This is a genomic window from Salibacterium aidingense DSM 18341 (assembly GCF_000429685.1).
Lineage (GTDB): Bacteria > Bacillota > Bacilli > Bacillales > Marinococcaceae > Salibacterium > Salibacterium aidingense.
The window spans coordinates 173,014-230,684 of sequence record NZ_AUCI01000001.1; the positions used below are offsets into that span (position 1 = coordinate 173,014).

The 57,671-nt window shown below is 45.4% G+C and carries 49 protein-coding genes (2 of these 49 only partly in view); 8 read left to right on the forward strand and 41 right to left on the reverse strand.

Features of this window, described 5'->3' with window-relative positions:
* The 7 genes from G475_RS0100855 to G475_RS0100885 form a co-directional block, all read right to left on the reverse strand.
* Positions 1-239 carry the 5' portion of a MarR family winged helix-turn-helix transcriptional regulator gene (locus tag G475_RS0100855; protein ID WP_026699636.1) on the reverse strand. It extends 196 nt beyond the left edge of the window, so 239 of the gene's 435 nt are visible here — the first part of the coding sequence; the start codon lies at positions 237-239; the stop codon falls past the left edge of the window.
* A gap of 865 nt (positions 240-1,104) precedes the next feature.
* The gene (locus G475_RS0100860; RefSeq protein ID WP_026699637.1) at positions 1,105-1,497 is read right to left on the reverse strand and encodes a type II toxin-antitoxin system death-on-curing family toxin; all 393 of its coding nucleotides are present in this window, start codon (positions 1,495-1,497) and stop codon (positions 1,105-1,107) included.
* A gap of 1 nt (position 1,498) precedes the next feature.
* Positions 1,499-1,762, reverse strand: a complete 264-nt coding sequence (locus G475_RS0100865) for an AbrB/MazE/SpoVT family DNA-binding domain-containing protein (RefSeq protein WP_035709743.1) — start codon at positions 1,760-1,762, stop codon at positions 1,499-1,501.
* Between the two features lie 123 nt (positions 1,763-1,885).
* Complete coding sequence (locus G475_RS27975) at positions 1,886-2,080, reverse strand: MarR family transcriptional regulator (protein WP_026699639.1); 195 nt, start codon at positions 2,078-2,080, stop codon at positions 1,886-1,888.
* Positions 2,081-2,287: 207 nt separating this feature from the next.
* Positions 2,288-3,226: an AEC family transporter gene (locus G475_RS0100875; RefSeq protein WP_026699640.1), complete on the reverse strand. Its 939-nt coding sequence runs from the start codon at positions 3,224-3,226 to the stop codon at positions 2,288-2,290.
* A 101-nt stretch (positions 3,227-3,327) separates the two neighbouring features.
* Positions 3,328-4,203, reverse strand: coding sequence for an SMP-30/gluconolactonase/LRE family protein (locus G475_RS0100880; protein WP_026699641.1), 876 nt, complete (start codon positions 4,201-4,203; stop codon positions 3,328-3,330).
* On the reverse strand, positions 4,204-5,163 hold the full coding sequence (locus tag G475_RS0100885) for a 2-hydroxyacid dehydrogenase (RefSeq protein ID WP_035709744.1): 960 nt from the start codon (positions 5,161-5,163) through the stop codon (positions 4,204-4,206).
* Between the two features lie 595 nt (positions 5,164-5,758).
* Between G475_RS0100885 and G475_RS0100890 the strand changes: the two genes are divergently transcribed.
* Positions 5,759-5,953: a CsbD family protein gene (locus G475_RS0100890; RefSeq protein WP_026699643.1), complete on the forward strand. Its 195-nt coding sequence runs from the start codon at positions 5,759-5,761 to the stop codon at positions 5,951-5,953.
* A gap of 61 nt (positions 5,954-6,014) precedes the next feature.
* On the opposite strand, the gene G475_RS0100895 is transcribed toward G475_RS0100890, so the two are convergent.
* The 9 genes from G475_RS0100895 to G475_RS0100940 all read right to left on the reverse strand — a co-directional run bounded on the left by G475_RS0100895 (position 6,015) and on the right by G475_RS0100940 (position 14,783).
* The gene (locus G475_RS0100895; protein ID WP_026699644.1) at positions 6,015-6,767 is read right to left on the reverse strand and encodes an alpha/beta hydrolase; all 753 of its coding nucleotides are present in this window, start codon (positions 6,765-6,767) and stop codon (positions 6,015-6,017) included.
* Positions 6,768-6,935: 168 nt separating this feature from the next.
* Positions 6,936-9,149 (reverse strand): S-layer homology domain-containing protein, encoded by a 2,214-nt coding sequence (locus G475_RS26210; RefSeq protein WP_051302019.1) that lies wholly within the window; start codon positions 9,147-9,149, stop codon positions 6,936-6,938.
* Positions 9,150-9,469: 320 nt separating this feature from the next.
* Positions 9,470-11,338, reverse strand: coding sequence for a cytochrome c oxidase subunit I (gene ctaD / locus G475_RS0100905; protein ID WP_026699645.1), 1,869 nt, complete (start codon positions 11,336-11,338; stop codon positions 9,470-9,472).
* A 133-nt stretch (positions 11,339-11,471) separates the two neighbouring features.
* Positions 11,472-11,666 carry a hypothetical protein gene (locus tag G475_RS0100910; protein WP_026699646.1) on the reverse strand — a complete coding sequence of 65 codons (195 nt, stop codon included), beginning with the start codon at positions 11,664-11,666 and terminating at the stop codon, positions 11,472-11,474.
* Positions 11,645-12,079: a hypothetical protein gene (locus G475_RS0100915; protein WP_026699647.1), complete on the reverse strand. Its 435-nt coding sequence runs from the start codon at positions 12,077-12,079 to the stop codon at positions 11,645-11,647. Before G475_RS0100915 ends, G475_RS0100910 begins: the two co-directional genes overlap by 22 nt.
* A 455-nt stretch (positions 12,080-12,534) precedes the next feature.
* The gene (locus G475_RS0100925) at positions 12,535-13,431 is read right to left on the reverse strand and encodes a cation diffusion facilitator family transporter (protein WP_026699649.1); all 897 of its coding nucleotides are present in this window, start codon (positions 13,429-13,431) and stop codon (positions 12,535-12,537) included.
* Positions 13,428-13,832 carry an ArsR/SmtB family transcription factor gene (locus G475_RS23925; protein ID WP_051302021.1) on the reverse strand — a complete coding sequence of 135 codons (405 nt, stop codon included), beginning with the start codon at positions 13,830-13,832 and terminating at the stop codon, positions 13,428-13,430. The genes G475_RS0100925 and G475_RS23925 overlap by 4 nt, the downstream gene beginning before the upstream one ends.
* 83 nt (positions 13,833-13,915) lie before the next feature.
* Positions 13,916-14,329, reverse strand: a complete 414-nt coding sequence (locus G475_RS0100935; RefSeq protein WP_026699650.1) for a DUF3021 domain-containing protein — start codon at positions 14,327-14,329, stop codon at positions 13,916-13,918.
* Between the two features lies 1 nt (position 14,330).
* On the reverse strand, positions 14,331-14,783 hold the full coding sequence (locus G475_RS0100940; protein WP_026699651.1) for a LytTR family DNA-binding domain-containing protein: 453 nt from the start codon (positions 14,781-14,783) through the stop codon (positions 14,331-14,333).
* A 184-nt stretch (positions 14,784-14,967) separates the two neighbouring features.
* Between G475_RS0100940 and G475_RS0100945 the strand changes: the two genes are divergently transcribed.
* Complete coding sequence (locus G475_RS0100945; protein WP_026699652.1) at positions 14,968-15,357, forward strand: hypothetical protein; 390 nt, start codon at positions 14,968-14,970, stop codon at positions 15,355-15,357.
* Positions 15,358-15,819: 462 nt separating this feature from the next.
* Here G475_RS0100945 and G475_RS26215 read toward each other — a convergent pair whose 3' ends face one another.
* The 9 genes from G475_RS26215 to nadB all read right to left on the reverse strand — a co-directional run bounded on the left by G475_RS26215 (position 15,820) and on the right by nadB (position 31,971).
* A complete protein-coding gene (locus tag G475_RS26215; RefSeq protein WP_051302023.1) occupies positions 15,820-20,631 on the reverse strand; it encodes an S-layer homology domain-containing protein in 4,812 nt (1,603 codons plus the stop codon).
* Positions 20,632-20,966: 335 nt separating this feature from the next.
* Positions 20,967-23,150, reverse strand: a complete 2,184-nt coding sequence (locus tag G475_RS0100965; protein WP_026699653.1) for a malate synthase G — start codon at positions 23,148-23,150, stop codon at positions 20,967-20,969.
* A 122-nt stretch (positions 23,151-23,272) separates the two neighbouring features.
* Positions 23,273-24,061, reverse strand: coding sequence for a fumarylacetoacetate hydrolase family protein (locus G475_RS0100970; protein ID WP_026699654.1), 789 nt, complete (start codon positions 24,059-24,061; stop codon positions 23,273-23,275).
* A 21-nt stretch (positions 24,062-24,082) separates the two neighbouring features.
* Entirely contained in the window at positions 24,083-25,540 is a 1,458-nt protein-coding gene (locus G475_RS0100975) for an FAD-linked oxidase C-terminal domain-containing protein (RefSeq protein WP_026699655.1), read from the reverse strand.
* Positions 25,540-26,901 carry a (Fe-S)-binding protein gene (locus tag G475_RS0100980; RefSeq protein WP_026699656.1) on the reverse strand — a complete coding sequence of 454 codons (1,362 nt, stop codon included), beginning with the start codon at positions 26,899-26,901 and terminating at the stop codon, positions 25,540-25,542. Before G475_RS0100980 ends, G475_RS0100975 begins: the two co-directional genes overlap by 1 nt.
* A complete protein-coding gene (locus G475_RS0100985; RefSeq protein WP_026699657.1) occupies positions 26,902-28,212 on the reverse strand; it encodes an FAD-binding oxidoreductase in 1,311 nt (436 codons plus the stop codon).
* 267 nt (positions 28,213-28,479) lie between these two features.
* Positions 28,480-29,577 carry a quinolinate synthase NadA gene (gene nadA, locus G475_RS0100990; protein ID WP_026699658.1) on the reverse strand — a complete coding sequence of 366 codons (1,098 nt, stop codon included), beginning with the start codon at positions 29,575-29,577 and terminating at the stop codon, positions 28,480-28,482.
* The gene (gene nadC / locus G475_RS0100995) at positions 29,574-30,419 is read right to left on the reverse strand and encodes a carboxylating nicotinate-nucleotide diphosphorylase (protein WP_026699659.1); all 846 of its coding nucleotides are present in this window, start codon (positions 30,417-30,419) and stop codon (positions 29,574-29,576) included. Before nadC ends, nadA begins: the two co-directional genes overlap by 4 nt.
* Entirely contained in the window at positions 30,400-31,971 is a 1,572-nt protein-coding gene (nadB, locus tag G475_RS0101000) for an L-aspartate oxidase (RefSeq protein ID WP_035709748.1), read from the reverse strand. Before nadB ends, nadC begins: the two co-directional genes overlap by 20 nt.
* A 110-nt stretch (positions 31,972-32,081) precedes the next feature.
* Between nadB and G475_RS23935 the strand changes: the two genes are divergently transcribed.
* The 3 genes from G475_RS23935 to G475_RS0101015 all read left to right on the forward strand — a co-directional run bounded on the left by G475_RS23935 (position 32,082) and on the right by G475_RS0101015 (position 34,754).
* Positions 32,082-33,233 (forward strand): IscS subfamily cysteine desulfurase, encoded by a 1,152-nt coding sequence (locus tag G475_RS23935; protein ID WP_051302024.1) that lies wholly within the window; start codon positions 32,082-32,084, stop codon positions 33,231-33,233.
* Between the two features lie 147 nt (positions 33,234-33,380).
* Positions 33,381-34,469 carry a branched-chain amino acid aminotransferase gene (locus G475_RS0101010; protein WP_026699661.1) on the forward strand — a complete coding sequence of 363 codons (1,089 nt, stop codon included), beginning with the start codon at positions 33,381-33,383 and terminating at the stop codon, positions 34,467-34,469.
* A 48-nt stretch (positions 34,470-34,517) separates the two neighbouring features.
* Entirely contained in the window at positions 34,518-34,754 is a 237-nt protein-coding gene (locus G475_RS0101015; protein WP_026699662.1) for a hypothetical protein, read from the forward strand.
* Between the two features lie 106 nt (positions 34,755-34,860).
* On the opposite strand, the gene G475_RS0101020 is transcribed toward G475_RS0101015, so the two are convergent.
* Together G475_RS0101020 and G475_RS0101025 are read right to left on the reverse strand one after the other, a co-directional pair.
* Complete coding sequence (locus G475_RS0101020) at positions 34,861-35,844, reverse strand: 2-hydroxyacid dehydrogenase (RefSeq protein WP_026699663.1); 984 nt, start codon at positions 35,842-35,844, stop codon at positions 34,861-34,863.
* A gap of 21 nt (positions 35,845-35,865) precedes the next feature.
* Positions 35,866-37,908 carry a thioredoxin domain-containing protein gene (locus tag G475_RS0101025; protein ID WP_026699664.1) on the reverse strand — a complete coding sequence of 681 codons (2,043 nt, stop codon included), beginning with the start codon at positions 37,906-37,908 and terminating at the stop codon, positions 35,866-35,868.
* A 429-nt stretch (positions 37,909-38,337) separates the two neighbouring features.
* Between G475_RS0101025 and G475_RS0101030 the strand changes: the two genes are divergently transcribed.
* The gene (locus tag G475_RS0101030) at positions 38,338-39,762 is read left to right on the forward strand and encodes a serine hydrolase domain-containing protein (protein ID WP_051302026.1); all 1,425 of its coding nucleotides are present in this window, start codon (positions 38,338-38,340) and stop codon (positions 39,760-39,762) included.
* A 379-nt stretch (positions 39,763-40,141) separates the two neighbouring features.
* Here the strand turns inward: G475_RS0101030 and G475_RS0101035 are convergent, their stop codons facing one another.
* The 6 genes from G475_RS0101035 to G475_RS0101060 form a co-directional block, all read right to left on the reverse strand.
* Complete coding sequence (locus tag G475_RS0101035) at positions 40,142-40,669, reverse strand: D-lyxose/D-mannose family sugar isomerase (RefSeq protein WP_035709749.1); 528 nt, start codon at positions 40,667-40,669, stop codon at positions 40,142-40,144.
* A 20-nt stretch (positions 40,670-40,689) separates the two neighbouring features.
* Positions 40,690-41,727 (reverse strand): sorbitol dehydrogenase, encoded by a 1,038-nt coding sequence (locus tag G475_RS0101040; protein ID WP_026699667.1) that lies wholly within the window; start codon positions 41,725-41,727, stop codon positions 40,690-40,692.
* A gap of 38 nt (positions 41,728-41,765) precedes the next feature.
* On the reverse strand, positions 41,766-42,188 hold the full coding sequence (locus G475_RS0101045; protein WP_211233910.1) for an HIT family protein: 423 nt from the start codon (positions 42,186-42,188) through the stop codon (positions 41,766-41,768).
* A gap of 30 nt (positions 42,189-42,218) precedes the next feature.
* Positions 42,219-43,496, reverse strand: coding sequence for a TRAP transporter large permease (locus G475_RS0101050; protein ID WP_026699669.1), 1,278 nt, complete (start codon positions 43,494-43,496; stop codon positions 42,219-42,221).
* Between the two features lie 23 nt (positions 43,497-43,519).
* The gene (locus tag G475_RS0101055; protein ID WP_026699670.1) at positions 43,520-44,011 is read right to left on the reverse strand and encodes a TRAP transporter small permease; all 492 of its coding nucleotides are present in this window, start codon (positions 44,009-44,011) and stop codon (positions 43,520-43,522) included.
* An 83-nt stretch (positions 44,012-44,094) separates the two neighbouring features.
* The gene (locus G475_RS0101060; RefSeq protein WP_026699671.1) at positions 44,095-45,207 is read right to left on the reverse strand and encodes a TRAP transporter substrate-binding protein; all 1,113 of its coding nucleotides are present in this window, start codon (positions 45,205-45,207) and stop codon (positions 44,095-44,097) included.
* Between the two features lie 283 nt (positions 45,208-45,490).
* Between G475_RS0101060 and G475_RS23940 the strand changes: the two genes are divergently transcribed.
* Positions 45,491-46,696 (forward strand): ROK family transcriptional regulator, encoded by a 1,206-nt coding sequence (locus tag G475_RS23940; protein WP_051302028.1) that lies wholly within the window; start codon positions 45,491-45,493, stop codon positions 46,694-46,696.
* A gap of 58 nt (positions 46,697-46,754) precedes the next feature.
* On the opposite strand, the gene G475_RS0101070 is transcribed toward G475_RS23940, so the two are convergent.
* The 4 genes from G475_RS0101070 to nagZ all read right to left on the reverse strand — a co-directional run bounded on the left by G475_RS0101070 (position 46,755) and on the right by nagZ (position 50,815).
* Positions 46,755-47,801, reverse strand: coding sequence for an aldo/keto reductase (locus tag G475_RS0101070; protein WP_026699672.1), 1,047 nt, complete (start codon positions 47,799-47,801; stop codon positions 46,755-46,757).
* A gap of 204 nt (positions 47,802-48,005) precedes the next feature.
* Positions 48,006-48,434 (reverse strand): hypothetical protein, encoded by a 429-nt coding sequence (locus tag G475_RS0101075; RefSeq protein WP_026699673.1) that lies wholly within the window; start codon positions 48,432-48,434, stop codon positions 48,006-48,008.
* A 39-nt stretch (positions 48,435-48,473) separates the two neighbouring features.
* Complete coding sequence (locus G475_RS0101080; protein ID WP_156911593.1) at positions 48,474-49,289, reverse strand: hypothetical protein; 816 nt, start codon at positions 49,287-49,289, stop codon at positions 48,474-48,476.
* 293 nt (positions 49,290-49,582) lie between these two features.
* Positions 49,583-50,815: a beta-N-acetylhexosaminidase gene (gene nagZ / locus G475_RS0101085; RefSeq protein WP_026699675.1), complete on the reverse strand. Its 1,233-nt coding sequence runs from the start codon at positions 50,813-50,815 to the stop codon at positions 49,583-49,585.
* Between the two features lie 119 nt (positions 50,816-50,934).
* On the opposite strand from nagZ, the gene aldA reads away from it, so the two are divergent.
* Complete coding sequence (gene aldA, locus G475_RS0101090) at positions 50,935-52,383, forward strand: aldehyde dehydrogenase (RefSeq protein WP_026699676.1); 1,449 nt, start codon at positions 50,935-50,937, stop codon at positions 52,381-52,383.
* 288 nt (positions 52,384-52,671) lie between these two features.
* Here aldA and G475_RS0101095 read toward each other — a convergent pair whose 3' ends face one another.
* The 4 genes from G475_RS0101095 to G475_RS0101110 form a co-directional block, all read right to left on the reverse strand.
* Complete coding sequence (locus tag G475_RS0101095) at positions 52,672-53,892, reverse strand: ROK family transcriptional regulator (RefSeq protein ID WP_026699677.1); 1,221 nt, start codon at positions 53,890-53,892, stop codon at positions 52,672-52,674.
* 36 nt (positions 53,893-53,928) lie between these two features.
* A complete protein-coding gene (locus G475_RS0101100) occupies positions 53,929-55,980 on the reverse strand; it encodes a beta-galactosidase (RefSeq protein ID WP_026699678.1) in 2,052 nt (683 codons plus the stop codon).
* Between the two features lie 224 nt (positions 55,981-56,204).
* Complete coding sequence (locus G475_RS0101105) at positions 56,205-56,654, reverse strand: DUF2188 domain-containing protein (protein WP_026699679.1); 450 nt, start codon at positions 56,652-56,654, stop codon at positions 56,205-56,207.
* Between the two features lie 141 nt (positions 56,655-56,795).
* Positions 56,796-57,671: the 3' portion of an S-layer homology domain-containing protein gene (locus tag G475_RS0101110; RefSeq protein ID WP_169728498.1), read on the reverse strand. The gene runs 327 nt beyond the window's last position; the window shows 876 of its 1,203 coding nt (coding positions 328-1,203); its start codon lies off the right edge, out of view; it ends in the stop codon at positions 56,796-56,798.

The window sequence follows — 57,671 nt, forward strand, 5'->3', positions numbered from 1 at the left end:
TCTTTTTCTACTAATTTTTTCAGGCGGCTTGAGGTCGCGCTTTTATGACCTCCCTGCAGTTCCGTCAATTGCTTGGAGGTCATCGGGCCGTGCCGTTCCAATAAGTTGAGCATCTTGATCTGCTCCATCGAAAATTCTTGGTGAAGCTCATTTTCAACCTTTCGGAACACTTCATTCTGCCCGTCTATCATCACGTCCGTGAATAAGCGGATGGCTTCCTCCATTCTTTTTTCATTCATAAAAGTTTACCCCCTAAACCACAATATAGTTTAACCCCTTAACTATTTAATGTCAATCTTAAAATCACTTTTAAAAAAAGCCCGTCACTTAGACAGACTTTTTATTGGGTTTCCATTATAATCATTTAAATACATCTTCCATCAAAAAATTATTTTCCATAGCTGCCTCTTCAATCTCTGCAATATCTAGTGTAGGCACGGATGCAGCTGTGTCTTGAATAACATCTTACGTATCACATGATAATATTGCGACTGAGACTTTAAAGTCACCCACAGCTAAAACTTTCGATGTAACCATTAAATATAGTTATACACGGGCAGACTCCCAAGGTGGTTACTATTCAATATCAGATATAAGTGTCAACTAGCTCTTTTTACTCCCCCTCTTCATGATGAAGGGGGGAGTAATATTTCAAGAAAAGAACTACCATATTGATGACATAACCAGCTATAATTGTAAATAAAACAGGCTCCGGCCAGTTAAAAACGAGAGATAATACAATCAAGATTATACAAACAATGATAGTGAAATCCATTCCTTATACACACTTTTCATGGTCTATCACTCCCTGGAGTCCCCATTATATATACCTGACGATTACTTAAAAATAACAAAAGTGGTATTATTCAAAACATTTTTAATTGTAAACGTAAGAAAAAACCACCGAGCATTTGTCCTCCTTCGGACAACTCCAGATTTTCAAATTCCCTTTTATTCGGGCATATCCAAATATCAATTTTTTCTTAACCTCCATTGTACAACCCTATTTGTACATTTCTTTCCCCTGAGAATACCATAATTTTATTTTGTATATAGGGTTTACCCTTATTGTACATATAAAAAGAAGAAGGTTATACCTTCTTCTTAGTCAATCTGTCGATTATTTTCTTTTATTATTGAAACGATTTCTTTAAAAGAAAGGTCATGCGTTACAACATCTACTGTAAATTGAACCTGGTCCTGAGTAGCCATTTCAAAATCAAAGCCGTTATAAGAAAGGAATTGAGTAAGGGATAAGAAGGCTGTTCTTTTATTGGCGTTTTGGAAAGCATGATTTTGAGCCAGAGATTCAAACAGCGCTGCACCTTTTTGCTCGATGGAAGGGTAAGCATCTTTACCAAAAACAGATTGTTGGGGGCGGGCCACAGCTGATTCAAGTAAACCAGGATACTTAACTCCTTTGTCTTCCGTTGGTGAATATTTTAAAATTATATAGTGATTGATCGATTCCACTTCTTGTACTGTTAAATAGCGCATTTTAACGGTCTTTGAGTTCTTTTATGGTTTCGTCATGTTTTTTGGCATTTCGTTCTAATACATCAAAAAAATCCGAGCTAATCCCTTCCGGCAAGTTGACTTTTCGACTTTTTTGGATGACGATCTCCCCGTCTTTACTAATCACATTCACCACATCTCCAGGATCTATTCCATGTTTTTTTAACATTTCGTTGGGAAGTGTTACACCGTGACTTCGACCAATATTAATGATTTTTCTTTCCAAATTACTTACCTCCAAAGACATAATTTTACCTCCTCTCCTTATTATAAAATTATGTCCGTTATAATCATTATAATACATGAACCATAAATTCACCATAGTTTTATGTACTTGTAAGGTAAGATTATCTAATATTATTCTGTCCTTTTAATAAATGTACAAATAGGGTTTACCCTTATTGTTCATTTTCATTCTTCCTTTTTCTGTTAAGTGTACATCTAGAGAGAGTCGTTCCTGTCCCCGCAGCCTTTGAATATAACCATTTTTCTCCATTATTGTCAATGAATTACTGACTGTGGGACGCTCAAGCTGCAGATGATCCGCGATACTGGTAATGTACATGGACCGTAATTATAAACAACCTCCATCACGTATACATAGGACGTGTTCAGACCCAGTGTTTCAAGATGCTGTTCATAAAACTTTTGGACTTTTTTCCGCGCCAGAACGAGTTGAAAAGCTAACAATGAGAGTTACTGTATTTTTATTCATGTTAGCATCTAACAATTCGTACACTAACAGTCAATTAAACTTCTGAAGCAGCGACTACTAATCTAAAAGAATCAGCATTCCCATAATCGTTACGATTGAAATGAGCGTTGTTGTTACAACTATGTCAGGAACTTCCCTTTTTAACAGATGATACTTATCGGCAAACACGTTCACGACAGCGCCGGTCGGCATAGCCGACAGCAGAATAAATGTATCGGCCCAGAGTTTCCTATCCTCCAGGAAAAATGGGACAAGAATCAAGGCGGTCAACGGCATGACGACTAATTTTAATCCAATAACGCTAAGGTATGCCTTCTTGCTGCCAGGAAGAGCATGAGACTCCCTGCTCTCGCGCACCAGCCCCAATCCGATGGCAAATAAAGCTGTCGGGCCGGCTGCTCCTCCTAACGTATCCGCAAACACCTTCAGTGTCTCCGGCACCGGCAGCTGCAGGAAGGCTGCCAGACTCCCTAAAAGTAGAGATAGATTAATGGGATTCCTCAAAACAGCCTTGGTTAGGGAAGAAAATATAGAAGCATGAGAAGGACTTGTGTATTCCATCGAAACGACAACGATGCTTATGATTAATAAATCACTGGTCAGCGTAACAATGGCCGCGGGCACTGCCGCTTCAGGCCCAAATGCCATCACCGCAAGCGGTATCCCGAGAAATCCTGTGTTCCCATAAGAGGAAGCCATTCCGTACATGAACGCGGCCGGAAGGCTTTTTTTAAAAACGAGCCTAAAAATAACAACGGCCGCCCCCATCACTAAAACGCAGGTGACCGCAGTAACAGCAAAAAAGGAAAAAGACGTGATTTCCTCCCGGGAAGCCTCTGCCAAAGATAGGAATAACAATGCCGGGAGGGCAAAATAATAAATGTAACCGTTTAATGCCCCGGCCCCTCCGGTGGGAATAAAAGAAAAACGCCCCGCCAGAAAACCGCAGAACATAATAGCAAATATCGGAATAACAAGATGTATCAGCGTGTCCAACCGCAACTCCTCCTACAAAAAAGCCTCAGCCCGGAGAACAGACTGAAGCATTTTCTGTATAAATATCAAATCATCATCCGCTTGACCTTCCTGTACCTTATTTAACCAAAACGATCCGACAGGGTGCCTTTTACATCCAGATCCACGGCAAACAAACCACCGGCGTGCGGCTCTTGTTGCAGCTGCTCTTCCCTTAAACTATTTCGCGCCGTCGTGATATATAATGTTTTTAAATCCCTGCCGCCGAACACACAGGATGTTACCTGGCTCGCAGGGACCTCAATTTCTTCCAGACATTCACTCGTTCCAGGATTCCAGCGGCTCACTTTCCAGCCTCCATAATGAGCAATCCACAGCATCCCTTCCGCATCGATGGTCATACCGTCGGGACGGCCTTCTGTTCCAGAGAACGTGATGATGGTACGGCGGTTAGAAATAGATCCGCTTTTTACATCATAATCAAAAGCACTGACCTGAAGCGTCGGCGTATCAATATAATACATGGAGGTCTGCTCCGCATTCCACGCCAGGCCGTTCGATATTCCTATGTTATCTACTTTTTGTGCGACCGTATGGTCTGCCTCCAGACAATAAAGGGCGGCTTGATCTTTTTGTTTATCGTACGCCATGGTTCCCGCCCAGAAGCGGCCGGCCGGATCACACTTTCCATCATTAAATCGGTTGCCGGGAAGATGCTCTTCCGGATCTGTAATTGGCGTGAATACCGCTTCATCAAAATCAATAAGATAAAAGCCGTGCTGCATGGCTGCTATTAATTCACTATTTTTATGTACCACCACAGCACCCGGTTCCTGACCGGCAGATAATGTTTGGTTCGTCTGCTTGCCGGGGTTATACCGGTGGATGTTTTTCCCCATAATATCCACCCAATATAATGCCTCTTCCTGTTCATCCCAGCTTGGCCCTTCTCCGAGCAACGCTTTTTCGTCCACAACGAGTTCAGCTTTTTTATTCATTTATTTCCCTCCCGGTATCACATGCTTTGGTTTTTTACCAAGTACTCCATCTACACATTGCCTTGCTGCATCTGCAGCCATCGCATGCCTTGTTTCGTGGGTCGCAGTCCCAATATGAGGCAGGGTCACTACGTTATCCATCTGCAGGAAAGGATGATCAGGCTCAATCGGTTCATTTTCAAAGACATCCAGGCCGGCAGCCGCAATTTCTCCGTCCTGCAGAGCCTGAATCATTTCTTCTTCCACCGCCACGGGACCACGGCTTCCATTTAAGAAAATCGCGTGCTTCTGCATTTTCCCAAACTCCTCCGCTCCAATAAGGCCACGGGTCTGCTCTGTCAGCGGGGTAAGCAGCATGATGAAATCACAGGAATGGAGGAGGTTATCCAACTCAGCATAAGAAGCCCCGGTGCTGTGTTCCGCTTCAGGCTTACGGCTCCGATTGTGATAGACCACATCCATATGAAACGCCGCTCGCGCCCGGCGTGCTGTCTCTTCTCCAATACGACCCATGCCGATAATGCCGAGCTTCTTGTGATGGATGTTGGTTCCAAAATGCTCCGAGGTAAGCGGTTTTTTCCACGATCCGCTCTTGACCATGTGATCCAGCTCCGGAATTCTTCGGGCCGTCGCAATCATTAAACCGATCATCGTATCCGCCATCGTATCGATCAAGACGGTAGGGGTATGAGTCGCCGTGACCCCTTTTTCTGATATCGCTTTCATATTAAGGTTATCGTAACCTACGGAGACGTTGCTGATCACTTTCAGGTTCGGCGCATGCTGCAGCAGCTCCTCATCAATTTCCAGTCCTGCCCCGTATAAGGCATCCGCCTCCGCAAGCTCCCGATAAAATCTATCCCTTTCCTTCTTCGGCCGGACCACCCGGACCTCCGCATGCTCCTTCATAAAAGCAAGAACATCGTCCGGCGGCTGTATGTAGGATAAAATGACAGGCATCCTTATCGTCCTCCCCTAAAAACTATGGTTTCATTCTACCATATCTCAACTACATTGTCGGGTTATTATCACCCGATACCTTCGCCTCATACATCAAACGATCCGCCCTGCGGTGCACTTCTGACGGAGAATTTTTCCGACTTTGTGGATGAATAGAAGTAGTATGGAAGGAGACAAAAATTTTTAATAGAATTGAAATATATACCATACAATAATTTCCGTTCCCGTTTGCACGTCGAAATTAGTAATTTTATCTGGGCGCTTATATTTCAGCTCTTGGTATTTATTTTATCTTTGGTAACAAACGAATGGAAAGAAGTATATCGTGCAGCCTTCCTTATTACCTGGATAACAAGCCCTACGATAACCCGGAGATTTTAATATTTGAGCCCGCCCCGCCGGAATTATTGGAATATGTAATAAAATAAGATCCATATTAAGCTGTTCCTTCCTCTAATTGAATGTGCGCCAACACGGATGAAGCAATCATCTGAAGACAACCAGCCTCCTCGTTGGAAATCGGCAGGCATTCACCAGTTTTAAGTAGAAGTCATGCGGGAATAGACTAGTAAACATTCATGAAGAGGTGATACAGATGGCAGGAAAAGAGGGTTGGAGCGATAAAATTAAAGGAGCAGTAAGCAAGGTAAAAGGCGAAGCCAAAGACCAGATCGGCAACGCGAAAGAGGATCGCGGGCTGCAGGAAGAAGGAAAAAGGGATAAAACAAAAGGCGAAGTTCAGGAAGATATTGGAGAGATGAAAAACGATACGGAGAATAAAGAAAGATAACAGCAGCTGTCCCGCTTTCTTAAGCGGGGCAGTTTTTTCTGTTTGCCTGTATACTGTAAAGTTATACAGTCTTCGAAGGGAGTCCATTAATAAAAGCAATACTTTCAATGGCAATCATTTCTTTATCATGGTCGAGCACCGCTACATGATAGCTTTCATGCATAGGGATAATTCTTTTATTTTCCACGGAGATCGTGTGATAAATGTCTTCACTGTTTGCAGGCGGTACGACATGATCCACATCGGATACAAAAATCCTGGCAGGAACACGGATATCCAACAATTTTTCCTGAGTGTCTTCCATGAGCTTCTGCAATTCGCGGAATGATTGAACCGGAGTACGCTCATAGGTTAATTCATATACCCCTTCTTTTTTAATATCAGGGGCTTCTGTTTCCATAAAACGGTTATTGGCGGCAGTAACGGGGTGGAGATCCGGGATTTCAATCGCTGCATTAATCACAATAATCCCTTTTATCTCTGGAAAACGCTCCGCCAGATGAAGCGTCAGCGTCCCCCCCATGGAAAGTCCAGCTACATATATATCGGTACAGGTCTCCTTTAAAAAATGAAACCCCTCTTCTACGGAGTCACACCATTGCTTCCAGGACGTTTGTTCCAGATCTTCCGGGTGTGTGCCATGTCCAGCAAGGCGAGGGCCGAACACTGTAAAACCAGCCTGATGAAAACTCTCCCCCAAAGGGCGCATGCTCTGGGTCGTTCCCGTAAATCCGTGAATAACCAATACACCGGTATCGTTCCCTTCAAAATAGAAAGGCTCCGCCCCTTCCATCACAGGATAGTTTTCCTCCATCTTTCTCACCCTCCCGAAAATGGTATAATACTACTTTCCTCACAGGATAGCGTAAAACCTGCCGTTTGTCATGAAAAAATTTCATCGTTCACATATTCTTTACACAAACATAATAAAAAAATACCCCCATACCGCATATTTTCAGTATGGGGGAGACATGATGTTTAATTATTGTGCGGCATTCAGAAAAACCGCCAGTTGTGCTCTGGTTGTATCGTTCGAAGCGCGGAAGGTGTTGTCTTCCTCATAGCCGTCCGCGATGCCTGCCGAAGTAATGGCAGCGATGCCTTCATAGGCCCAGTGATCTTCCTCTATATCATCATAGGCTGCTTCTCCTTCAGGCAGATCAAACGCTCTTTTCAGGACTAGGGCCATCTGTCCGCGTGTTAACGTTTCATCCGGACGGAAGCCTTCCTCTCCCTGACCCATCCAGCCTTCTTCATACACAGCTGCCATTTCGTCGTAGTACGTATGATCTTCCGATACGGCTGCTTCTTCCGGTAGATCCGAAGCCGCTTCCGTATCAAGATCAAATATCCGGGAAAGCATTACTGCTGCATGTTCCCGTTTGATGTCATCATTGGGGCGGAATGTGCCGTCACTGTAACCGCTGATGATCCCTTCAGAGGCCAATTCTGTTATGGCGTCAACGGCAAAATGATCCTCATCGACATCACTGAAATCGGGTTCAGCTGGATCTTCTGCGTCCGTTTCGCTGTAAATCCCGAATTCACGTGGGTATTCGTCTAGTTCCGGATCGTAGCAGGTGACTTTATTTCCTCCCGTCATTGGTTCACTGGTTGCGGGAATCGTTTCGCCATCTTCTTTACCCTCCGGCAGATGAATGCCATCGTTCTCTTTCGTTTCAGCTTCCACTTTATCCGTCAGTTCCATTCCCAGATCCAGGCTCTGGAGCAGACGATTTTTCACATTTTCCGTAATCAAGGTCTGGGCTTCTTCTGTCTGCCCATTGTTCAACAGGTCCTGAGCTTCTGCTTCAAGATCCTCTCTTTCATCAAGCATTTTCTGTTCGAAGCTTTCGATTTCTCCCGTTACGTCATGCAGAAAATCCTGCGGGGAGGCACACGTATAGTACATCAGCCGTTTGAACTGGCGGACAGCGGAACGGGTTGCCTCTTGATGAGCATAGTCGTCCGCAAGGAAATCGCTGTCCGAATCCTTGGTCATATAACGGTGCTGCAGGAATTCCGGCGGCACTTCTTCCGTTGCGATTGGAATCGGTACATAAGGTGTGGTCACAGCGCCGGTTGCGGCGAGCCACAGGGTCTGCAGTTCACTGTCGACATCCGGCCGGATATGGGCCACCTGCCCGTAGCCGGAAAAGTCATTGGACCAGCGCGGATCACGTACATACGCCATCATATCTTCAAGACTGAGATCGGTCATGTCATGAAGCTCTTCTTCACGCGCATGCGGGTCCCGCGACGCCGTATAATGATCCTCTTCCATTTCTACTCCCTCAGCTGGGAACGGCATACCGTATACTTCCTGTAAATCAATATACTCCTGGCCTTCCTCCAATTCAAGCCAGCCCTGTTCTTCGGCAAAATCTACAAGATTACTGGAGGCCATATAGTCTTCGTTGTTTTCAAAGTCGACAGCGAATTCATTAATATAGCCCGGATAGGATACGCGGATTTCATCTGAATCAAGTTTCTTCGCCGCCCAGAGTCCCTGTCCTCCGGCATAATTAATCAAAATCCAGCCTTCGTTTTCATCTGCAAATAGATGAGAATTGCCGCCATAGGTTGTAAACCCATATTCGTCAATCAAACCGCCGACAATTTCCACGGCTTCCCTTGCACTCGAAGCCCGTTCCATGGCGATTCTGGCAAGATCACTGTACTGCGGCCCGGTCTGCGGCTCCGGTGTCATTTCAACCAGCTCGTCCCGCGATGGAGACCAGATATCCCGCGCGGCAACTCCTTGATCGTTCAGGCCTCCATTGGTTAATGGCTGTGGAAACCCGGCAAATTCCGAATAGCTGGAGCTGATATATTTATTCGTATGTTCAGCCTGCGGGATCTCAATTAATTCTCCCGGCAGGCTTGCTTCTTCCGTGGCGCCTACTTCCATTGTTGCACCCTCATCATGCTGCTGTTCCGGTACGATGTCGATCCAGTGGCTTGACGGTTCATGGCCGAAGCCTGCCAATATAGTGGAGCCATCTTCTGTCAAATCACTCCCGACATAAATCCCAATACTTTTGGACTGTCGTTCAAACGAAGATTCTTCTTCAGCAGCAGATTCCGGCTCCTGCGTCCTTTCCTGCTCCGAGGCTGCCAGTGCTCCGGCGCCGGTTCCTGCAAGAAAGATACCGGTCAACATAGACGTAAAAATAGATTTCTTATAAGCCTTCATCCTGTTTCCCCTTCCTGTTAGTGATTCGCTGCCCCATGTCTTTTTCTGGTATGAAATGACTTCTCCTCCTGTAAAATCATTCCTTTCCCCAAACTTCGACACGGTACAACATGTGGTTTAAGTTACCAGGAAGTCCCGTAAGCTGCCAAATGATATAAAGAGCGATCCATACGTAATATTCTTTTTTCAAGCAAGAGTATCTTTTAGATCCTTTACCTATCTCTAAATTCCGTCCATACGACAGTTTCATAAAAAAAGTCGGCTGCTATGGCAAATCCACAGCAGCCGGCGAATCAAACGGATATATGATTCAAAAACTGTCAGGAGCGGGGTTCTTGTTCTGTTTCTGCCACTGTTTCCTTTGAAATATGCCAGCCGTGGTCCTCTTTTATAGAGCGGCAGACCATTGACCCAAACGTTAAGGTTGCGCCGGCACCAATGACGAGATAAGGCGGGAGAAAGGTCGATTCAAATACCAGCATAATCATACCAAACCCCCACCAAAACAAGCCAAATGCCATAACAAAAGGCAGGATGGAAGAACTGGGCATATGAATGGAAGACAGCGGAGCTGCGGGTTTCATTCTACCGTCTCCGTGTATTTTTTCGTAAAACCAAGGATCCAGGGACCGCACCTGCGGAATTTGCGCAAAATTATATTCCGGAACCGGGGATGGTACGGCCCATTCTAATGTTCGGGCATCCCATGGATCGCCGGATTCCACTCTTTCCCCCCGGAACGCCGAATAGACGATGTTCAGGATTAATACTACGATCGCTGCGGTCATTAAAAATGTACCCATCGTGGAAATGAAATTGTAAGTATTCAACCCTTCGCCGTCCATGTAAGTGGAATAGCGGCGCGGCATACCTATAATCCCAAGAATGTGCTGCACAAAAAATGTCAGATGAAAGCCGATATACATTAACCAAAACATGAGCTTTCCCAACGTTTCATTCAGCAAATGGCCGAACATTTTTGGATACCAGTAGTACAATCCGGCTAAAATGCCGAGGACAATACCTCCAATAAAAATATAATGGAAATGGGCGACAACAAAATACGTGTCATGGTATAAGTGGTCTACCGGTGCCATCGCAACCATTACCCCGGTCACTCCGCCAAGCACAAAGGTCGGAATAAAAGAGGAAGCACACAGCATAGCGGTCGTAAAGGTAATTTTTCCGCCCCACATCGTAAACAGCCAATTAAATATTTTCACCCCGGTTGGTATGGCAATTGCCATCGAAGAAAGGGCAAAAACCGAATTGGAAATAGGGCCGATTCCAGTGGTGAACATGTGATGAGCCCATACCATAAATCCAAGGAATGCAATCAGCAGCGTGGCAAATACCATGGCGGTATGGCCGAATAACCGCTTTCTTGAGAAAGCGGGCACCACTTCGGAAATCATGCCAAAAGCGGGGAGGACAAGAATGTAAACTTCCGGATGACCGAATACCCAGAATATATGCTGCCAAATCAATACATTTCCACCAGCTTCCACGTTAAAAAACTGACCACTGAACAACCGGTCCAGCATTAACATAGCCAGCCCAGCTGCAAGAGGTGTGAACGCAAACACAATAAGAATGGAAACGACAAGACTTGTCCAGCAGAATAATGTCATTCTCATCATAGTCATTCCAGGAGCTCGCATATTAATAATTGTAACAATAAAATTAATCGCGGAGACCAATGTACCGATCCCGCTAACCTGCAATCCCAGCACATAAAAATCCATCCCCAGCATCCCGTATTCTCTTGTCGATAGAGGAGCGTAGGCCGTCCAGCCTGCATCAGGCCCTCCGCCAAAAAACCAACTGACGCTAAGAAGCAGCCCTCCGAAAAAGAAAATCCAAAAAGCCAGAGCGTTCAGAAATGGAAAAGCCACATCCCTGGCCCCGATCTGGAGCGGAATAATGTAATTCATAAAGGCAAATATCAGTGGAGTTATAGCTAAAAACAGCATGATTGTGCCATGCATGGTAAGCAATTCATTATAGGTCTGACCGGATAGAAAAGAATTTTCTGGATACATCAGCTGAATTCTCATCAACAGCGCCATCATTCCTGCTTTTATAAAAAACAGGGTTCCTGCTATTAAGTATAATATTGCTATTTTTTTATGATCGACAGTAGTCAGCCAATCCCAAAGGACACTTTTGTTTTTCTGAACGGCTTCCATTTTTTTCAACCTCCCGACTCCATTGTTGACATCCTGCCACGTAGTTATACAGGGAGACGGGCACAAAAAAAAGAGCAGCCAGCACTTTCAGCTGACTGCTTTTTCCCTTAAATACAATATAAAATAATAGCAGTTAGGATTCCTTAATCGTCATCAGTTTAACGGAATGAGGAAATAAATCCTCTTTCAGCTTATCATAAAACTTCCTAGCCTGACTTTTGCATTCGAACATGATTTCCTGATTATCAGTGTTTTCTTTGTATGAATCCAGCTCGATTTCGTTGCCCTGCTGATCTACGGCTACAATTAAATATTTTTCATTTTCCATGTTTCTGCCCTCCTTTCTCCATTTACTTCCCTGTCACAGTCAGTGTGCTGGTTAATAAATGCTTTAATCTCTGTATTGTTTTCTTTCCCCTCGTATTTGGCCATGACTTCTGTACCTTCCAAAACATATAAGGAAGGGAAACTTTTAACATCCAAGTATTTGACCATCTCCTCCTCTTGGGAAGATATAATCTTGATCTCTACATTCTTCCTGCTGCACTTATTATTTTTCTCCAGTAATGCGTTATAGTAAGGTTTTTCATCTGATAAATTCTGTTCGTCTGAGAATAAAAGCATGGATGTCTCTGCATCAAGTTCCTTTAACATAGCGGGCTGACTCTGTGCGGCGCATGCGGCCAACGGCAGTATCATGAAGGAAATCATTGCCAACCACCGCATTATTGTATTCGCCATATTGGTACTTCCTTTCTCTGACGTCCGGGCACCCGCGTCTCGTTTAACTGTTTATTTATATACCTGTTCTTTGGAGCAGTAAAACATAACTAGAACAGAAAAACACAATCTAAAACTTTTTAACTACATTTAAAGACTTATGAAAATTTTTATGTTTATGAGCACAAAGACCCGGGTATACATGGATAAGTGAATAAACCCTTTCCACGTCAGAAAACAAAGGAGAAGAGAAAGGATGGAGTTTTTTTCTCGGCGGACATCTTCTTATTGCAGCGTAGTGGAACAGAATGTAGCTATGGAATTTTCTTTCTTTATTTCCCACGGAGACCTCCAATTTTGTGCCACCTGTACCGGTGTCGAAGAAAAATGCCGGCATTGTCCGATCATTGACTACAATGAGCGATATCCTCCTCTTCTTAAAAAAAGGCTGCCTTCTCCTTAAGGCAGCCTTTTTCTTATTCCTGCGCTGTTAAACTGCAGTCTTCGGCGCTGAATTCTGTTTCAATCGTTATATGCTCCAGCGGATAATGGTGCAATGCTTCTTTTATCGCTGTTTTTACATGCATGACTTCTTCTTTGCTGATGTCCTCACAGAGCACGACATGGGTAGAAAGCACGTGCTGTTCTCCATCCAGCGACCAGATATGCGTGTGGTGGGTATCTTCGACGTTTGGGATACGTTGTATACTTTTTTCCACCTTTAAGGCATCCATTTCTTCCGGGACCCCATCGAGAAATATAAACAGCGTTTTTTTCAAATTCCTTAATACGTTGATTAAAATATAGAGGGTGATTAACACAGAAAGCAGCGGGTCGAGAATGGCAAAGTCCCAAAACATCATAACCACACTCACAATAAAGACAGCGACCCAGCCGAGCACATCTTCAAGCAAATGCCAGGACACTACCTTCTCGTTCATGGTTCTGCCGGACTTCATTTTCAGAACAGCGGCTCCATTGACAGCCATGCCAAGCAGAGAAAGCATAAGCATTCCGCCAGCATGAGGAGTTTCCGGGTTCAACAGCCTGGGAACGGCTTCAGATAGCACAAATAAAGAGCCGGCAATTAATACAAGGCTGTTGACGAGCGCTCCCAGTAAAGAAAACCGGCGGTAACCGAAGGTAAAGGTATCATTGCTCCGCTGCTCTGACTTATTCTGCAGCACCCATGCCGTGCCAAGCGATAGGGAATCTCCCAAATCATGAATGGCATCTGAAATAATGGCCATGCTGTTCGTCAAAATGCCGCCTATCAATTCAATGATCGTAAAACCGAAGTTTAGGAAGAATGCCGTTTTTATATTGGATTGGCTGTGATGATGATGGTGATGGTGTTGGTGTTCATGGCTCATTGACCATCTGCCTCCACTGCCTGTTCTTCTGTTTCCCGGACGGATACTTCCTGCTGGTGATGACTGGCAAGGGTTACGATATCTTCTACATGGCTGTCATCCAGAGAATAGTACACCAGCTTGCCCTCTTTCCGGTATTTCACCAGTCCCAACTTACGAAGATAACGCAAATGATGGGAGGTGGAAGCAATGGAAGCATCCAGCAGATTAGAAGCATCACAAACACATAATTCTTCTTCGGCTGCAAGCGCCAGCAGAATTTTCATCCGGTTTTTATCAGCCAGCCCTTTAAACATCACCGCCATACGTTCTACTCTTCGGTTATCAATGGACACGTGAAGCCGTGCTACTTTTTCTTCATCCACGCAGGTAACTTCACATATATCATTAGGTTTGGCCATTCTATCCCTTCTTTCCGCCTTGCTCTTATCTACATACATTATACTATATTCAAGCGGATATTTGAATGTTTAAAGGAAATAAATTATTTTCGTGTTTCCATTGCTTCGTTTAGTTTTTTCATCTCGTAATAAAAATAGACATAAAAACTCATCCAAATCACAATATATAATAGAAGAAATAAGGCAGCAGCCACGAGAAAACCGGAGATGGTAAAGGGAATCCAGCCCACTACAAAAGACAGGACAAAATAAAGGATGGTAACCGTGAAAAAGTGGAGGATCGTACGGGTAACCAGGCTCCAGTCTTCCTTCGCAAAGATCAGAGCCCCGACGCTGAAAAACCATCCGCAGAACATATTCCCCAGCGAATTCACTACGAATCTGCCGCCGTCCAATTCTGTGTATCCCCCAAATCCAATCATCCCAAAGTAAACCATGACACTGATAAACGCACCAAAACTAATGCCGGTATAACTGTAAAATAACAAGGTCTTCATGTTATCCCTTTCCTTTCCACTGAATTTTTTTCTTTATATTCCCTACATATTTTCTGGAGACATACTCTTTTTCACCGGTGCGAAAATAAACACAGAGCGATCCGCTGAAGGAAGCTTCAAACTGCTTTAGTTCATCCAGGTTGGCAATTACTGATTTGGATAAACGGACAAAACGATCGTTTGGCAGTTTTTCCTCTAATTCATATAATCTTTCCTTCATTTCAAATGTTCCCTGCCGGGTGGCAGCCATCACAGTTTTATTTTCCGTATATAGATAAATCAGTTCCTCCGCACGGAAAATGTGGCGGGTCTCCCCCTTCATTCCGGCAAAATACGTTCGCTCCTTTTCTTTCAGCCGGTCGATCAGCCGATCGATCTCCTGATCCCAGACCTTGGAACGAATCAATACTTCCAGCTTTTCGAAGGCTTCATCAATCTCTACATTGATTTTCACCAGTCCACCCTCCTTTGATGTGTCCCTGCCAGTATAAAGAAGGGAGTACCAAATCGTACAGCTGTTTTTGCCAAGTGGTGCAAAACGGAGGCTGAAATGTATCCATCTGCGAATAAGAAAATGGATTAATAAGGGGGCGGTTTCGGGTAAAGACTACAAATAAAAGAATGAGGGAGGGAACAAAATGAAGGAAGTCCAGGAAGACAAACATAGTGATTATGTTCTGCGGTATCTCGTCCGCCTCGCGGACAATGGAGCGGAAATGGATGTTACATTAAATGTCGGTGGTGCGACGATTAAAGGCGTGCTGATCGGCAACGTAAAATACCTGGAAGAACTGGAGCATACGCTGCATCGGGGTAACAGTGAGTTAGAAGAAAAGATGACTACCTTTTTTGATAAAATGGCAGACAAGTTTAAAAGAGAAACGGATCAGGATGATTATGAAAGCGGGTATCTGCATCTGAGAAAGGCTACCCTCGTTGATTCGCAGGGAAAAGTACCGCTCCAGGGAAGCCTGTGGAGAGGCAAAATATCAGACGTCAATGGATTCAGCTTTGAATCCGTTCAATAAGAAAAACGCAAGGTGCCCGCCGAAACCCGGTTCTTTCAGTGACCGTTTCTTCGAAAAGGAAGCTCCGGGAACCTTGCCGCTGCTGGGCGGGCCGCCTCGTTCAAAGGGTAGCTTATTCTAACGGGGCCAAAGGCAGCTAGGAGAACAGCGGAGCTCGTCTTTTTTACATTTATGTCCTCCAAAAGCATTTGGAAGACACTACTTCTCCTTTTCTTTCCTGCTAATGGGTTCAAAAGTAATTTAGAGAACAATAAGAACGCGACCCGGTGATCTAGTGGTCTCGATTTTTATAATTGATTTCGACCTAAAAAATCTCTTATGCTAAGGAAACGACTTTATAAAATCTCTGTAACCTTGACCAAATAGAGGAAAAGATGTTCACATGATAAATCCCAAAGGTAAATGTATCATCACCTTTGGGATTTCGTCTCTTTATTCTGCCAGCCAATGCTTTTTTCTCATCTATTGTGTAGAATATGTTCTTGCTGCTGCTTCAATGTGTTCAAAGGCCCAATGGGAGGGGAGAACATCGGTAAAACTTGGGTCAGGAACACCATGTAAGGGTTGTCGATTCGTCATGGTATTTAACATGACAACGGCTTGTGCTCGTGTTAAAGGTTCATTTGGTTGAAAGGTTTGATTCTCATAACCCTTGATGATTCCTGCTTCCCGTGTTGCTTCAATCGCCCACTTCGCCCAATGTTGTTTCGTGTCGGTAAACGAGATAGGAATACCCTCTTTTATTTCTAATTCCATATAGTTAGCTGCTATCACTGCCATTTGTGCTCTTGTCACCACATCGTTTGGTCGGAAGTTACCTTGTTCATCTCCCTGAAAGATTCCATACTCTTTCACAAATGCAATCCTACCAGCATACGGGTGGGACAAAGTAATATCGTTAAATGGTTTGCTTGTTATTTGTTCTCCTTCATATCCCATTAAACGAGCTAACATAATCGCCAATTGCGCTCGCGTAACCGATTGATTCGGCTTAAAAGTACCATCTGGAAAGCCTTTAATATACCACGTGTACTTGTCTGCATCTTGTGTGAGCTCACGGTGAAAGTCAATGATCGTGAAGGTACTGAAATGATCAATTGAAAATTTGAGTCCCGGCTGCCCGCCCGGCATAGTGACAGATTGTCCAACAACAACTTCTTTTTCCCCATTGGTGTGTTCAATAAAGATACCCAATTGTGCAAGGAAGGATGCTCGTTCTGTCGCACCTTCTGGTAATTCGATGTCGCGCAACGGCAATGTCACGGTGACAGGGCTGTTTGTCAGGTTGGTTTCAATCGTCATCGGTCTTGAGACGACTTCAATATTTTCGTCCTCCACCCATTCACGAACAACTTCTTCTGTACGTGCACGCTCTTCAATTTCTTCTTTTTTATCTTCTTCTTTAACCGGTACGAGTTTGAAGTAGAAGTCTTCATCAAGACCTTGTAACGAGTTGTTCGGAACTTGAATGAACACATTCGGGTTGTCGATTTCAAGTGTGATCTCATGTGTTTGTAGTAATAAAAGGGTATCTGTCGGAATATCAACATTGACTTCACTGACTTCGTCGTTTTCATCTGGAATGATGATCCGTGCGATATTTTCCCCCGTTTCTTTAGCTTTATCTACGATTTCTTCTGCTCGTTCTTTTGTAAAAGTCACGTCATCCGTGATGGTTCCATCGGCTTCCGTCGTGCGTTCGATTGGAATTCGCGTAATGTCTGTCGGGGCTTCACCGCCAATAGCGACATCGACTTCGATGACTTCGGTCTCTGCTTCACCCTCGGAGGTTCCCCCGCCGCCTCCGCTTCCGCCGTTTCCGCCGGAACCGCTTGAGCTGCTTTTTCTCGTGATTTCGAACTGATATTGACCGAGTAACACACGCGGATTGTCTGCGTCATATATCCCGACCGTAATCGTGTTTTCACCTACTTCAAGCGGTAATTGACCCCAATCGGCAATTTTTGTGTCATTGACGTGAACTTTGACGACCTTATCGCTTGGGGCCGCTGGTGCCGGACTTAATTCAACCTGATTGACGTCGTTTGGCACGCTTGCTTCATAGCCGCTTGGTTGATTCCCATCAAAGCTTTCAGAAGCGATAACCGTTGAATCTCCATCCATGATTCCTATTTGATCCGTTAACCGGCCGGACTCGTTTACATGATATGGTGTTTCACCAAGGTCAATCGCATCTTTTCCAATCAAGTCTCCAAGCTGGTTGTTTGAATTAAGATTCTCCTCTATATGACTGTTGTCCAAGTCTGCATCATAAGCTAAGGTGTTGTCGTCTGCACCTTCCGGAAGGGCAAACGAAAGCTTATTTCCATTAATTTCAAATGGGTCCTGAACAGGAACTCCGCCAAACGTTAATCCTGAGAGATCGATGGCTTCTTCGTTGATTGGTTTGTTGAAAATGATATTTATTTCCCCATCTTCCAAAAAGGTTGTCACGATTTCAAGCGGGATGATATGATTGGCTTTGTCAATGTCAGCTTGAGCTTCCGTATTTTCTGGTGTAATTGTTGAAAGCTCTGTGCTGCCTTCCCCCCTTGATACCACAGCACTGCCCTCCGCCGTCTCATCATATCCAACATCTAACGAATTACTAGGTGCAAATGATTCGTTCAATTCGACAATCACTTCATTTCCATTGATTTCCTTTACATCTATCACCGTACGACCGTCCATTTCAAAGCTGGCAAAATCAACAGCTGCCAAGTCCTCTTTCACCGGCATGTTGAAGGTTAACTTCACCTTATCCGGGGTCTTATCATGGACCGTCACTTTTTCCAGCTTTAATTCATCACCGATGGTAAATGTTTGCGTTTTCGTCACCGAACGTTCATCGTCTGTTGCCCTTGCTTCAACCGTATAATCGCCAAGCTCCAACTCTTCCCCGACTTCGTAGGACCAACTGGAGTCGCCTGAGGCCCAGGTCAAAGTTCCATCTGCCTCCACTGGGTTTCCACCCGAATCTTTGACCGTGACGATCAAGGCATCTGAATTTACATAGACTTCTCCTGTCACCGTTGGCTTATGCTCCGTTGTATTCCCTTTGGGTGATGTAATCTCTAGAGCGGCAGCAAACGGATCTTCCGCCTCAAAGCTGAAATCCTCAACTGCTGTCCCATCTGCTTCATCGCCTTTCAGATGACCTTCTGCACCCACATAATCGACATGCACCATCTCCTCAGTGGAAAGCTCAGTTCCAGCCGGTAACGTTAGAATGACTTTGGATGAATCCATATCATAAACGGCTGCGGTTACATCAGTAACTCCGGTTCCATCGACCATTACGGTAAAGCCATCATTCTCACTTTCCCCTTCTCCTAAATCAAACATAACGGCTTTACCAAAATCAATCATGATGGTATTCCCGCCTTCGATAAAGCGGCCGCTCTCGGCAGTCGGCGGGTTTTTTACAAGCCCGTCGGTGGCAGCTTGTAATGCATCTAAAGCACTATCTACCTCGGTTGGTGTCGCATCATCATTATTTAACAAATCTTCCGCATCACTGATCGCATTTTGCAAAGCTGTCCAAGAGTCTTCGGTGTAATCTTCGTTTGCAATGCCCTCTGCTTCTTCAATTTGTTTTAGAAGCTCGCTTTTCGTTCTGTTGACTGTAATAGTATACGTTTTCGTGCTACCATCTTGCGCAGTAACCTGTATTGCAATTTCATTGTTCCCAGGATCTAAATCAATGGAGCTACTAGGTTGTCCACTTGTAATCGTTTCGCCGTTTACGGTAACAGTAGCATTGGCATCAGCAGCCGTAGGAGTCACCGTGATACTTGATTCTGCATAAGTAACATCCATATTGTAATCAGTAGTGCTCTCCTCAAAAGTAGGATCTAACGTACCAGTAGATAACGTAACGTCACTCAAATTGGCATTATTATTAATCCATTGCGCAAATAATGTCACATCTTCCTCACCAATAGAAAGCTCATCACCACCATTAAATGAAGTACCACTTCCATCACTTTTTGTATTCCAATTTAAAAAACTATATCCAGATCGTGTTAAATTATTTGCGTTTCCTTCCACACTGGCTGTACTATTTGAATCATATACTTGATCACTCGGTACGTCACCGCTTTCATGACCATTTCCGTTATAGGATAGTACATACTTTGTGTAAGTCTTCTTAACAGTGGCACGATTATCATTAGCACCATCCATAAAAACAACATATAGGTTATCATCAGCTGATTGTACAAAGTTTGCATGATTTGATGTTCCTGAAGAAACAGGTTCCCCACCAACGCCTTCCCAATTATTATTGGCGGAATCGTACGCTTGAACTAACGTTTGGGCAGTAGCATCTTTAGTATAAACTACTGACGGATCGTCATTATTATCCATCGCAATGCTTATTTCACCGCCTGAACCTTCCGAAAAACGGGCCTCCCCAACCGTTTGCCAACTACCGTCAAATGTTTTAACCGTAGATTTATATTCTCCTATCTCTGAAGTTGAATCTTCTAGATAAGCAACATATAATTGATTATTGCTATCAATAGCAATATCAGTCCCCTGAGAAATACCGTCAGCAATCCCAGAGTTTCCAACTGTTCCCCAAGTTGAACCATTGAATTTTTTTACAGTTATATCGCTATCAGAATAAACAACATATGGCGTATTGTTCGTATCGAAGGTGATGCTCAGGAACGAAGTATTTGAACTTGAAAATCCATTGCTTCCGACTGTTTCCCAGCTTGTTCCATTATATTTTTTAGCAACTAACTTATAAGAATGACTGGCATCTACATATAAAACATAAACGTTTCCATCGTGATCTACCGCTATATGATTATCATATATTGTTCCGTCAGAAAATCCATAATTTCCTACTACTTCCCAACTTGAACCGTTATACTTCATAACAGATGCCGAATTATCGTCAGAACCGTCTTTAAATAGCACATACGGGGTACCATCTGGTCCTATTGACATATTGAGACCTGCTACAGCCCCAGGTGTAAATCCAGGTGACCCCACTGTTTCCCAATTATCCCCATTAAACTTTTTGACTGTAGCTCTGTCCGTCTGACTTCCATCCATATATGCAACATATGGTATATTATTGTCATCAAAATCAATATCCGTATATTGCGCAGTACCGTCAGAAAAGCCCTCATTACCAACAGATTCCCAGGCTGAGGTTGTCGCCTCAATTTCGGATTGGAAACCTGGTGTAATTAAATAAGAAAAACACACTAGCAATAAAAGTCCTAATTTTCCGGATTTTGAAAATAAATTTTTGTACATCGAATCTACTCCTTATGATAATGTACCTAATCAGGGGAAGGTCGAATATTTAGTTACATACTATCAGTCTTGAGTATAATATTCCATGTAATCTTTAAACTTTTCAAAAATACCAGTGTGATCGGCAAAGGCAAATAAACAGAAAAAAGCAGGGACAATCTAAAACAAGACTTGCATCCATGGGTAAATGGTTGTGAGTCCAAGAAACATGGGTGTAGCTAGCTCCTTTTCTCTCACCACCATTTGTTATTTTTGCTGTGTGTTTTCCTATGTCTAAAAAAAGCGGACCCGCTTTTATGCGGTGTCCGCTTTTTCCACACTTTTCGGAACATCTTCTACCTGCGGGCGGCGGTCATTTTCTGCTTTGCTTCCCGGCGGCGCTGGTGCAGGATGGGTTCAGTGTAGCCGCTTGGCTGGTCATATCCGTTAAAGACCAGGTCGCAGGCAGCCTGAAACGCTGTAGATTCATCAAAATTCTCCGCCATTGGGACGTACCCCTCCACCCCTTGATTCTGCTCATCTACGATTTTGGCCATCCGTTTCATGGTATCGAGGAGCTGTTCTTCACTGCAGATGCCGTGATAAAGCCAGTTTGCCAGAAGCTGACTGGCTATCCGCAGGGTCGCCCGGTCTTCCATTAATGCAACATTGTTAATATCCGGCACTTTCGAGCAGCCAATACCCATTTCCACCCAGCGTACAACATAGCCGAGGATGCCCTGGGCGTTGTTATCCAGTTCTTCTTGTATATCTTCTTTCGTCCAGTCCGGATTTAGCGCGGTCGGCACGTTCAGGATATCGTCTTCCAATTCTTCGGATTGATGAAGAAGCTGGTTCTGGACTTCTTTTACATCCATCTGATGATAATGAATGGCATGCAAAACAGCAGCAGTTGGCGAAGGGACCCAGGCCGTGTTGGCCCCTGCTTTCAGCTGGCCGGCTTTTTGTTCCAGCATATTTGCCATTAATTCCGGCATCGCCCACATTCCTTTGCCGATCTGGGCGCGCCCCTTCAGACCGGTTTCCAGCCCTTTGTATACATTTGACTTTTCATAAGCCTGCAGCCAGGTCGAACGTTTCATTTCTCCTTTTCGGATCATCGGTCCTGCTTCCATGGAAGTGTGGATTTCGTCGCCGGTACGGTCGAGAAAGCCGGTGTTTATAAAAACCACCCGATCTTTTACTTCGCGTATGCAGGCTTTCAGATTCAAAGAAGTACGGCGCTCTTCATCCATGACCCCGATTTTCAATGTATTCCGTGCAAGTTCCAGCATATCTTCGATTCGTTCAAATAAACGATTGGAGAACGCCGTTTCTTCGGCTCCGTGCATTTTCGGCTTTACGATATAAATCGATTGCTCCCGGGAGTTCACATACGGACTGTTGCCAAGCAGATCATGTTTGGCAATCAGACTCGTCAGCACTCCGTCCAGGATCCCTTCCGGCATTTCCTTATCGTTTTTATCCAGAACAGCCGGTGTGGTCATCAAGTGCCCAACATTACGGATGAACATGTGGGAGCGGCCGGAAAGAGTCAGCGTCCCCCCGTCTGGTGTGTTGTAATTCCGATCCGGGTTCAGCTTCCGGGTTACGGAGTTTGCCCCCTTGGTGAATGCCGTGGTTAGATCCCCTTTCATTAACCCTAGCCAGTTTCGATAAACACGGACTTTATCCTCTGCATCCACGGCCGCTACCGCATCTTCACAATCCATGATCGTCGTGACCGCAGCTTCCAGCACCACGTCTTTCACCGCTGCTTTATCCGTTTTCCCGATAGGATGCTCTTCATCGATTTGTATTTCCACATGGAGGTTATTGTTTTGGATCAGCAGCGCTGACGGATTGGTATTATCCCCTTGGAACCCAGAAAACCGGTCGGGATTCGACAGTCCGGTTTTTGTACCCTCCCCGCTTTCTGCCTGCAGCGTCCCATTTTCAACTGTATAACGAACGACATCCTGATGGGACCCCTGCTGCAGGGGAGCAATTTCATCTAAAAACGCTTTGGCCCAGGCGATTACTTTTTCTCCCCGTTTTGGATTGTACTCTGCTGTTTTCTCCGCTCCGTTTTCCTCTGGAATAACATCCGTTCCGTACAGTGCGTCATAGAGGCTGCCCCACCTTGCGTTAGCTGCATTCAGCGCATATCTTGCGTTATCCACCGGGACAATAAGCTGAGGGCCGGGCTGTCCGGCAATTTCTTCATCCACCTTTTCGGTGGTGATCTGAAAATCATCTCCCTCCGGCTCCAGGTAGCGGATGTCTTGTAAAAACTGCTTATATTTATCAAAATCAAAATTTCTCTTATTATCCTGATGCCAGGCATGAATCTGTTCCTGTATAGCTTCCCTTTTTCTCAGCAGTTCTTTATTTTCGGGTTCAAAGTCGAAATATAAGGCTTCAAGTTCTTTCCAGAAGTATTCCTTCTCTACTCCAGTGCCCGGTAAAACTTCCTTATTAACAAACGTATATAATTCCTCGGCCACTTGAAGATGTCCCGCTTCCATATATTTCCCCATTTTTCATCACTCCTCATTATTGCTTATTAAGAAACTAGGTTTTATATCAATGCTGTGCATTGTCTGATTTCTCCTGTCATTTTTCTCCTTATTTCTTTCAGTTGGATTCCGAAAAATGGAAACTATTTAAAAGATACCGGCCCCGTCGCTTCTTTTGCTTTCACAAAGGAATTGGTCAGGTCACCTATTCCTTCAACAGCGCAGGTTATGGTGCTTCCTGCTGTCACCATTTCAGCTCCGGCCGGACTTCCTGTCAAGAGGACATCTCCTTTTTTCAATGTCATCACGCGGGATAAATACGCAATCATTTCTTGTATGGGAACAATCATGAGTGCGGTAGAACTGTTCTGTTTTTCTATGTTGTTTAAACTCGCTTTCACCCGCGCCTCCAGCGGATTGAGTTCCGTTTCCAGATAGGGGCCGAGCGGGGTGAACGTATCAAACGATTTACCGACCATCCAATGATTATCTTCCCGAAAATACTGCGGAGCCGTCACATCGTTTCCAACGGTGTAACCAAACACATAATCCAGGGCTTCTGATGTGGTTACATTTTTTGTATCTTTTCCTATGACAACAGCTAATTCCGATTCAAATTTCACTTCGTTAATAGCCGCAGGCATGACGATGTCGTCATCCGGACCGATCACAGAGGAGGTTGGTTTAAAGAAAAATACCGGAATGTCTGGCAGCGCTTCCGGAAGTTCCTCGGTTTTTGTGACAAAGTTTGCTCCAATTCCGATGATCTGATTTGGTTCCAGCGGAGCAAGCAGTTTCACCTCTTCCTGAGAAAAGCTGCGGCCAGTATAATTCCAATGATCAAAAATGTTCCCTTCTATTTCTTTTAATACATTTCCTGCCGCTACTCCCTGCAGTACTTCAGAGGAAGCAGCAAACCTGGCAAACTTCATAGGTTCCATCCTTTCTTGGCTTCATTTGGAAGCGGCTGCTTTTTCTTCTTTTTTCACTTCTCCGCAACGGCCTGGAGAAGGAAATAGTTTTCCAGCATTTAATAAATAATACGGATTGAACACTTCCCGAATATTCGTTTGCGCCTCTATTTCCTTGTCGGAGAAAACAAACCGCATTTCTTCCCGTTTTTCAATGCCAACCCCGTGCTCCCCGGTAATAGAGCCGCCAACATCTGCGCACGCCTGAAGGCAGGCACTCCCCGCTTCAAGCGCCTTATCGGTTTCTCCGGGAATTCTAGAGTCAAATAGAATAAGCGGATGAAGGTTCCCGTCGCCGGCGTGAAATATATTAGCTATCCGCAATCCGTATTCTTGGCTGATTTCCCGAATGCGGCCCAGGACCTGGGGCAGAGTACTGCGGGGGATCACGCCATCCTGCACAAGGTAATCCGGAGAAATCGCCCCCATCGCTCCAAACCCTGTTTTTCGATTGGCCCACCACCGGGCTCTTTCCTGCTCATCTTCTGCCACCTTCACGGAGCGGACATTCCGCTTTTCACACACGTCCAGTATTTTATTGATCTGTTCTTCAATGCCGGCGGAGATACCATCGACTTCTATGAGCAGCAGGGCTTCTATATCTTTTGGATGACCGACGGGATAGGCAGCGGATTCTACAGCTTCAATGGCTGTGCCGTCCATCATCTCAAGGGCTGCCGGAACAATCCCTTCGGACACAATATCCGAAACGGCCTGACTTCCGTCTGCAACATCGTCAAAGTAAGCCAGCACCGTTTTCTTTTCCTCCGGATGCGTTAAAATACGAACCGTAATTTTCGTAACAATGCCAAGCGTTCCTTCCGATCCTGTTAAAATGCCCAGTAAATCATAACCGGGGACGTCCATAATCCCGTTCTTCCCGATTTCAATGATGGCTCCGTCCGGCGTGACCACTTCCAGACCAAGAATGTGGTTTGTTGTTACCCCGTATTTTAAACAGTGGGCCCCGCCGGCATTTTCCGCTACATTTCCGCCAATCGTACAACAGTATTGACTCGAGGGATCCGGAGCATAATAGTATCCTTTATCGGAAATGGAATTGGTCAAGGTAAGATTGACATATCCAGGTTCTACGACCGCACAACGGTTTTTCAAATCTACGTTCAGAAGACGTTTCATTTTCACCAGACTGATAATGACTTCTCCGTTCAGCGGCACAGCACCTCCGCTCAGCCCTGTACCGGCTCCTCTGGCAAGAAACGGAAGATCATTTCTGGACAAGTACGAGACGATTTCCGCTGTTTCTTCGGTGTTTTTCGGAAATACGACCGCTTTTGGAAGGTAGCTGTGGATGGTGAACCCATCGTTTTCATAGGCTGTCAGATCCTCTTTGTGAAACAAAATCTCCTTTTCTCCTACGATGGCGGCAAGATTTTTTATATGCTTATCATTGGTCTGCAGCCTTTTTTTACGGCGCATTATTCCTGCCTCCTTTGCTCTTCTTCTTTTTGGTAAGCCCAATCCAGGAGCTGGACGGTGTGTACCACGTTGGCACTTCTGCCGTATTTTTTCACGCCCATCGCCATCTGCAGCATACAGCCGGGATTCCCCATGGAAATCATCTCCACCTCCTCCGGTACGTTTTTCATCTTGCTTTCGAGCACATCTTCCGCCATTTCCGGGTTGGTAATATTATAGATTCCGGCACTCCCGCAGCAGCGGTCGGCATTTTCCATCGGTACCATTTCCACACCGGGAACATCAAGGAGAATTTCACGAGGTTCCTGCCGCACCCCCTGCCCGTGTGCCAAATGGCAGGCATCATGATAGGTAAGGCGGGTGTTCAGCTCGGCCGTTGGTTTATCATATCCTGTATCATGCAGGTATTTGGAAACATCGACGACTTTTTCAGCGAATGCTTCCGCTTTCTCCCGCCATTCGGTATCTACTTCCCGGAAAAGTTCCGGATATTCCTTCAGCATACAGCCGCAGCCCGCTGCGTTTCCAACTACCGTATCTGCCTGTTTGAAAGCTTCCATATTCTGTTTTGCCAGTTTTCTTCCCATATCCCGGTCCCCCGCATGAACATGCAGCGCTCCGCAGCATGTCTGGTTTTGAGGGACAGCAACATCATTGCCGTTTCTCGTCAGAACGTTAATCGTGCTTTCATTGACATCACTAAACATGACATCCATCACACAACCGGAAAAGAAAGCTATTTCTCGTTTCGATTCCGTATCAGCTTTCACGACCGTTTCGTGTTTATATTTCTTCCGGATGGGCTCCTGCACCTCCGGCATGACCGCTTCCATTAATTCAAGATGTTCCGGCATTGCCTTCAGCATTCCTGTTTTGCGGACGAGCGTCTGCACTCCGCTTTTTTGATAAAATTTCAATAAATTCCCGAAAAACTGAAGCCGTCCGGGATGAGGGAAAAGTCCGTGCAAGAAAAAGCGGCTCACCCCTTTTCGCCAGCCTGTCAGCGGCATGGCCTGCCGGATCTGCCCGCGTGCTTCTTCAATCAAACCGCCTACGTCTACATCTGCCGGACAGGCTGTCGTGCATGCTTTACAGTCCAGGCATGCAAACACTGGATCGGTAAATGGTTCGCTTACTTCCAGTTTTCCTTCTGCTACTGCTTTAATTAAATGGACCCTTCCGCGGGGAGAATGCTGTTCCTGGCCTGTGATTTCATAAGTGGGGCAGGCTTCCAGGCACATACCGCAGTGAACACAATCCGCCCACTTGTCTTCATCGGGTTTATCCCTCCATAAATAATTACTCAACTGCGACGTTGAACAAGGAGGTTCTTCAAACGCTGTTTTTCCATCAGTATCCATCTACAGCCCTCCTACGAATCGTTTTGGGTTCAGGGTACGCTGCGGATCTATCTTTGTTTTTATCCCTTCCATTAAGAAAAAATGAGCCGGTGGCTCTCCCCAGACACTAACCTCCCGGCGTAAAGCCAGAGAAGCGTGCTGAACAACGAGATAACCTCCTTTTTCCTCCACTGCTTCTCTTAAGGAGGAAATGGAGTCTGCCAGCTGCTTTTTGTCTCCCTTGAGATGCAGCTGACAAAGGCCATGGCCCATGCCGCCATGTCCGCCTTCACATAAAGCTTCACGCTCCCCTTCTTTTAATACTTCCAGTACGTCACTATGTTGTACACCGATTTTTACCAGCACTTCCGTTCCTTGATGTTGTTCCGAGGTATCAAGTGCGAACGTATGTTGGAACCGCTCCCAAAAGGCACCGGCTTCTTCGACGTTCAAAATGGATAAGCGGGCATTTGCGGGCTGTATGTTTCGAATATAGTCTTCTTGATAAAACACAGAACTTGCCACATCTTCAAGCGCTGCGGCCAGCGTAAAAGAAGCATCCCCTGTCAAAGTTTCAGCAAGTGCAGGAGTAAGCAGCTCCAGCGAGACCGGTTCCATTCTGGATTTCATCAGCTTCTCGGAAAAAGCCTGAATGTCATCGATATCACCTTCTGGAAAGCTAAGCAGGACCAGACTTTCATGTTCTGGAAGCGGGCGCAGCTTCAGCCCTATTTCTGTGATGACGCCAAGTGTCCCCATGGAGCCGACAAACAGTTTGTTCATATCATATCCTGCTACATTTTTGACGACTTTGCCGCCGGTTCGGATGATTTCTCCGTTTGCGTAGGCCACCCTCAAACCTATGACAAGATCCCGCGCCGACCCATAAGCGAGTCTTTTTGGGCCGCTTTCATTGGCAGCGATCACCCCGCCGATCGTTGCATTTTCTGCGTGGATGGGATCGATGGGGAGCTTCTGACCGTGGGAAGCCAAATAGTCCTGTAATTCGCGGAAGGGGGTTCCCGGTTTGACGAAAATCGTCATGTCACCTACAGAATGTTCCTTTATCCCCCTGAAGGAAGCGGTTGATAATAAAATGTCCGCAGTATCCTCTGTTCCGCCTAATCCTCTTTTTGAACCACAACCGCAAACATTCACTTTCTTTTCCGCAGTGGAGGCAAAAGTAAGAATGGCTGCAATCTCCTCTTCTGTCCGAGGAAAGACCAATACCTGCCCATCATTCCCATACCTGGTCTCCGCTGTTTTTTGTTCCTGCACGTGGTCTGCCGGCAGAATTGACGTTAACTCCTTCCAAACATCAGCTGTTATCATGGACGCCCTCCATTCAGCTTATATAATTGTTGCTTATTATGAAACCTTGTTTCTTTTTTATTGAAAAAAGGAAGCTGTATAACACAGCTCTTTTCAATTATTAAACCATTTCTCTTTCTTCTTTTCAATAATATTTTAAAAATTTAATAAAGGAGAAAACCTTATCCCTGTCTGATGTAGCTTCCCAGGATAAGGTTATGCTTATAAGTAGGTGTTGATTCATAAGAAACTTTTAATCCTTGGCCGCGGTTTTTCGTTTATCTATGATTATTGTTGGAGCATGCGTTCCAGAGCAGTCCAGGCTTCGTGCTTTGTTGCAGGGTCCACTTCAATTACGTGATGGGGAGCAGGGGACGAAATGCTTTCCAATGACCATAATAAATGAGGGAGATCAATACGGTTCATCGTTAAGCAGGGACACATATTGGGGTTCAGGGAGTAGACAGTCTTATCTGTTTCTTCCTGCATTAAGCGGTGGACGAGGTTCATTTCTGTACCGACAGCCCATGTACTTCCTGACGGCGCCTCCCGGATGGTTTGAATAATTTTATTGGTGGAACCGGCGGCATCTGCGGCCTGCACCACATCAAACATGCACTCCGGATGAACGATAACGCTGGCGTCCGGGTTTTCCTTTCTCACCTGGCGGACATTGTCCATCGTGAATTTTTCATGGACCGAGCAGTGCCCTTTCCATAAAATCATCCGGACCTGTTCTGCATCTCCCTCCCACTCCAGTGTTTCCCGGATGGGGTCCCATACCGCCATTTTTTCCAAAGGGAGACCCATCTCATAAGCGGTATTTCGACCTAGATGCTGATCAGGCAAAAATAATATGCGCTCTTTCTGAGCAAACGCCCACGCCAGCATGTTTTCTGCATTCGACGATGTCAAGGTTGCCCCTTGGTTCCTTCCGCAGAAAGCTTTAATGGCTGCCGTACTGTTCACATAGGTCAAAGGGATGATCGTATCGCCAAACTCGCCCTGGAGCTTTTTCCAGGCCTTCTCCAGCTGGCTGATTTCTGCCATATCCGCCATGGAACAGCCCGCCCGCAGATCGGGGAGCAGGACGGTCTGATTCGCTTCAGACAATATATCCGCGGTTTCTGCCATAAAGTGAACACCGCAGAATACAATATACTCCGCGCCATTATTAGCGGCCCCGGTTTTTGCCAGCTGCAGGGAATCGCCTGTTTCATCAGCAAATTGTATGACTTCGTCTTTTTGATAATAATGCCCCGGCATAAATAAACGAGGACCCAGCTTCCGTTTTATTTCCCATACCCGTTCTTCCATCTCCTGCTGGCTCATGGCTTTTATATGTTCCGGCAGAGCGGCTGCCTGAAAACTTTCCAGCACACTCATAACTTCTTCTCCTCCTCTACTACTAAACTTAAGTCATGCGCCTGCACCGAGTGGGTGACCGCTCCGGCAGATATATAATCGACCCCTGAGCCGCGGTAAGCCGCTATCGTCTCTATACTGATCATTCCGGAAGCTTCTGTAATAATACCCTCCGGCACATGCGCTGCGAGTTTCTTAACCTGCTCCGGGCTGCAATTATCAAACATGATCACATCTGCCCCTGCCTGGACCGCTTCCTGCACTTCCTCTTTTGACGTGGTTTCCACTTCGATTTTAACCATGTGGCCCACTCGCTCTTTCACGTTTGCGACAGCCGCTGTGATACTTCCTGCCGCGGCAATATGATTATCCTTGAGCATTACGGCATCATACAGCCCCAGGCGGTGGTTCACGCCCCCTCCGCAGCGGACCGCATATTTATCAAACATCCGCAGCCCCGGCATGGTCTTTCTTGTATCACATACCTGAATAGAAGAGTCATCCAGAGCCTGCACAAGTCTTGCAGTCTCTGTGGCCGTCCCGCACATACGCTGTATGATATTAAGAAGAACCCTCTCCCCGCTCAATAAAGCCCGTACTGGTCCCTTTACGGTAAGTACCTTTTCTCCTTTGCTGACCCTCGTCCCTTCTGCAGCATGAACCGTCACCTCCATGGCAGGATCAAGCAGCTTCCATCCTTCTTCAAACACGGCGGCCCCGCAAAAAATTCCCGTCTCTTTCGAAATAACACTTCCAGCCGCTGTGTCCTGCGTCGAAAATACAGCCTCGGTTGTCAAGTCTCCTATCCCTATATCTTCATGGAAGAACTCTTTTATTTTTTCTCTAACCTGGAACCGATTCATGATCAGTCTCCTTTTCTATCTGGAGGACGCCATGCTGCCAGCACACAGCGCTTTGGCCCCATTCCGATGACTGATCCGGATAATCCCGGCGGATATGGGCTCCCCTGGATTCTTGCCGGGCCAGGGCACTGCCTGCCATCATCCAGGCGGTGGTGAGCATATTCTTTGTGGTAAGATTCTCCTGCAAGAGTCCTGTTTCCCCCGGCGAAAAAATAAAATCCTGATAAGTCTTAAGCCAATCTATTATTTCAACAAGCATATGTTTGTCTTTGACAAGGCCGCAGCATTGCTCCATCCGTTGCTGCAAGGCAGGTTTCACTGGCATATTAAAAATACGCTGTCTTGCATTTTTCTCTTGTCTAATCGGCTTGGCAGGGCGTACTTCTGTCATTCCTTCGGCAAGTAGTTTCGCCCCGGCCGCCGCTTCGAGCAGAGAATTACTGGCGAGGCGGTTGGCGCCGTGCATCCCGGTGCAGGCCGCTTCCCCAATCGCATACAGCCCTTCTACACTCGTCCGCCCCCGGGCGTCGGCCGCAATTCCTCCCATCATAAAATGAGCTCCCGGACGTACGGGAAGATATCCTTCCGCGGGATCCACCCCATGTTTTCCTGCATTTGCTGCAATGGTAGGAAAGGTATTTTCAAAATCCGGTACATTTCGAATATCGAGAAACACTCCCCTGCCTGCTTCCAGTGTTTCAAACACAGCTTGTGCCACCACGGCCCGGGGAGCAAGGTCTTCCAGAGGGTGCAGGCCTTTCATAATACGTCCTCCCTCTTCATCGACAAGAACGCCGCCTTCACCACGGATGACCTCCGATAACAGCCCGGCACCCCTCCCTTCGGCAAACAGCATCGTTGGATGGAACTGCATGAATTCCATATCCTTCAGCTTCGCTCCTGCCCGAAATGCCATTGCCAGCCCATCTCCTGTTGCTTCCGGTGCATTAGACGTTACGGGAAAAAGCTGCCCGCAGCCGCCGCTGGCGAGGACCACTGCCGAACTATACACCGTATAGATGCTTCCGCTTCGGTCTTTTCCTATCAAGCCGGCGCAGTGCTCTTTGTCCATAAGGAGATCATAGGCTGTGAAAAACTCCAGTATCCGCAGATTGTCAGGGATATTTTTCTTCAACCGCTCCATCATGTAAAATCCCGTCGCATCCCCGCCCGCATGAAAAATACGCCGCCGGCTGTGGGCGCCTTCTTTTGCCAGCTGAAACGTGCCGTCTTTCTCTTTATCAAACGGCGTGTTCCAGGAGAAAAACATTTCCATTACCGGGCCGGCCTGCTCAATTATTTTTTCAACCACAGAGGCATGATTATGGCCGTAGCCAGCGGCAAGAGTATCCTCTATATGGGAAAAGGAGGTGTCATGAGCAGCGATAGGAGCTGCAATGCCGCCCTGGGCTCTTTCGGAATTCCCTGCTCCAAGCGTTGATTTCGTTACGATGGTCACGTTTCTCGTTTTCGCAAGCTGCAGGCCTGCCATTAACCCCGCCAAACCACTTCCAATGATGACCACATCCGTCGTGATAGTTTTGCTTTGCATGCCGCCCTCCTTTTGATTTTACATGTGTCTTGACACTTATATTTACATAAAATTAAACTATACACAAGACTTTTTTGTGAAATTTTGAACAACTAAAAAGAGGAGGAGCCATGATATATTTGGATCACTGTGCCACCACGCCGATGAGCAGCGGCGCACTCGAGACATATACCAAAACCGCCCAGGCTTTTTTCGGCAATGAACAAAGCCTGCATGACAGCGGAGGAGCAGCTGCACAATTAACAGATCACTGCCAGGAGCAGCTTGCCGGGATTATCCGCGGTGTCCCGGAAGGAATGTATTTTACAAGCGGCGGATCCGACAGTAACATTTCCGCCCTGTTCAGCCTGGCTTATGGCAGAGAGGAACACGGGAGACATATCATTACTTCGCCGCTCGAACATCCCTCTATCTATCAGGCCCTTGGAAAATTAAAAGAAGAAGGGTTCACGGTCAGTGAGGTACAGGTCAAGAGAAACGGCGAAATATGCCTCGACTCTCTCGCAGCACTGCTCCGGGACGATACCATACTAGTCACAGTCTGCCACGCCAGCAGCGAAACAGGTGTCATCCAGCCTGTGGTGGACATTGGGAATCTGCTCACCAACCACGACGCTGCCTTTCATTCCGACGCGGTGCAGACCTTTACGAAAATTCCGCTGGATGTAAATGCTATGGGGATGGATGCTGTCTCCGTCTCTGCCCATAAATTAAACGGTCCAAAAAATACCGGGGCCTGTTATATCGCACCCGGCACGTCCTGGAAAAGCATGTATCCCGGCATCTCCCATCAGAACGGCTTTCGGCCGGGCACCCTGGATGTACCGGGTATAGCCGCTTTCACCGAAGCAGCCCTGTCCGGTGTTAAAAACCAGCAGGAACAAGAACAGAGGTGGCGGGTCATGCAGGAATGGTTTCTCGCACAGCTGCCTGAAGACAGCCTCCCTTTATTTGGGGACAAACGAAAGCGTCTTCCTCATCATCTTGCCCTTAGGTTAAAAAAACGGGAAGGACAGTGGGTTATGCTGGAATGCAACCGCCGGGGCATCGCTATTTCGGCAGGAAGCGCCTGTAAATCCCACTATTCCAAGCCTTCGAAAAGTCTGCTTGCGATGGGCCATACGCAGGAAGAAGCACATGGATTGTTCCGGCTCAGTTTCGGAATAGACACCACCTATGAAGAACTCGAACAAACCGCTGCCGTATTAAAAGAAATAAGCAGCGTGACTAGAACAGACAAGGGGCCTCAACAGAAGATATAACGGGTTTTAGTATCAAGCTCATGCAGCGATCCAGGAAGCATGTTGAACTTCTCTATAAATTCCTCCAGCACATCTACTGAAAAATATACGCAATTAGAGTAAACTTGTAGGGAGAAGTAATTTTTCCAGAAGAGAGAGGGATGTCTGATGGAACACGAGTTATCAATACAACAGGCGCCGACGAGAAAAGAAAAACCGGACTACAGCGATTTAAGTTTCGGAAAGCACTTTACAGATCATATGTTTGTGATGGATTATAACGAGGAAGACGGCTGGTTCGATGCGAGAATCACCCCGTATGAACCGCTTCTGATGGATCCATCCTCGCTTGTTTTTCATTACGGCCAGGCCGTTTTTGAAGGATTAAAAGCGTATCATGCCAAAGACAGTGGAATTCTGCTTTTCCGTCCGGAGAAAAATTTTAACCGTCTTAATATATCCAACGAACGGATGAACATTCCAGCGGTGGATCCGGACTTTTTAGTGGAAGCGTTGAAAAAGCTGATACATATTGACCGGGACTGGGTTCCCACACAGGAGGGACAATCTCTTTATATCCGGCCGTTCATCATTGCCACCGAACCGGCGTTAAGCGTTAAACCGGCCTCCAACTATAAACTGATGATTATTTTGTCGCCGGTCGGCTCTTATTATTCCAATTCGGATCAGATGAGCCCAGTCAGCATCTACGTCGAAGATGAATATGTCCGCTCAGTCAAAGGAGGAGTCGGCTTCACGAAAACAGCCGGAAACTATGCAGCCAGCCTGAAAGCCCAGACGAAAGCTGACGAACTCGGCTACGACCAGGTCCTGTGGCTTGATGCGATAGAGAAAAAATACGTCGAGGAAGTCGGCAGCATGAACATCTTTTTCAAAATCAACGGCGAAGTGATCACCCCGGCCCTGAATGGAAGCATACTGGACGGTATCACTCGTGATTCTGTCATTGAGCTGCTTCGTCATTGGAATTATAATGTACAGGAGCGCCGAATTTCCATCGAGGAAATAAAAGCCGCTCATCAGGACGGTACACTTGAAGAAGTATTCGGCACCGGAACGGCCGCCGTCATTTCTCCGGTCGGTAAATTGAAATGGAAAGAGGAAGAACTTACGATCAATCATAATGAAACCGGAGCGTTATCCCTTTCCCTTTATGAAACCATTGCCGGCATTCAAACAGGGGAAAAGGAAGACAAACTAGGCTGGACCGTACCGCTTGAGGTGAAACAAACGTAACATGCGGCAGGCAGTCCTTGCTGCTTAGGTAAAGGAGGTGTTTTATTCATGCAGCCGCAAAAAAACGCAGGCCTTGCCGCCGTATTAAGTGCCATTTGGTGCGGGCTCGGCCAGATTTATAACGGCCAGATCGGCAAAGGGGTTCTGTTTATGATTATTCAGTTTATCAACGCTCTTCTAATGTTTGTTTTAATCGGTCTTATTACATATCCTATTTTCTGGATCTACGGCATGGTTGATGCCTACAAAAAAGCAGAAAAATTCAATGAAAAGAGTGCCATGTAGGAATACAAAAGACACCGTCTCTCCCATAGAAACGGTGTCTTTTTCCTATAATTCAATGCTCTGGGGCAAACTTGTTCTATTTGGGCCAAGGAATTTGTTGAATTTTTTATTTGTTATCCCGCATGGCCGCTTCATTCAACAAATTCGGCGGGCGCCGGCCCTGGAGAACAGCATCAAGATTTTGGGAAGCAAGAAGCGACATTTTATCTTCCGTCGCACCGGTGGCAGATCCAATGTGCGGGGTGGTCACGGTGTTTTCCAGCTGAAGCAGCGGGTGATCGGCAGGGACCGGCTCTTCCTGGAACACATCCAGTCCGGCCGCGAGGATCTCCCCTTGCTGTAATGCTTCCACCAAAGCGTCTTCATCGACAGTTTCCCCGCGGGACCCATTCACAAAAATCGCGTCTTCTTTCATACGCTTAAACTGCTCCCGGCCCATAAGATGTCTTGTGTCCGGGGTTAACGGAGTCATCAGGCAGACGTAATCTGCTTCCTGCAGCAGGTCATCCAGTTCGCGGTAAGCAGCTTCGTATTTTTCCTCTACTTCCGGTTTACGGGAACGATTGTGATACAGAATCTCCATGTCAAACCCACCGTATCCGCGCTTGGCAATCGCTTCTCCGATCCGGCCCATGCCGATGATTCCCAGCTTTCGGTGGTGCACATCAATGCCGAATTTCGAGTCCGAAAGTCCGCTCTTCCAATTTCCTACTTTGACATAGCGATCCAGCTCCGGAATCCGCCGCGCTGTAGCAAGCAGCAGCCCGAATATGGCATCCGCTGTTGTATCGTTCAATACCCCGGGGGTATTTGTTGCCGCAATCCCCCGTTTGGTCAGTTCTTCCAAGTCGAGGTTGTCATAACCAACCGACACATTGCTGATCCCCTTCAGCTTCGGGGCATGAGCAAGAAAATCAGCGTCCACCTGCATCCCGAGACCGATTATTCCATCCGCCTCCGCAAGAGCTTCAGTGAAAGCTTTGTCGTTCAAATCTTCCTCCCCGGAAAATACATGAAGATCATACTTCGCCCGCAGCTGCTCCTGCGCTTCCTCTCGCACGCGCCCGTAGGCTATTACTTTTTGTTTCATCGTCTTTTCTCATCCCTTTATTTATTCTTCCAGCATTTTCAACGCTTCCGCTGCTTCGTTCACCGGCTGATGACAGGCAAAATTACGACAGACGTAAATCGTAGTACGGCCTTCCACTTTATGATAGGAAGCGGTAAACGGTACAGCCTCTGCCAGCGTTTCCGGTTCAGAATGAATCAAAAAGGTCACTTCCGGATAAAACTGCCGCTGCAGCTGCTTGGTTATGGCCGCTGCCTCATTCTCTGCGTTGTTCGTCAAGACGACCACTTCCTTCATGCCGCTGAAAAGAAGCAGATAACTCTGCAGAAAGTGCATATGTCCGTTTGGATATTGTTTCAATTCACGGGCAAACGCATCCTGTGATGTTCTTGCTTTTTCTTCGTACCTCATCGCACCAGTAAAACGCGCGAGCCTTACAAGCTCCCGGGCCGCCACGCTGTTTCCGGACGGCATCGCTCCGTCAAAAGACTCTTTGGGCCGGGCCAGAAGCTGTTCTGCGTCCCCGCCGTAGAAATAAAAACCACCGTTTTCCTCATCCCAGAACAGTTCGATCATGTCATCAGCATAGTGCTTTGCTTTTTCCAGATACGTCACATCGAGACTGCTTTCATATAACTCCAGAAGGGCCCAGAGCACATTCGCATAATCGTCAATAAACCCTTTGTGCTTCACCTCTCCGTCGCGGTATCGTACCATTAGCCGCCCGTCCCGGACCAGCTCGGATTCAATAAAAGCAAACGCCCGCTCTGCTTCTTTGAGAAACGACGGCTTCTCAAACACGCGGGAGGCCCGGGCAAGAGCCGCTGTCATCAGCGCATTCCACGATGTCAGCATTTTATCATCAACATGCGGCGGCACTCGCTCTTCGCGGGTTTCAAATAATAACGTTTTCGCCTGCTCCAGCCGCTCTCTCACCTGTTTCGGATCGAGCTCATGACGAACCGCAAATTCTTCCGGAGACTGCCGGATCAAGTTCGGAATATTGGCTCCTTCAAAATTTCCTTTTTCCGTGATATCGTATACTTCACAAAAGAGCGAGCCGTTTTCCTCCCCGAGTACCTGCTTGATTTCCTGCGGCGTCCAAAGATAAAACTTGCCTTCCACCCCTTCGGAATCCGCATCTTCTCCGGAATAAAAGCCTCCTGTTTTATCCTGCATCCCGCGCAATACGTATGTCAGTACTTCTTCGGCCGTCTTTTGGAACCGGGGTTCTCCGGTCACCTGATACCCTTCTGTATAGGCAAGTGCCAGCAAGGCATTGTCATACAGCATTTTTTCAAAATGGGGTACGAGCCATTTTTCATCCACCGAATATCTGGCAAAACCACCGCCGATGTGATCATACATTCCGCCGGCCGCCATGCCGTCGAGCGACTTCAGCGCCATCTGCAGCGCCGTTTCCTTCCCGGAATAGCGGTAATATCGGAACAGATACATCAACACATGCGGCGTCGGAAATTTCGGTGCCCCGCCAAATCCGCCGTACGTGATGTTAAATGTCTGCCGCAGCTGCTCGAAACCTTTATCAAGCGTATCCTGCGTCAGCTCTGTTTCTCCTTCAGCCGTCTGCGGCTGGATCACATCCACCATCTGTTCGCTGACTTCCTTGATCTTTTCCGGGTCTTCCTTGTACCTATCATACAGCTGGGTCACGACATCCACCATGCCCGGCATGCCGCGCATACTCTTTTTCGGAAAATACGTGCCCGCATAAAACGGCTTCTGCTCCGGAGTGACGAACACGTTCAACGGCCAGCCCCCCTGCCCTGTCATCGCCTGGCACGCGATCATATAAATCGAATCGACATCCGGCCGCTCTTCCCGGTCCACTTTGATGGCGACAAACCGGTCATTCAACAGCTCGGCCACCTCTTTATCCTCAAAACTCTCCCGTTCCATCACATGGCACCAATGACAGGTGCTGTAGCCGATCGACACCATCACCGGCTTATCCTCTTTCCGCGCTTTCTCAAACGCTTCCTCCCCCCACGGAAACCAATCCACCGGGTTGTGGGCGTGCTGCAGTAAATAAGGCGACTTTTCATGTATCAAGCGGTTCGCCATTCGGACACCATCCTTTGATAAAAGGTTCTCTTTAAAGTGTACCCCATTTGAAATAAAGAAAAAACCGGAGGCCTTCAGTAAAAGGAAAAAATAGGTTAAAATTCTCTTAAGTGGTAAATGGCCTGCAAATTAATACATCTTTTCTTGATATCATTTTAAGATACTCAGTATATCAAAAGTCTCCGTCTAAAATCAGAAAAATATATTCTCATATGGCAGCTGTTTTTTCTCTCGAATCCATGAACTTGTTAATGAAGGCTCCCAGTTCATTAATCTACTTATTCATCAATAACATAGCTTATCCAAGCCTTAGTGAAAAAGGAATGAATGAGACCACTTTAGAGACTTCAATAAAATAAAGCAGCAGATAAGAATCGGTTATTGTGTCTTTTCTGTTTCACCCATTGTTTGTAGAAAGAAGGTAGTACTATGTCAGAAAAAAACTGGAATAAGCTGAGTATCGCGGGGTTGATAGCCGTAGGGATATTATTGCTCCTTTTCAGCCCGTTAACTGTTTCTGCTGAAAAGGAAGATAAGATACAAAAAATAAAAGAATATATAGAAGAAGCATTAAATACGTATAATATCCCAGGTGGAGCGTTGGTGATTTTAGAAAACGGTGAAACATTTTATCAAGATCAATGGGGAGTTTTAAGTGATGGCTCAGTTGTAACAGCAGACACTCCTTTTCTCATTGGCTCATTAAGCAAACCAATTACATCTCTGGCAATTATGATGTTAGTGGAAGATGGCAGCATAAAGCTGGATGAACCAATACAGTCCTATCTTCCATCATTTAGTTATCAAACAGACAGTTCAACCCCAATTACAGTATTGCATCTATTAGAACAAACAAGCGGTATTAGTGAATATGAAGGTCTTAAAGTTACAGACGTGGAGAGAGAGAGCAAGGGAGCAATCACACAAGCAGTAACAGAACTAAGTGGTGTGGAACTATCTCACGACCCTGGAGAGACTTATGAATATAACTCTGCCAACTATTTACTCTTGGGAGCAATCATTGAAAAAGTGACGAACCAAACTGTATCAGAGTTTATGAACCAAAACATTTTCACTCCTCTTGGAATGGATCATTCTGCTGCTGACTATGAAACCGCCGTGGACAAAGGGTACGTACCTGGTTTCGAGTCATGGTTCGGCAAACCGATAAAAAGTGACGGTTTTTATGATAATGCGGGAGCATCGTATGGTTATATTGCTTCAAGTACGAATGATCTGGCGAAATTTTTAACATACATGGTAGAGGGCGGAGACTTACTGTCAGAACAATACCTGGAGTTAATAAAAACGCCGCCAGAAGAAGGTAAAACATACGGCTTAGGCTGGCATTTTTCTAAAGAGGAACATTTTCCTTTCCATGGCGGGGCAACCCCCGATTTTAGGGCGGAAATGTTCTTTATACCAGAACAAGATGTTGCAGCAGCACTTTTAACAAATAAATATCATATTACAGAAGATACTCAAGTATCTAATATCATGAAAGGGATTCGATCTATCATGAACGAGACAGATCCCGATGAATTGCCAGAGCAAAGCTATAGTCTTCAATGGATTATATTGGGCATTACAATATTTCTTGCTATTCTAACTGTGGTCCATTTCTTCAGGCTTCGAAGTAAGAAGAATTTAAACAAAAAAATATTGCTTGTTTCAGGAATCGTTTTACTCCTAGTATCTGTTGGATTTGTACCATTGTTTAGTTATGTTACGGGAAGTCCTTGGAAAAGCGTTAGTCTTTACGCACCAGATTTAGCAATTTTAATCTATTGTCTAGCAGCAATATTTGCTATTAATGGAGTTATGACGTTATCTATTAGTTTGTTAAAAAAGTAAATTACTTACTAAATAAACCCTTGAGCTTAAAATACAGGTGTTAGCTATTAGGCGTTGACATAGGATTTTTGAGTCCTTGTTCGAGGAGACATAACGAAACTTGATCTGTAACAGAGGATACTTCACTAATGTTCAGGGATGTACAGAAAGTTTTAGCAAAATTGGCAAATAGTAATGTTCAGTTATTGGACGATTGTTGAAGATCATTAGAAAGATATTAGATGTAAATGACTTCATTATATATTTAAAAACACGAAAATATTTTCACATCATAATAGAACAACTTTATTTTTAACCCCGTCCTAGATTTAGAACGAGGTTATGATAGTTTAGGGGTTGAAAATAAAATAACTTTATAGTTACACTTACTGCTTTATTCTTATACACGCTGAACTGCAGGATCAGTAAAAACATCGTTCTCATCTGTACTTTGCGTCGAAAATTCTGAAACGACAGCTCCTGTTTCCCCTGCCTGAAACCAATGCAGGGTATTAGGAGAAATTGTATACTGTTCGCCGGGCTTAAGCAAAACCTCTTTCCAAACAGTAAAGTGATTCATTTTGTCCTGTGGAGGAAGAATACTTGGGTTTGGTGTCTCCGTACCAGACACGTATAAATACACTCTCCCCATCCGACACCGGAACGTTTCTTCCTTTCCCTTCGAGGTCCCTATCGGCGGGTGCAGGTGTTCAGGGCAAGTCTGCCTTGGCAGTAGTACCATTTCTTTCGCGCAGTAGCTCTCCGTATTAATATAGACAACCAATTGCAGACCCATCTCACGCAATCGACCCATGCCGAAATCAGTGACCTCCATGTTTTCTTTTTCTTCTGGAGTAAGAGCAATACCCGCCTGTTTAAAATATCTCAAGCATTCCTTCCGAATATGATTCACCTTTTCGTCGTTCATATGCCGCTCCTTTCGAAAGATTAATTTTTCTGTGATTCGCAGTCAATCATAACGTGGATGGTGTCCCCTTTATGATCGTTTCGTAAAGCGAATGCCTCCGCAATGTCCTCCAGTGGAAGAATGTGAGTAATTGTTTCTTTTGTATTTATCAAACCTTCTGTAACAAGGCGGACTCCTTCATCGAAGAAACGTCGATTATCGATATCACGCTTCGGTTCTGTTGTTAGAATCTCCAATCGTTTCTTATGCATTTTGAAAAAGTCCACTGGTTCGTGGCAGGTACCAATACACCCATACATCACAATTCTTCCATTCTGTGCCGCTGCATCCATTGCATCCACCATACCTGAACCTTCCAGAAGACATGGAATAACAACATCAAATCCATCTGGAAAATCGCCCTTTACCACATCCATCGTTTTTGCCTCTTCATTCGGAAGTTGATACGTGTGTGTAGCTCCATATTTTTCCGCTAAATCAAGTTTTTCTTCAAACAAATCTGTCACAGCCAGGTTCCTGGGGCTAAATAAGTTAATAACCTGAGTCATGGCCAAGCCGCTTACCCCCTGCCCCATGATTAATACATTTTTGTCCGGCGCAATCTCTCCCAACTCCGCTGCATGAAGAAGCGGAGGAAGTACTTCTATCAGAGAACCTTCAATCAAGGGAAGATTCTTAGGCAGCACTTTCACCGAAAACGGACTGCAGCATATATATTCTGCAAAAGCTCCCCACACATAACGCAGTGCCACATGGTCGCCTTCTTTCAATCCAATAACATTTTCTCCGACTTGATCAATAACACCAGCCACTTCATGACCCAAACGCGTTGGATATGTTATAAATTCCGGATCTCTAGCTCCGCGAAAGACCTCTACATCACTTCCACAGATACCGACCCATTTGATTTTTATACGTACCTCCTCTGCTTCAGGCTCGGGAACTCTTGCCTGTTTTATTGATATTTCTCCAATTTCATCCATCACCGCGCATTTCTGAGTGCCGGGTCCTTCGTGATCAACCAACTCCATAGACGGTACCATCATTTTTCTTACCATGATATTTCCCCTTTCCATACCCTAAGTTTTATTAGTTATCAGGATTTGACGTTGTTTAAACGCTGCCTGATCTTCTCGTATTCCCCATCAGAAAGAAACGTCTTTTGTTCAGGATTATTATCAAAAGCTTCTCCCCAGTTCATGCCGTCTACATATTTGGGCACCAGATGAACGTGCAGATGGGAGACGATATCTCCATATATAGCATAGTTTATTTTGTCCGGCCTGAAAGACAGAGATATCCTTTCTGCGGCATCCGCGACATCATCGAAGTACTGTTTACGTTCCCGTTCCGATAGTTCATACAATTCTGTCTTATGGTTATTCAGTGCCAGCACACACCGACCTGGATAATTTTGATCTTTCATGATATACAACGTTGATATTTGCATTGGCATAGCTTGAATCATTAACCGCTGCAGGCTTTCATCTTTCGTACAGTAAAAGCAGGATGCAACCACCGCCATCACCTCCTCTGTAAATTTTCGCTTTTATCGCATCAACCATTCTGGCAAAAACATTACAAGCTGAGGAACATATGTGATCAATAACAACACACAGATCATCACTGTAAAATAGGGCAAAACTGCTCGAATCACCTCTGTGATCGAAATTTCTCCAATGGCACAGGCTACGAACAAACAAACACCGACAGGCGGAGTAAACAGTCCGATAGCAAGGTTCACAACCATCACGACGCCGAAATGAACCGGATCCATCCCAAGCGATGTGACAACAGGCAGCAGAATCGGCGTAAAAATGATGACAGCAGGACTTAAATCTAGAAAAGTACCAACAAAAAGAAGCAGGGCGGTAATCATTAATAGCAGCAGAAATGGATTTTCTGTAACAGACAGAAGTCCTTCTGCGATCATCTGCGGAATGCCCTGAATGGCAAAAAGATAACCCAGTGCTGAGGCAGTGGCGATCATAAGTGCTACCATACCAGTTGTTATTGAAACATCCAGCATAATTTTAGGCAGATCTTTTATCTGAAGTTCTTTATAATAGAAAAAACCTAATAGAAAGGAGTATAACGCTGCAATTCCTGCAGCCTCTGTTGCAGTAAATATCCCGCTGATGATCCCGCCTAGAATAATGAGAATTGTCAGCAAGGCTGGGATCCCTCTTAAAATATTAAGCCCGGCTTCTTTTACAGATATCCGTTGTTCCACTGGGTATCCTCTTTTTTTAGCAATAACAGCAGTAACAGCCATTAATGCTATAGCAACTAGAACACCCGGAATAATTCCTCCTAAAAATAATTGCCCGATGGAAACCCCGGCAGCTACTCCGTAAATGACCATGGGTATACTGGGAGGAATCATTACTCCAATTGTCGAGGAAGTAGCAGTAATAGCTACACTAAAATCCCGGTGATACCCCTTTTTCACCATAGCAGGTATAAGAATGGATCCTACTGATGAGGAATCAGAGGCAGCAGAGCCTGTAATCCCTGCAAAGAACATGCTGCTAACGATATTTACGTAAGCCAAACCACCTCTCAAAAATCCAACCAATGATTTTGACAGATTAATTAAATCATTGGTGATGCCGCCCAGCTGCATAAATCGGCCTGCCAGGATAAACAAGGGAACGGCAATTAAGGTGAACGAATTCACCCCCATCAACATCCGCTGCACCATAACAGACAAATCAATGTCCCCTACCACAGCGAATCCAAATATTGCAGCAACACCAGTACTCACTGCAATGGGTACATTAATAGCCAGCAGCACAAGTAAGACGATAAATATAACAACTGCCATGACTTCCTCCTTTCATGCTGCGCTTACACCCTGTGTTCTTCTGAATGGTTTTTTCGAAATAGAGACCATAATTGATGTAAGGTGTACAGAAAAAAGAATCCTCCTGTCAGCGGCATCGGCATATAAAAATAAGCCATCGGTATTCGTAAAATAGGAGAGATCTGATCCATTGCATTAAGGACCAACAGCACACCGTAATAGCACAAAACAGCACCAAAAAAAAGCACAATCACATGTATGACGCAATCAATAATTATTTTGGATAGACATTTCAGCATCCGATAAAAATATTCCACTCCTAAATGCATTCGTCTTGTTAACGTAATCACACTTCCCAACAGGCAAAACCAGATAAAGCTTAATCTGGCGAATTCTTCCGTCCACGGAAAGGACTGAGTTAAAAATGTTCTGGCAAAGATCTGAAACAAAATATTCAACACCATAACAAATCCGATAAGAATGACCACATTGGCCAGCAGCCTGTTATATATAAAATTAATTATTTTATCTCCCATAACGCCCACCTCTCCGGTGTATTCAAGCCGGGGGAAAATGGAGTAACTGATTATACACTCCTTTATCCGGGTACATTGGTTTGTTAATTATTGTCGAAATAATCGAAATATTCTTTGCCGATTTCTTCTTCGTATTCATCGTAGATTGGCTGCACCGCTTCTTTAAAGGAAGATTTATCTTTAATAAAGTTTACTTCCATTCCGACTTCTTCCAATTCACTTACGGCTTCATCCACTTGCCGCTGCTCTTCTTCATAGGCAAACTTACCAGCCTCTTCTCCCGCATTTGTGATGATTTCCTGAAGGTCTTCCGGGAGAGACTCAAAGAAATTTTGATCCATCGCAATGGTATTTGGAGTCATAAAATGCTGTGTCATAGACACATAATCCGTTACTTCGTATTCTTTTTCGGTTAAAACTAAAGCGATACTGTTTTCCGCTGCGTCAACGACTCCTGTCTGCAGAGCCATGTAACGTTCATCCGCTGCAATTGGGGTTGGATTGGCTCCCAGCAGTTCCATTGTATTGGTCATTACCGGACTTTCCATTACTCGTATATCCAACCCTTCAAAATCTCCGGGTGTTTCAATCGGACCTGCCGAACTGTACACATTTCTGGCACTTCTTTGCAGCCAGCCGACAATTTTAATATTTTCCTCTTCTTCCATCACATTGCTCAATTCATCACCCAGTCCACTTTGAATAACTTCACGCTGATGTTCCATACTCTCTGATAGATAAGGCATATCAAAAATTAACATCCGATCATCCAAAGAAGAAAGAACCGAGGTTGTGATTTCCGCTGCCTGAATACTTCCAAGCTGTAACCCGTCAATATAATCCGATTGTCCTCCAAGTTGTCCGCTGTGCTGCACTTCTACTTCAATTCTGCCATCGCTTTCTTCTTCTACCATCTCTTCAAAATGGAAAAAGGCTTGCACCATAGTATCTTCGGGATTGCTCGGTGATGCCATTTTCAATGTGTATGTCTCCTGATTTTCTGCTTCAGCATCATTGTTGCTGTCTTCTTCTGCTTCACTGTCTTTTCCTGTCTCCACTTTTTCTTCATCTGCTGTATCGTTGTTGTTGGAACCACTCGTACTTTCCGTTTCTTCCTGACTACCGCATCCGATAACTATAAAAATAAGTGCGCCTATCATAAAGAAAAATAAAAGATTGTTTCGAAATCCTTTCATTGTTTCTTCCTCCTTAGAAAGATTAATTTTATCCACGTCTCAAGGGCTGATACTGCTCCTCGGATATTATGATTACATAAATTACCCTCCTTTTATTGAAAACGCTTTCTTTTATAACAACTATATATGGATGCGCCACTTTTGTCAATAAATAAATTAAGTTTCATCTTATTAAACTCTAAAAATCATAATTATAGAGTTTTAAAGTTCCTTTATGTTGAATTTTTTACTTAAGTATCTTTATAATAGAATAAAAATCTTATATAGAATTTGGGTGTTGAGGATGCAGTTCAATAAATCAAGTGAAAACAGTAAGCTTGCTATTATGCAGACACTTCGGATTTACGGCAGTATGTCAAGGATGAAACTCACAGAACTTACCGGCTTCAGCAGAGCCACTGTATCTTTTGTTATTTCTGAACTTATTGAAAGCGGCATCATTAAAGAAACAAAAAAACAACAGTCTACAGGAGGTCGTCCGGCAGTTATTTTAGAATTAGTACCTTTTTCTACATGTGTTATCGGTGCCAACTTGGATAACAATCACTGGAAAATCGGTGCTTTCGACCTTCTGGACAACGTTATCGATGAAACCGATGTTCCTGTACAGACACAGTCGGCTGTTCATACATTTGAAGTACTAAGAACCAGCATTAACTCCTTTATTCGTGAACTGAACCGCCCTATACTTCCCGTACTTGGAATTGGAACCCCGGGACTCGTAGAAAAAAATGACCATATCATTAAAGCCGCTCCGCCACTTGAGTGGTTCAACGTAAACGTAGCCGACATTATGAGCATAGATATGGAGCTTCCCATCATTTTAATGAACAGACACCGCGCCCGCGGTCTTGCGGAGTGTCGTTTCGGCGCCGGAACTAATTCTTCCAACATAATTTACATCGGGGTTGGTTCTGGAGTCCGCGCAGGTTTCTATATTGACAGACAGCTCATTACCGATTCTTTCGGCGGCGCCGGGGAACTTGGACACACCACTGTAGAACCATCGGGGCCCCTGTGTTCCTGCGGTAATGAAGGATGCTTGCAAATGCTTTGCTCCACTCCTTTTATTGAAAAACAGATTAGAAAGTCAGTGCGATTCGGGGAAGATGCCGGGAGCCTCCTGCCGCCTGATACAGATACACGAACCATCAAAGCAATGGATGTTTGCAGGGCAGCAGATAATGGAGAAGAACTATCGATGGAGGTTATTCATACCGCTTCCAATTATTTAGGGATAACCATGGCAAATCTTGCTAACACCTTTAACCCCGAAACGATTATTCTTGGTGGACCAATTCCCAGTACCAGCCGGCTGTTTGTTGAAACTTCCAACAAAATCATGCGGCAGCGTGCACTCCCAAGCATCGTTTCTAGTATCGATGTGTTAACAGCAGATCTAGGAGAAATCGGTGGCGCTTTAGGCGCAGCAAATTTCGCCCTCGATCGTTACTTTCCAATAAGCAATCTGGAAAATACCTCCTATTAATAGATCATTCGTCATAAAGAAAGCAGAGTGATTCCATAAGGAATACCCTGCTTTTTATTTATTGTATTCTGCTGTGCTGCCGGCTTTCATAATAGTCTGGACTACTTCCAAGTTTCTCCTTTATACGTTCTGTTGCTTTATTTAACTTTTCAAGAAGTTCTTGCGGTATCTGACCGGATGCCCCTTCTAAATTCTGATGCAATTGTTCTTTGTTCCGGCAGCCAACAATTGTAGTTGTGATATCCGGATTCGAAAGCACCCATGCTAACGATAATGGAATAAGATTTACTCCGTGATCTACAGATAAATCCCTAATCGTGCTAAGCGCTTCTTTAATTTCACGTTCCACTCCTTCTTCCCCGTGTCTGGATTGTGCTCCGCGGGAATAATGGAAGTGACGGGACCTCGCCTGTTTCGGTTTCATATCTTCCACTACATATTTTCCACTCAATAGTCCCTGCTGCAACGGCATATAGCCAATAACTCCCATGTCATGCTGCCTGCAGTATGAAGTTAATTCATATTCTATTGCCCGTGAAAATAGATTATATGGAAGCTCATTCGCTGTAATATCCGCTCCCAGTTCTCTCAGTTCTTCCATTTGTTCCACTCCGTGGTTACTGATTCCTACATGCCGAATTTTTCCCTCGGACTGCAATACCTTTAATGTGCTAAAAGTCTCGCGTATATCGGGCGGATGATTGATTTTATCCTTGTCTTCCGTAAAATGTTGAATAGATAATGCATTCACAGGCCAATGAACCATATACAAATCAATATAATCTGTTTGTAAACGCTTTAAACTTTCCTCACAGCTTTGTCTAAGATCATCCGGAAAAGCATTCGCCGGTGTTACTTTAGTACCTACGATAGCTTTGGACCTCCGTCCTTTCAACGCTGCTCCCAGAGATTCTTCACTTTTACCGTCATTATAAATTTCTGCAGTGTCAAAATAATTCACCCCGTAATCGAGGGCTTCATGAACGATTTGATCTACGTCGTTTTGACTTTGGTCTCCCCAGTAATTGCCACCTCCATACTGCCAGCACCCCATTCCAATTGTGCTGAGGTACAAATCTGATTTTCCCAGCCTGCGCTTTTCCATTTTTACTCCTCCTCCATTACGTTATTTTTTACATAACCTTAGAACAAATAGAGGAAATGTTACGTAAACTGTATATCAACATTTATCTTTTGTCAATTATTAAACTAACTTACTCAAATGGGGAGGAGCGACCTTTATTATAAACATACCCTGTTCACACTTTAATATATGAAGCATTCAATACAGCCAAGAAATAGGAAACCTTTATACCGATTCAGGTTCTTCTTCACATACTTTATGTATTCTTCCGTATAAGTCAAACAGACAAAACAAAGGCAGGGTGTACATGGCGTAATTGAATAACCCTTCTCTTTCTGCATCCAACAAATGAAATATAACCATAGGAATGGCTATTACTAGGGCATATTTCACGACCATTGGCAGTTTCGTCAAAAAAATTATTCTTGCGGGAATAAGAACAAAAATAAGGTAAATAAAGAAAAGGAAGATTCCTGGTAATATCATTTCTGCCGGAAAGGTGGAAAAGTTTGAAGGTCTTCCTTCCCTGTAAAAATGGTTCGAAAAATAAAGAATTCCCAAGTGTAATAAAAAAGCAATGGTCGTCAAGGCCAACATTCTAAAATTAAACAAATCGTTGGCTTTCGTTGGTTTAAACGCATGAAGAATTTTCATAGAATCTCCTTTCTAAAAAAGCATCCGAAAAATACTCCGTTATCCTTTATTTAATTGCTCCAGCGTTTCTTCTTTGGAGTAATCTTCATATACGATTTTTTCGAAAATCACTTCAATGTCGGACTCCATGAAATGCTCCTGTTGTTTGCTTGCTTCGAGAACGGCCTGCCTGAATGTGTCATTCTGAACGAAAGCTTCCGCGAGTTGAAGATCTTCTTCCATATACTTTTGCGAAGGGGGAGGCAGCTGCTTGAACATTTCAGCAGCTTTCCCTTCCGTTATATCTTCCTTCATATGTTCATGGACATAATTTGTGGTGTTTGGGGCTCCGTATTCGTCGATTTCTCTTATGTACTCGTCAAGCTCACGAAAATCACGGAGCAGCGGCATGAAATAATGGTCTCTTTCTCTTCCGCTTATTTGCATATTTTCCTCTAATCTTTTATTGAATTGGATGATGGTGGCGTGAATGTCTTCCAGGTCTTCCGTCAACACAGCGTCTTCCGCTTCTTCTGCTGCTTCCGATACATCAGGGATCAGGTCCTCTAAAAAACTTTTTGCCTGGACAATGTTAAAATCAGCACGCTGCCAGCCTTGGTCATGATATTTTGATAAGGTTTCATGACCGGAAGTAATCACATCGTTCACCACGGGAGCCACCCCGTTCTCTTGGGCCTTCCCCTTTTCATCTGACTGCTCCTGCGGCTGTTTGTCTTCTCCCCTTGCTTCCACTATCTTTTCCCCATGTTCCATGCCGCTTGCTTCTTGATGAGGGGGTTTTTCGGCCCCGCCGTTTACACAAGCTGACAAAGTGAATACCGATGTCCAAATGGTCACATATAAAAATTTCTTCATCCCAGCATTCCCCTCCATTTTATCTTCTTGCGCTTCCGCAGCTCCTTCATTTTCCAGTATTTTCTTACAATATCGTATCAGCATTCCTTACGTTCTGTAAACGTTTTGTAATATATTAGACGAAAGAGATTGGTGGATCGTTTCATCCTTTTTGATTTCTCGTTTATTGAAATCTCTACCCAGGCATTAAAAAAGGCGAGGCCTCCGCCCCGCCCATCTATTTCTTTGTTGTTCCTGTACAGCCTGAGATGCTGGGAGTAATGGTAATAATGTTACATTCTCTTTACAGAGTGCTATTCGAGACCTTCCACCGTTTCCTCGATCTTTTCATTCAGTGCTCCGGTATCCACGGAGGGTGCGGATTTGTTTCCAAGCTCGTATTTTTGTTTTAAACGGAGAATCCGTTCTACACTCTGGTCAACCCTTGTTTCTTCGATATCTCCTTGTTCGACTGCCTGGACAAGTGCCTGCTGCACCTCCGAAAACTTTCCATTCCGCGTATCTGCCATCATCACCATATCCGACCCGGCTTTCACGGAACGTACAGCTGCCTCTGCCATACCGTAATTTTCGGCAATGGCACCCATTGTCATATCATCCGTGATCACCACTCCATTAAAGTTGAGATCTTCCCGCAGCAGACCAGTGATAATAGGCCTCGATAACGAAGAAGGATACTGATCATCGATCTGGGGAAAGAGAATATGGGCCACCATCACCATATCCGCTCCTTCCTTTATTGCTTTTCGAAACGGTGCCATTTCAAACGATTTCACTGTCTGTTTTGATTTATCTATCCTCGGCAGACTGATATGAGAATCGGTGGAGGTATCACCGTGTCCGGGGAAATGCTTTACGACTGGAATGACCTGCTCTTCTGCAATTCCGTGCATGACAGCTGTTCCAAGGCTGGTGACAAGCTCTGGATGATCCCCGAAAGAACGATCGCCAATGACGGGATTGTCCGGGTTATTGTTAATATCCAGGACCGGAGCAAAGTCCATGTTAAAGCGAAAGGCCTTTACTTTTTCCGCCAGCAGGCGCCCTATCTCTTTCGTTACTTCCTCATCGGCCGATTCTCCAATGACAGCATTGGGAGGAAAATTTTCTATCGTATCCGGGATCCGGCTGACAGAGCCCCCTTCTTCGTCTACTCCTAAAAATAGTGGAATGCTGCCGTTTTCATCCGCCTGTATAATATCTGCCGTGTACTGACGCAGCTGCTCCGCGCTTTCTATGTTTCCTCCGAGCAGAAAAATACCGCCGGCCTCTTCTTGAATCATAGACCGCTCCCCGCTCGACAATGATGTACCCTGCACTCCGACATACATCATCTGCGCTGCTTTTTCTTCCAAGGACATGGATTGAACCTTCGCTTTCACCGGATCCTCTATGCCCTGCCTGTGCGGCTCCTCCGAGGTATCTGTCTTAAAAGGGGCTGCCTCCGGCGGGGCATGGTTTTCTTCCATACAGCCGGCCAGAACTGCCGTGCCAATCAACGTTATAACTAAAAGGAATCGTTTCATGATAACTCTCCCTATGTTTTTATCATTCTTTCTTGTGGAATAGAAATGATGTCAGACCTGAAAGCAGACACACTATTGTCCGTGTTACGTGTTCCAACATGAAGCTAGGAGGTATGTTCATGGTAACATATAATCATTATATAAACGGAACGTGGGTGCCTTCCGAGCATCAGGAAACGATTGAAGTTCTGAATCCGGCCACGGAGAAAGTCATTGCGTCCACCCCTTCCGGTTCAAAAAAAGAAACAGAACAGGCCGTACAGGCTGCCCACACCGCTTTCAAGACCTGGAGTAAAACCCCGACGGCTGAACGAGCCGCCTATTTAACAAAAATCGCCGATGCTTTTGAAAAAAATAAAGACCATATTGCCCGCACGCTGACGGAAGAAAACGGGAAAGTTCTCTCGTTGTCCGAAGCAGAAGTGGATACGGCGGTGGACTATTTCCGCTATATGGCAGGATGGGCAAGAAAATATGAGGGAGAAATCTTAAACAGCGACCGCCCGAATGAAAATATTTTCATTATGAAAAAGCCAATCGGAGTCATTGGCGGCATCATTCCGTGGAATTTCCCCATATTTATCTTCGCCCGCAAAGTTGCTCCGGCTCTTTTAACAGGCTGTACCGCTGTCATTAAACCAGCGCAGGCCACACCGAACGCGACCGGGGAAATGATGAAACTCATTCATGATACAGGGCTTCCGGAAGGCGTGTTAAATATTGTGTATGGAAAAGGGTCAACGGTAGGAAACACACTTGCTTCCCATGAAAACATCGGCATGGTTTCGATGACAGGAAGCAAACCGGCCGGTACTGCGGTCATGGAGGCAGCTGCTCAAAGCATGACGAAGGTAAATCTCGAACTCGGCGGCAAAGCGCCTGCGATTGTGACCAAGCATGCAGATCTCGATACGGCGGTGGAAAACATTTATCAGTCCCGGACTATTAATAACGGGCAGGCCTGTACCAATGCCGAACGTGTTTATGTTCATGAAGACGTGGCAGAGGAGTTCACCAAACGGATCACCGAGAAAATGAAAAATGCCGGTTACGGCAATCCGCTGCAGGACAGCGATGCGGAGATCGGTCCACTTGTAAACCAGGAGCAGCTGGATAATGTCCACGACATGGTAACAGAAGCAGTGACGGCAGGAGCTTCCGTAGAAACAGGCGGCCGTCCTGCAGACAACAGCAGCGGCTATTACTTTGAGCCGACAGTATTAACGAACGTCTCCCAGGACATGAACGTGATCCAGAACGAAATTTTCGGCCCGGTCCTTCCGATTGTAACCTTCCGCACAATGGATGAGGTGCTTGAAAAAGCAAATGATACGGAATACGGCCTCTCCTCTTCCATCTTCAGCGAAAATATGCATGAAGTGATGAGAGCCGCCAATGAACTGGATTTCGGCGAAACATTCGTGAACCGTGAAAACTTTGAAGCCATTCAAGGGTTCCACGCCGGCCGGAAGCAATCCGGCATCGGCGGCGCCGACGGCCGTCACGGCCTTGAAGAACATCTTGAAACGCATGTTATTTACATGCAGTATAAAGATGATATTCAATAAGAAAAAAATAGTCGAGAATACTTGGCGCTATGTTATGAACAGACAAGATACGGTTTACCTATCGGACATTTATTCCGCTAAATGATGATATAAGCGGCTTGCACCGCCTTTATCGGACATTTGTTCCGCTATCAGGGCTCTGGACCGCTTCTTTTACATTAAAAAGAGGAATTAACGGAACAAATGTCCGAACTCCCCTTCAAAATGGTACAATTCAATGAAATAGCGGATCAAATGTCCTATTCAACACGCCAGCAGCTGGGTTGTGGAGGACCACCGGCCTTCGGATCACTGTGCCGCGATCACTTCCGGATCAAATAACTCCACCAGCACGAGGGACACCGCCCCCAGAGAGGTGGCCCGGTCCCCAAGCTTAGACACCGTGACGTCGGTGTGCTTCGCTTTGGAAGTGAGGGCCCGCTGCTCAATTTCTTCCTTCATCGACGGGAGGATAAACCGGTCTGCTTTGGATACACCGCCGCCGATAACAATTTTTCCTGGATTTATCACATGGATTAAATTAGTCAGGCCGATACCAATATACCTTCCCGTTTCTTCCAGCAGTGCCACGCACAATTCATCGTTTTCCAGGGCTGCCCGATAGACCAGCTCGCCGGTGATTCCGCTGTCTTCCGTTTGCGCCTTCTCTGCCAGTACACTTTTCTCTCCGGCCTCCAGGGCCTGCACCGCTTTTTCGGCGATAGCCGGACCGGAAGCGACTGTCTGTAAGCAGCCCTCATTGCCGCACTGGCATTTTTTCCCGTGAATGTCGATCGTCATGTGACCGACTTCCCCGGCCGTATCAAATTCTCCGTGGTACAGCTTTCCATCTATCACCATACCGGCACCGATGCCGCGGCCGATGTTTACGGCCATCATACTGTGCGCTCCGCCGCTTTCTCCAAACCAGGCTTCTCCGAGAGCCATCGCCCGCGCATCGTTTTCGACCTTTACTGGATAAGAAAACTCCGCTTCCAGCTGTTCTTTAAGGGGGATATCATGTAAATTTAGATTCGGGGCAAAGAGGGACATGCCGGAGGTCACATCCACGACCCCATGCATCGCCACTCCGATCCCAATGACTTTTTCCTTCAGATGGCTATATTTGTTCAAAAACTCCCGTATATCTGTTTTCAGCATATCCATAAACTGGGTCTCATTGATCGGATGTGTAATCGGAGTTAGTGAATCATACAGAATATCTCCGGATAAATCGGATAAAATCATCTCCATCTCATTTGGTCCGGCATCGATACCGATAACGAAAAACTCGCTGCTATTTATGACAAGCATGGTTGGCTTGCGGCCGCCCTGGGACATCCCGAGGCTGCTTTCTTTCACAAATCCCTGTTCAATCAACTCTTTTACAATACTGCTGACGGTAGGAGGGGTTAGTTTTGTGTCTTTTGCGATCTGGGCCCGTGAGATCGGCCCGCTGGTGCGTATTTTATTCAAAATGACGGATTTATTTAACGATTTCATCCATTGAAAGCTGCCGGTTTGTACCATAGGGTTCCTCCACGCGAAGTAATTTGCGCCATTATATCACAGAAAATCTGTAGTTTGATTGGATTCTTCCAAAATCATAACATCTTTAGGGGCGATGGTGTGCTTTCCTGTGACCGTTTTTCCTGTCAGTAAATCCCGTGTCTCCCTGGCCCCTGCATCAAAGGAAGAGGCATGCGGGTTATGATTTAAAATAAATAAATACGATTTGCTGCCCTTGCGCCGCTCGGTTGTTTCCACACCTTCCTCCGCCTGCTTTACAAGAGGAGTGATTCCTTTTTTCTCACAAAGCGCTGCCAGAAAATCCTGCAGAAATGCCCCTTCCGGACTGGAAGCTACATAATAAGCCTTTCCGCTGCCATAGTTATTCCTGGTTAAAACAGGCATTCCCTTGTAAAAATCGGAACCGTATTCCGCAAGAACGTCAGCACCTTCCGAGTGAATTAAATCAAATAATAAATGGCAGTTATATTCTTTTTTTCCATGGTCCCATGTTTCTTTCATGACGATTTGATTTTTCTCCTCAGGAGGGAGGGCATCTATCTCTTCCGCCCAAATGCCAAGCAGACTTCTTAATTCCCCGGGGTAGCCTCCCAATGTGACCCTATCATGCTCATTGACCAGTCCGCTGAAAAATGTTGTTACAAACGTGCCGCCGTTGTTCACAAACGTTTTCAGTTTATCGGCATAACCTTTTTTCACCATATATAAAACGGGGGCAATGATCAGGTCATATTGGCTGAGGTCCTCCTCGATGCCAATCATATCCACCTGAATATTCTGCTGGTACAGCGCATCGTAATACTTGTGGATCTCTGTTACATAGTCAAGTGCCACGGATGGACCGCTTGATAAATCAACGGCCCACCGGTTTTCCCAGTCGAACACAATCGCCGCCTTTGCATGAATACGGCTGTTTAACAAAGCGTCGGACAGCTCTTCCAGTTCTTTTCCCAATGCTGCGGTTTCCTTGAACACTCGTGTATGCTCATGGCCGACATGTTCAATGACAGCCCCGTGGTACTTTTCTGTGGCACCGATGGAACGCCGTAGTTGAAAAAACAGAACTGTATCCGCTCCCCTTGCCACGGCCTGGTAACTCCACAATCTCATAACGCCCGGTCTTTTCAAAGAATTATAAGGCTGCCAGTTCTGCTGACTCGGGGTCTGTTCCATCAGCATAAAGGGCTGGCCGCTCTTTAATCCTCTCATTAAATCGTGAGTCATCGCGGTGCGGCTGACCGGTGTATCCATCGCCGGGTAATTATCCCATGAAACCACATCCATTTCCCGGCCCCATTTAAAATAATCAAGCATAGGATAGGTTCCCATAAGATTAGTGGTCACGGGCGTATCAGGGGTATGTTTTTTAATCGCCTGATCTTCCAGCTGAAAGCATTCGAGCAAGCTGTCAGACATAAACCGCCGGTAATCTAAAGATATGCCCTGGAAATCAGTTTCCTTTCCTTCCCTTTCCTCACTTAATATATTCGGCAGTACAATTTCTTCCCAGTCATAAAAGGTATGGCCCCAAAAGCGGGTATTCCAGGCTCTGTTTAATTCCTCCAGGGTTTTATACTTATCTTTCAGCCACCTCCGGAAAGAGGCCTCACATTGATCGCAATAACAATAGCCGCCGTATTCGTTGGAGACGTGCCAGATTAATACGCCTGGATGGTCTTTGTACCGTTCCGCCAGTTTTCCAGCTATTTTCTCGGAAAATTTCCGGTAGGTTGGACTGTTGGGACAGGAATTGTGTCTGCCGCCGAATTTTCGTTTCCGCCCGTAGAAGTCCACCCGGAGGATGTCAGGATACTTTCTTGCCATCCAGGCTGGGTGAGCCGCTGTACTTGTAGCCAGGCAGGTGTATATTCCACTTTGGTAGAGGCGGTCAATCTGTTCATCCAGCCATTCGAACCTATATGTATCTTCATCCGGCTGATTAAGGGCCCAGGAAAATACATTCAAGGTTGCAACATCAATGCCTGCAAGCTTAAACATGCGAACATCTTCATTCCAGACACTTTCGTCCCATTGTTCCGGATTGTAATCCCCGCCAAACCAGATTTTTGGCAGCTGTTTATTTATCATGCCAAACCACCACTCCCTTTTCCTTCGATTTCGATAAAGAAAAAGTGTAAGCGTAAAACAAGCTTACACATGCTATGCAGAAAATCATGGAATCGCTTTCAATATAAATTGTACCGGGTTTCCGTTCACTCTTCAATAAATTAATTAAATTAATTTATTTTAGATACGTATTTGCCTTAAAAAACGGCCGATAATGAATGGTTCTCATTACCGGCCGTGCTTCTTTAATACGAATGGCGTGTCTCTTCCTCGCCGTCTTTTCTGTATATTACTGCTTCTGTTCCTTTGTTCTCTGCTATCTCTTTCGCCCGGTTGATTGCATCTGATTTTTGATCAAACACCTCGTCCGGTTTTTCGGCTCCATTGGCTTGTACTGCCCATCCGTCTTCATGGGCTAGAACCATCTCTGCGCGGTCCAGCAGTTCGGGGCGGTTCTTGTACCGCTTTCCTTCTTCAGATCGCTCGGTTGGGTCCACCTCTTTCATTAACTCATTGATATCTTCCTCTGACGCATTTTCATACCATTCTTTCGCCTGCTCGGTTGCAATCGGAATAGCCCGTCCTTCCTTATATCCTTCATCCAGCATTGCATTAGCAATATCAATGGCCTTTTTCCGCTCGGGTTTATCCAGATTTTTTAATGACGATGGATAGTCGTTTAATGTCCAAGGCATACTGGAGCCTCCTTCTTTTCATCATCGTTCATAAAAATCTATTTCCAGTTTTCCCGCCTTTCAAACCCCTATTCTGCAATTAAAACAAACGTTTGATTAAATAATACCGGCCGGCACATACGGACTCATCCGTGCCAAATTCTACTCTGCTGCCTCGTCGTAGAACGCGATATGATAAATCTCTTCTTTCTCCACTACTGCCTCTGAGATTTTCAGCTCTGCTGATTCCTGCTCGGCACGAGGTTCTACAAGGATCAGCCGCACTACGTCCCCTTCCACACTCCCTCTTTCAATGGGGATCACATTTCCGTTCCTGTCCTGCAGCGTATAAGCGTTTAAGTTACTAATGATCTCCTGGTCTGCTGCATTCTGACTAAATGTAATGGTTACTTCTTTTAATCCTTCACCCATCACATCTTCTACAACCGGGGCGGCCGCTGCGTTCTCCTCCCCGGCTATTTTTCCACTGGTTAAACTGTTTTTATAATACAAATGATAATCTTTTGCCTTTTCCAGCTTTTCCGTCGTTAGGCGGACAATGCTTTCGGCATTACTGCTTTCGGTCACTTCCGCCCCCACTACATTCAATGCGGGGTCAAAGGAAAAGTCACCGGGAACTGCGCTATTTACAGATTGGTTGAAGGTGACATCTACTGTCGTGCTGTCCACCGCCTCCACCCCTGTGATGCCTTGTTCCAGGGAATAATCAACAGCGAGAGCTCTCTCCAGAAATACTGCAAACTGCGCCCGGGTCACAGACTCCAGCGGCCGGAAACTGCCATCTTCCGTGCTGGTAATATCATATTGCGCAAGAATTTCGATATTATTTCTATGACTCTCGTTGGCTTCTTCTAGATCTGTAATCCCGGCGCCGCTTCCTTCTATTTCTTCCAAATCAAAAGCCCGTACCATAATGGTAGCCATTTGTTCACGAGACAGCTCCATTGCTGGAGCAAATTGTGTATTATTTTCCCGTCCCTTTATTAAACCTTCTTTTTTTATCGCAGCTGCAGCCGG

Excerpts from the sequence above, each read along its gene's own strand:
- G475_RS0100985 (WP_026699657.1), bottom strand. The coding sequence starts at position 28,212 with ATGATAACAGCTGATGTTTGGAAGGAGTTAACGTCAATTCTGCCGGCA.
- nadC (WP_026699659.1), bottom strand. The coding sequence starts at position 30,419 with ATGAATCGGTTCCAGGTTAGAGAAAAAATAAAAGAGTTCTTCCATGAA.
- G475_RS0101070 (WP_026699672.1), bottom strand. The coding sequence starts at position 47,801 with ATGGAAAAGCGCAGGCTGGGAAAATCAGATTTGTACCTCAGCACAATT.
- G475_RS0101050 (WP_026699669.1), bottom strand. The coding sequence starts at position 43,496 with ATGGCAGTTGTTATATTTATCGTCTTACTTGTGCTGCTGGCTATTAAT.
- G475_RS0100975 (WP_026699655.1), bottom strand. The coding sequence starts at position 25,540 with ATGCGCCGTAAAAAAAGGCTGCAGACCAATGATAAGCATATAAAAAAT.
- G475_RS0100925 (WP_026699649.1), bottom strand. The coding sequence starts at position 13,431 with ATGAGCCATGAACACCAACACCATCACCATCATCATCACAGCCAATCC.
- G475_RS23935 (WP_051302024.1), top strand. The coding sequence starts at position 32,082 with ATGATATATTTGGATCACTGTGCCACCACGCCGATGAGCAGCGGCGCA.
- nagZ (WP_026699675.1), bottom strand. The coding sequence starts at position 50,815 with ATGAAACGATTCCTTTTAGTTATAACGTTGATTGGCACGGCAGTTCTG.
- nadA (WP_026699658.1), bottom strand. The coding sequence starts at position 29,577 with ATGAGTGTGCTGGAAAGTTTTCAGGCAGCCGCTCTGCCGGAACATATA.
- G475_RS0101075 (WP_026699673.1), bottom strand. The coding sequence starts at position 48,434 with ATGAAAATTCTTCATGCGTTTAAACCAACGAAAGCCAACGATTTGTTT.
- ctaD (WP_026699645.1), bottom strand. The coding sequence starts at position 11,338 with ATGGAAGCCGTTCAGAAAAACAAAAGTGTCCTTTGGGATTGGCTGACT.
- G475_RS27975 (WP_026699639.1), bottom strand. The coding sequence starts at position 2,080 with ATGTACATTACCAGTATCGCGGATCATCTGCAGCTTGAGCGTCCCACA.
- G475_RS0101040 (WP_026699667.1), bottom strand. The coding sequence starts at position 41,727 with ATGGTAAGAAAAATGATGGTACCGTCTATGGAGTTGGTTGATCACGAA.
- G475_RS0100860 (WP_026699637.1), bottom strand. The coding sequence starts at position 1,497 with ATGCGCTATTTAACAGTACAAGAAGTGGAATCGATCAATCACTATATA.
- G475_RS0100890 (WP_026699643.1), top strand. The coding sequence starts at position 5,759 with ATGGCAGGAAAAGAGGGTTGGAGCGATAAAATTAAAGGAGCAGTAAGC.
- G475_RS0100885 (WP_035709744.1), bottom strand. The coding sequence starts at position 5,163 with ATGCCTGTCATTTTATCCTACATACAGCCGCCGGACGATGTTCTTGCT.
- G475_RS0100935 (WP_026699650.1), bottom strand. The coding sequence starts at position 14,329 with ATGAAGACCTTGTTATTTTACAGTTATACCGGCATTAGTTTTGGTGCG.
- G475_RS0100980 (WP_026699656.1), bottom strand. The coding sequence starts at position 26,901 with ATGGATACTGATGGAAAAACAGCGTTTGAAGAACCTCCTTGTTCAACG.
- G475_RS0100965 (WP_026699653.1), bottom strand. The coding sequence starts at position 23,150 with ATGGGGAAATATATGGAAGCGGGACATCTTCAAGTGGCCGAGGAATTA.
- G475_RS0100895 (WP_026699644.1), bottom strand. The coding sequence starts at position 6,767 with ATGGAGGAAAACTATCCTGTGATGGAAGGGGCGGAGCCTTTCTATTTT.
- nadB (WP_035709748.1), bottom strand. The coding sequence starts at position 31,971 with ATGCAAAGCAAAACTATCACGACGGATGTGGTCATCATTGGAAGTGGT.
- G475_RS0100915 (WP_026699647.1), bottom strand. The coding sequence starts at position 12,079 with ATGGCGAATACAATAATGCGGTGGTTGGCAATGATTTCCTTCATGATA.
- G475_RS0101100 (WP_026699678.1), bottom strand. The coding sequence starts at position 55,980 with ATGATAAATAAACAGCTGCCAAAAATCTGGTTTGGCGGGGATTACAAT.
- aldA (WP_026699676.1), top strand. The coding sequence starts at position 50,935 with ATGGTAACATATAATCATTATATAAACGGAACGTGGGTGCCTTCCGAG.
- G475_RS26215 (WP_051302023.1), bottom strand. The coding sequence starts at position 20,631 with ATGTACAAAAATTTATTTTCAAAATCCGGAAAATTAGGACTTTTATTG.
- G475_RS0100865 (WP_035709743.1), bottom strand. The coding sequence starts at position 1,762 with ATGTCTTTGGAGGTAAGTAATTTGGAAAGAAAAATCATTAATATTGGT.
- G475_RS0101060 (WP_026699671.1), bottom strand. The coding sequence starts at position 45,207 with ATGAAAGGATTTCGAAACAATCTTTTATTTTTCTTTATGATAGGCGCA.
- G475_RS0101105 (WP_026699679.1), bottom strand. The coding sequence starts at position 56,654 with ATGCCTTGGACATTAAACGACTATCCATCGTCATTAAAAAATCTGGAT.
- G475_RS0101080 (WP_156911593.1), bottom strand. The coding sequence starts at position 49,289 with ATGAAGAAATTTTTATATGTGACCATTTGGACATCGGTATTCACTTTG.
- G475_RS0101010 (WP_026699661.1), top strand. The coding sequence starts at position 33,381 with ATGGAACACGAGTTATCAATACAACAGGCGCCGACGAGAAAAGAAAAA.
- G475_RS0101055 (WP_026699670.1), bottom strand. The coding sequence starts at position 44,011 with ATGGGAGATAAAATAATTAATTTTATATATAACAGGCTGCTGGCCAAT.
- G475_RS23925 (WP_051302021.1), bottom strand. The coding sequence starts at position 13,832 with ATGGCCAAACCTAATGATATATGTGAAGTTACCTGCGTGGATGAAGAA.
- G475_RS0100970 (WP_026699654.1), bottom strand. The coding sequence starts at position 24,061 with ATGAAGTTTGCCAGGTTTGCTGCTTCCTCTGAAGTACTGCAGGGAGTA.
- G475_RS0101095 (WP_026699677.1), bottom strand. The coding sequence starts at position 53,892 with ATGGTACAAACCGGCAGCTTTCAATGGATGAAATCGTTAAATAAATCC.
- G475_RS0100880 (WP_026699641.1), bottom strand. The coding sequence starts at position 4,203 with ATGAATAAAAAAGCTGAACTCGTTGTGGACGAAAAAGCGTTGCTCGGA.
- G475_RS23940 (WP_051302028.1), top strand. The coding sequence starts at position 45,491 with ATGCAGTTCAATAAATCAAGTGAAAACAGTAAGCTTGCTATTATGCAG.
- G475_RS0100910 (WP_026699646.1), bottom strand. The coding sequence starts at position 11,666 with ATGGAAAATGAAAAATATTTAATTGTAGCCGTAGATCAGCAGGGCAAC.
- G475_RS26210 (WP_051302019.1), bottom strand. The coding sequence starts at position 9,149 with ATGAAGGCTTATAAGAAATCTATTTTTACGTCTATGTTGACCGGTATC.
- G475_RS0100945 (WP_026699652.1), top strand. The coding sequence starts at position 14,968 with ATGAAGGAAGTCCAGGAAGACAAACATAGTGATTATGTTCTGCGGTAT.
- G475_RS0101035 (WP_035709749.1), bottom strand. The coding sequence starts at position 40,669 with ATGAACGACGAAAAGGTGAATCATATTCGGAAGGAATGCTTGAGATAT.
- G475_RS0101030 (WP_051302026.1), top strand. The coding sequence starts at position 38,338 with ATGTCAGAAAAAAACTGGAATAAGCTGAGTATCGCGGGGTTGATAGCC.
- G475_RS0101020 (WP_026699663.1), bottom strand. The coding sequence starts at position 35,844 with ATGAAACAAAAAGTAATAGCCTACGGGCGCGTGCGAGAGGAAGCGCAG.
- G475_RS0101025 (WP_026699664.1), bottom strand. The coding sequence starts at position 37,908 with ATGGCGAACCGCTTGATACATGAAAAGTCGCCTTATTTACTGCAGCAC.
- G475_RS0101015 (WP_026699662.1), top strand. The coding sequence starts at position 34,518 with ATGCAGCCGCAAAAAAACGCAGGCCTTGCCGCCGTATTAAGTGCCATT.